This is a genomic window from Micromonospora sp. NPDC023633 (assembly GCF_040640035.1).
Classification (GTDB): domain Bacteria; phylum Actinomycetota; class Actinomycetes; order Mycobacteriales; family Micromonosporaceae; genus Micromonospora.
Map to the genome: position 1 here is coordinate 1 of NZ_JBFABB010000036.1, position 57,671 is coordinate 57,671.

General features: G+C 73.4%; 41 protein-coding genes and 2 pseudogenes (1 of these 43 running past the window's edge). 13 read left to right on the forward strand and 30 right to left on the reverse strand.

What is annotated here, in order from left to right; genetic code table 11:
* The 3 genes from AB0G13_RS13750 to AB0G13_RS13760 form a co-directional block, all read right to left on the reverse strand.
* A partial coding sequence (locus AB0G13_RS13750; protein ID WP_357873403.1) for a beta-ketoacyl synthase N-terminal-like domain-containing protein occupies positions 1–1,796 on the reverse strand: 1,796 nt, incomplete at its 3' end.
* The gene (locus tag AB0G13_RS13755; protein WP_357873405.1) at positions 1,793–8,332 is read right to left on the reverse strand and encodes an amino acid adenylation domain-containing protein; all 6,540 of its coding nucleotides are present in this window, start codon (positions 8,330–8,332) and stop codon (positions 1,793–1,795) included. The genes AB0G13_RS13755 and AB0G13_RS13750, both read right to left, overlap by 4 nt.
* 38 nt (positions 8,333–8,370) lie before the next feature.
* Complete coding sequence (locus AB0G13_RS13760) at positions 8,371–11,661, reverse strand: amino acid adenylation domain-containing protein (protein WP_357873408.1); 3,291 nt, start codon at positions 11,659–11,661, stop codon at positions 8,371–8,373.
* 280 nt (positions 11,662–11,941) lie between these two features.
* Here AB0G13_RS13760 and AB0G13_RS13765 point away from each other — a divergent pair, with 280 nt between their 5' ends.
* The 5 genes from AB0G13_RS13765 (at position 11,942) to AB0G13_RS13785 (ending at position 17,235) form a co-directional block, all read left to right on the forward strand.
* Positions 11,942–13,174: an MFS transporter gene (locus AB0G13_RS13765; protein WP_357873411.1), complete on the forward strand. Its 1,233-nt coding sequence runs from the start codon at positions 11,942–11,944 to the stop codon at positions 13,172–13,174.
* A 71-nt stretch (positions 13,175–13,245) separates the two neighbouring features.
* Positions 13,246–14,427 (forward strand): aminotransferase class I/II-fold pyridoxal phosphate-dependent enzyme, encoded by a 1,182-nt coding sequence (locus AB0G13_RS13770; protein WP_357873414.1) that lies wholly within the window; start codon positions 13,246–13,248, stop codon positions 14,425–14,427.
* Positions 14,414–15,937: an aldehyde dehydrogenase family protein gene (locus AB0G13_RS13775; protein WP_357873417.1), complete on the forward strand. Its 1,524-nt coding sequence runs from the start codon at positions 14,414–14,416 to the stop codon at positions 15,935–15,937. The genes AB0G13_RS13770 and AB0G13_RS13775 overlap by 14 nt, the downstream gene beginning before the upstream one ends.
* 14 nt (positions 15,938–15,951) lie before the next feature.
* Positions 15,952–16,854, forward strand: coding sequence for a phytanoyl-CoA dioxygenase family protein (locus tag AB0G13_RS13780; RefSeq protein ID WP_357873418.1), 903 nt, complete (start codon positions 15,952–15,954; stop codon positions 16,852–16,854).
* Between the two features lie 168 nt (positions 16,855–17,022).
* The gene (locus AB0G13_RS13785) at positions 17,023–17,235 is read left to right on the forward strand and encodes a hypothetical protein (protein WP_357873421.1); all 213 of its coding nucleotides are present in this window, start codon (positions 17,023–17,025) and stop codon (positions 17,233–17,235) included.
* 39 nt (positions 17,236–17,274) lie between these two features.
* Here AB0G13_RS13785 and AB0G13_RS13790 read toward each other — a convergent pair whose 3' ends face one another.
* Both AB0G13_RS13790 and AB0G13_RS13795 read right to left on the reverse strand, forming a co-directional pair.
* Complete coding sequence (locus AB0G13_RS13790) at positions 17,275–18,864, reverse strand: amino acid adenylation domain-containing protein (protein ID WP_357873424.1); 1,590 nt, start codon at positions 18,862–18,864, stop codon at positions 17,275–17,277.
* A gap of 232 nt (positions 18,865–19,096) precedes the next feature.
* Positions 19,097–20,461 carry a hypothetical protein gene (locus AB0G13_RS13795; RefSeq protein ID WP_357873427.1) on the reverse strand — a complete coding sequence of 455 codons (1,365 nt, stop codon included), beginning with the start codon at positions 20,459–20,461 and terminating at the stop codon, positions 19,097–19,099.
* 150 nt (positions 20,462–20,611) lie between these two features.
* Here AB0G13_RS13795 and AB0G13_RS13800 point away from each other — a divergent pair, with 150 nt between their 5' ends.
* Positions 20,612–21,106: a MaoC family dehydratase gene (locus AB0G13_RS13800; protein ID WP_357873429.1), complete on the forward strand. Its 495-nt coding sequence runs from the start codon at positions 20,612–20,614 to the stop codon at positions 21,104–21,106.
* Between the two features lies 1 nt (position 21,107).
* Here the strand turns inward: AB0G13_RS13800 and AB0G13_RS13805 are convergent, their stop codons facing one another.
* From AB0G13_RS13805 to AB0G13_RS13830, 6 genes are all read right to left on the reverse strand, one after another.
* Positions 21,108–22,070 (reverse strand): ornithine cyclodeaminase family protein, encoded by a 963-nt coding sequence (locus AB0G13_RS13805; protein ID WP_357873432.1) that lies wholly within the window; start codon positions 22,068–22,070, stop codon positions 21,108–21,110.
* The gene (locus AB0G13_RS13810; protein ID WP_357873435.1) at positions 22,067–22,936 is read right to left on the reverse strand and encodes an aldolase/citrate lyase family protein; all 870 of its coding nucleotides are present in this window, start codon (positions 22,934–22,936) and stop codon (positions 22,067–22,069) included. The genes AB0G13_RS13805 and AB0G13_RS13810 overlap by 4 nt, the downstream gene beginning before the upstream one ends.
* A complete protein-coding gene (locus AB0G13_RS13815) occupies positions 22,933–24,186 on the reverse strand; it encodes an aminotransferase class I/II-fold pyridoxal phosphate-dependent enzyme (protein WP_357873439.1) in 1,254 nt (417 codons plus the stop codon). Before AB0G13_RS13815 ends, AB0G13_RS13810 begins: the two co-directional genes overlap by 4 nt.
* A complete protein-coding gene (locus AB0G13_RS13820; protein WP_357873442.1) occupies positions 24,186–24,992 on the reverse strand; it encodes a cupin-like domain-containing protein in 807 nt (268 codons plus the stop codon). The genes AB0G13_RS13815 and AB0G13_RS13820 overlap by 1 nt, the downstream gene beginning before the upstream one ends.
* Before the next feature lie 101 nt (positions 24,993–25,093).
* Positions 25,094–26,104 carry a 4-hydroxy-2-oxovalerate aldolase gene (dmpG, locus tag AB0G13_RS13825; RefSeq protein WP_357873445.1) on the reverse strand — a complete coding sequence of 337 codons (1,011 nt, stop codon included), beginning with the start codon at positions 26,102–26,104 and terminating at the stop codon, positions 25,094–25,096.
* Positions 26,101–27,030 (reverse strand): acetaldehyde dehydrogenase (acetylating), encoded by a 930-nt coding sequence (locus AB0G13_RS13830; protein WP_357873448.1) that lies wholly within the window; start codon positions 27,028–27,030, stop codon positions 26,101–26,103. Before AB0G13_RS13830 ends, dmpG begins: the two co-directional genes overlap by 4 nt.
* A gap of 1,015 nt (positions 27,031–28,045) precedes the next feature.
* On the opposite strand from AB0G13_RS13830, the gene AB0G13_RS13835 reads away from it, so the two are divergent.
* Positions 28,046–29,428 carry a hypothetical protein gene (locus AB0G13_RS13835; protein ID WP_357873451.1) on the forward strand — a complete coding sequence of 461 codons (1,383 nt, stop codon included), beginning with the start codon at positions 28,046–28,048 and terminating at the stop codon, positions 29,426–29,428.
* A 189-nt stretch (positions 29,429–29,617) separates the two neighbouring features.
* Here AB0G13_RS13835 and AB0G13_RS13840 read toward each other — a convergent pair whose 3' ends face one another.
* A complete protein-coding gene (locus tag AB0G13_RS13840; RefSeq protein WP_357873454.1) occupies positions 29,618–31,123 on the reverse strand; it encodes an aminopeptidase P family protein in 1,506 nt (501 codons plus the stop codon).
* A gap of 239 nt (positions 31,124–31,362) precedes the next feature.
* Positions 31,363–31,980 carry a hypothetical protein gene (locus AB0G13_RS13845; RefSeq protein WP_357873457.1) on the reverse strand — a complete coding sequence of 206 codons (618 nt, stop codon included), beginning with the start codon at positions 31,978–31,980 and terminating at the stop codon, positions 31,363–31,365.
* A gap of 889 nt (positions 31,981–32,869) precedes the next feature.
* Between AB0G13_RS13845 and AB0G13_RS13850 the strand changes: the two genes are divergently transcribed.
* On the forward strand, positions 32,870–33,835 hold the full coding sequence (locus AB0G13_RS13850) for an alpha/beta hydrolase (protein ID WP_357873460.1): 966 nt from the start codon (positions 32,870–32,872) through the stop codon (positions 33,833–33,835).
* Positions 33,836–34,006: 171 nt separating this feature from the next.
* Positions 34,007–34,897, forward strand: a pseudogene (locus AB0G13_RS13855) (IS701 family transposase); the annotation flags it as partial.
* Between the two features lie 124 nt (positions 34,898–35,021).
* Here AB0G13_RS13855 and AB0G13_RS13860 read toward each other — a convergent pair.
* On the reverse strand, positions 35,022–35,339 hold the full coding sequence (locus AB0G13_RS13860) for a hypothetical protein (RefSeq protein ID WP_357873463.1): 318 nt from the start codon (positions 35,337–35,339) through the stop codon (positions 35,022–35,024).
* 567 nt (positions 35,340–35,906) lie between these two features.
* On the opposite strand from AB0G13_RS13860, the gene AB0G13_RS13865 reads away from it, so the two are divergent.
* The gene (locus AB0G13_RS13865; protein WP_357873466.1) at positions 35,907–36,257 is read left to right on the forward strand and encodes a methyltransferase domain-containing protein; all 351 of its coding nucleotides are present in this window, start codon (positions 35,907–35,909) and stop codon (positions 36,255–36,257) included.
* On the opposite strand, the pseudogene AB0G13_RS13870 reads toward AB0G13_RS13865, so the two are convergent.
* From AB0G13_RS13870 to AB0G13_RS13885, 4 genes and pseudogenes are all read right to left on the reverse strand, one after another.
* A pseudogene (locus tag AB0G13_RS13870) lies at positions 36,258–37,174 on the reverse strand (IS5 family transposase). It lies immediately after the preceding gene.
* Between the two features lie 121 nt (positions 37,175–37,295).
* Entirely contained in the window at positions 37,296–37,883 is a 588-nt protein-coding gene (locus AB0G13_RS13875; protein ID WP_357873467.1) for a hypothetical protein, read from the reverse strand.
* 102 nt (positions 37,884–37,985) lie between these two features.
* Positions 37,986–38,705: a hypothetical protein gene (locus AB0G13_RS13880; protein ID WP_357873470.1), complete on the reverse strand. Its 720-nt coding sequence runs from the start codon at positions 38,703–38,705 to the stop codon at positions 37,986–37,988.
* A complete protein-coding gene (locus AB0G13_RS13885) occupies positions 38,698–39,279 on the reverse strand; it encodes an RNA polymerase sigma factor (RefSeq protein ID WP_357873472.1) in 582 nt (193 codons plus the stop codon). The genes AB0G13_RS13880 and AB0G13_RS13885 overlap by 8 nt, the downstream gene beginning before the upstream one ends.
* A 174-nt stretch (positions 39,280–39,453) precedes the next feature.
* Here AB0G13_RS13885 and AB0G13_RS13890 point away from each other — a divergent pair, with 174 nt between their 5' ends.
* Complete coding sequence (locus AB0G13_RS13890) at positions 39,454–41,274, forward strand: glycoside hydrolase family 3 protein (protein WP_357873475.1); 1,821 nt, start codon at positions 39,454–39,456, stop codon at positions 41,272–41,274.
* Between the two features lie 13 nt (positions 41,275–41,287).
* On the forward strand, positions 41,288–43,102 hold the full coding sequence (locus AB0G13_RS13895; protein WP_357873477.1) for a serine hydrolase: 1,815 nt from the start codon (positions 41,288–41,290) through the stop codon (positions 43,100–43,102).
* Between the two features lie 147 nt (positions 43,103–43,249).
* Here the strand turns inward: AB0G13_RS13895 and AB0G13_RS13900 are convergent, their stop codons facing one another.
* From AB0G13_RS13900 to AB0G13_RS13930, 7 genes are all read right to left on the reverse strand, one after another.
* Positions 43,250–43,999 carry a DUF2071 domain-containing protein gene (locus tag AB0G13_RS13900; RefSeq protein ID WP_357873479.1) on the reverse strand — a complete coding sequence of 250 codons (750 nt, stop codon included), beginning with the start codon at positions 43,997–43,999 and terminating at the stop codon, positions 43,250–43,252.
* A 5-nt stretch (positions 44,000–44,004) separates the two neighbouring features.
* Positions 44,005–45,879: an ABC transporter ATP-binding protein gene (locus AB0G13_RS13905; protein WP_357873514.1), complete on the reverse strand. Its 1,875-nt coding sequence runs from the start codon at positions 45,877–45,879 to the stop codon at positions 44,005–44,007.
* A 14-nt stretch (positions 45,880–45,893) separates the two neighbouring features.
* Entirely contained in the window at positions 45,894–47,600 is a 1,707-nt protein-coding gene (locus tag AB0G13_RS13910; protein ID WP_357873481.1) for an ABC transporter ATP-binding protein, read from the reverse strand.
* Positions 47,601–47,778: 178 nt separating this feature from the next.
* A complete protein-coding gene (locus tag AB0G13_RS13915; protein ID WP_357873483.1) occupies positions 47,779–48,612 on the reverse strand; it encodes an ABC transporter ATP-binding protein in 834 nt (277 codons plus the stop codon).
* Positions 48,609–49,643, reverse strand: a complete 1,035-nt coding sequence (locus AB0G13_RS13920; protein ID WP_357873487.1) for an iron chelate uptake ABC transporter family permease subunit — start codon at positions 49,641–49,643, stop codon at positions 48,609–48,611. The genes AB0G13_RS13915 and AB0G13_RS13920 overlap by 4 nt, the downstream gene beginning before the upstream one ends.
* The gene (locus tag AB0G13_RS13925; protein WP_357873490.1) at positions 49,640–50,683 is read right to left on the reverse strand and encodes an iron ABC transporter permease; all 1,044 of its coding nucleotides are present in this window, start codon (positions 50,681–50,683) and stop codon (positions 49,640–49,642) included. The genes AB0G13_RS13920 and AB0G13_RS13925 overlap by 4 nt, the downstream gene beginning before the upstream one ends.
* Positions 50,680–51,708: an iron-siderophore ABC transporter substrate-binding protein gene (locus tag AB0G13_RS13930; protein WP_357873493.1), complete on the reverse strand. Its 1,029-nt coding sequence runs from the start codon at positions 51,706–51,708 to the stop codon at positions 50,680–50,682. Before AB0G13_RS13930 ends, AB0G13_RS13925 begins: the two co-directional genes overlap by 4 nt.
* A gap of 240 nt (positions 51,709–51,948) precedes the next feature.
* Between AB0G13_RS13930 and AB0G13_RS13935 the strand changes: the two genes are divergently transcribed.
* Positions 51,949–52,746 carry a siderophore-interacting protein gene (locus AB0G13_RS13935; protein ID WP_357873496.1) on the forward strand — a complete coding sequence of 266 codons (798 nt, stop codon included), beginning with the start codon at positions 51,949–51,951 and terminating at the stop codon, positions 52,744–52,746.
* A gap of 96 nt (positions 52,747–52,842) precedes the next feature.
* On the opposite strand, the gene AB0G13_RS13940 is transcribed toward AB0G13_RS13935, so the two are convergent.
* From AB0G13_RS13940 to AB0G13_RS13960, 5 genes are all read right to left on the reverse strand, one after another.
* Positions 52,843–53,649, reverse strand: a complete 807-nt coding sequence (locus tag AB0G13_RS13940; protein WP_357873499.1) for an ABC transporter permease — start codon at positions 53,647–53,649, stop codon at positions 52,843–52,845.
* Between the two features lie 427 nt (positions 53,650–54,076).
* Positions 54,077–54,613, reverse strand: a complete 537-nt coding sequence (locus AB0G13_RS13945) for a hypothetical protein (RefSeq protein ID WP_357873502.1) — start codon at positions 54,611–54,613, stop codon at positions 54,077–54,079.
* A complete protein-coding gene (locus tag AB0G13_RS13950) occupies positions 54,610–56,274 on the reverse strand; it encodes an alpha/beta hydrolase (protein WP_357873504.1) in 1,665 nt (554 codons plus the stop codon). The genes AB0G13_RS13945 and AB0G13_RS13950 overlap by 4 nt, the downstream gene beginning before the upstream one ends.
* A gap of 7 nt (positions 56,275–56,281) precedes the next feature.
* Entirely contained in the window at positions 56,282–56,584 is a 303-nt protein-coding gene (locus tag AB0G13_RS13955; RefSeq protein WP_357873508.1) for a hypothetical protein, read from the reverse strand.
* Between the two features lie 70 nt (positions 56,585–56,654).
* Positions 56,655–57,671: part of a TerD family protein coding region (locus AB0G13_RS13960; protein ID WP_357873511.1), annotated on the reverse strand (this coding region is incomplete at its 5' end). Its footprint extends 435 nt past the window's final position; the window shows 1,017 of its 1,452 annotated nt.

Sequence of the window (57,671 nt, forward strand, 5' to 3'; positions counted from 1 at the left end):
GCCGTCACGGCGCCAGGGCCCTCGCCGTGGGCGGCGACCGGGGACACGCCGCAGGCGGCCAGCAGCCGGGCGAGCGCGAGCTGCCCGGTGACGGTGGCCGCGTCGGACCCCGCCGCGCCGGCGCCCGGGTCGACACCCAGCTCACCGGCCACCCGGTCGGCCTCCGCCCGCAGTCGCGGCAGCGCGTCGCAGAGCGCGGCCAGGTCGGGGCAGGTGGCGGGGAACGCGTACGCCACCGTGGCGGCCTCCGGCGACGCCTCCCCCGCGCCGACGGCGGACAGCGCGCGGACCGCCTCGCCGGGGTCGGCGGCCACCACGAAGGCCCGGTGGCGGAACGCCCGGCGGCCGACCTGGCTGGTGTAGGCGACGTCGGCGAGGGTCTGCTCGGGGTGGCGCCCGATGTGCGCGGCGAGCCGGCCGGCGGCGGCGGTCAGCGCCTCGGCGCCGGCCGCGGAGACGGTGAGCAGCACGGCCGGCGGGTTCGGCCCCGGCGGCGCGGGCGGCGGCGCCTCTTCGAGGATGACGTGCGCGTTCGTGCCGCCGACCCCGAACGAGCTGACCGCCGCCCGGCGCGGCCCGGACACCTCGGGCCAGTCCCGCAGCATGTCGTTGACGCGGAACGGCCCCCGGTCGAGCGAGGTCTGCGGGTTGGGCTTGCGGTAGTGGATCGACGGCGGCAGCTCGCCGTGGTGGATGGCGAGGACCGCCTTGATCAGCGAGGTCACGCCGGAGGCGGTGTCGAGGTTGCCGACGTTCGGCTTGACCGAGCCGATCGCCCATCCGGCACCCGGGCCGCCGGCCGTGCCGTACGCCTCCTCGAGGGCGGACACCTCGATCGAGTCCCCCATCAGGGTGCCGCTGCCGTTGGCCTCGACGTACTGGATGGACCTCGCCTCGACGTCGGCGACCCGCAAGGCCCGGCGGATCACCCGCACCTGGCCCGACCGGCCGGGCGCCACGAAGCTGACCTTGCCGGCGCCGTCGTTGTTCACCGCCGAGCCCTTCACCAGGGCGTAGATCCGGTCGCCGGCGGCCTCGGCGTCCTCCCGGCGGCGCAGCACCACCACGCCGGCGCCGTCGCCCAGGTGGTAGCCGGCGGCCTCGGCGTCGAAGGCGCGGCAGCGGCCGTCGGGCGAGTTGATGCCGTCGGCCTCGTGCCGGTAGCCGCGGGGCACCGGGTTCTTGACGCTGACCGCGCCCACGATCGCCATGTCGCACTGGTAGTCGAGCAGGCTGCTGATCGCGTGGTGCAGCCCGACCAGGGCCGAGGAGCAGTTGGTCTGCACCGTCATGCTGGGCCCGGTCAGGTCGAGCTTGTACGAGATGCGGGTGGCCAGGTTGTCCTTGTCGCTGGCGACGGCCATGCCCAGCCGGCCGGCGGAGTCGACCAGCTCCTGCTGGGGCAGCAGGTGGTAGAGCAGGTACTGGTTCAGGCCGCACCCCGCGTACACCGCGATGTCGCCGGGGAAGCGGCGGCTGTCGTAGCCGGCGTCCTCCAGCGCCTCCCAGGCGCACTCCAGCAGGATCCGGTGCTGCGGGTCGATCAGCGTCGCGTCCGTCGGCGAGTAGCCGAAGAACTGCGCGTCGAACCGGTCGGCGCCCTCGATCCCGGACCACACCGGCACGTACGCCGGGTCGGTGCGTTCCGCGGCCGGGACGGCGTCCAGCTCGGCGGCGGTCAGCTGGCGGCCGGCGTCGACGCCGGCGCGGAGCAGCTCCCAGAACTCGGCGACGTTCGCCGCGCCCGGGAACCGTCCGCTCATCCCCACGACGGCGATGTCCATCTCGCTGCTCATCGGCTTCCCACTTCCTGGATACGCTGGCGCATCAGCCGGCGGCGGTTCGCCACCTGCTCGTTGCGGTCGGGCCCCGGGTCGACGGGCGGTTCCGCCGCCGGGCGCGCGGGCTCGCCGAGGTGCTCGGCGAGCTTGCGCACGGTGGTGTGCTCGTAGAGGTCGACCAGCGGGAACTGCCGGCCGAGGAGTTCCTGGAGTCGGATGTGCACCTGGACCAGGCTCAGCGAGTTGCCGCCCACGTCGAAGAAGTTGTCGTCGAGCCCGACGGCGCCGACGCCGAGGACGTCCAGCCAGATCTCGGTGACCTGGGCCTGGAGCCCGCCGGCCGCCGCCGCGAGCGGCCGGGCCGTCGCGCCCACGCCGAGCCGGGCCATCGCCTCGGTGGCGTCGGCCGCGACGGCGCGTCGGCTCACCTTGCCGGTCGCCGTGGTGGGCAGCTCGTCGACCAGGTGCAGCAGCGGCACCATGAACTCCGGCAGTCGCTGCCGCAGGTGGGTGCGCAGGTCGTGCAGCAGGTCCCGCCGCGCGGTGGCGCCCAGCGGGTCGTTGGCCAGCTCCGGCCAGTCGGCGCGCCGCACCCGGGGCGGGGTCCAGCCGACCGCGTCGTCCGGTCGGGCCGCCGGCCAGAACCGCAGGTCCATCGTGTACGGGTCGCGGGCGGTCGACGGCACCACGGTGGTCCGTCGGCCCAGCGCCTCGCCGATGCTCCAGCAGTCCTCCGGGTCGACCCCGGGCGGCAGCTCGCCCACCGGGCGCGTCACCGGGTCCCGGTCGGCGAGGCCGGCCAGCCGGCGTACGGGGCCGGCGACCGTGACCAGCCGCGCGTTCGGCACGTTGCGGACCTCCACCGGACAGTTGCGGTTGCCGCGCAGGACGCCCCGCAGCCGGGCGACGTCCAGTCCGTCGCGTGCCCAGTCCAGCCGCACCGGCTCGACCGGGTCGGCGGCGCAGCGGTCGGGGGCGGCGCCCACGTGCAGGACGACGTCGTAGCGGAACGCGCTCAGCTCGTTGGCCTGCCGGCCGCGCTTGAGGTGCAGCTCCGCCCCGGTCACCCCCGGCAGCCAGTCCGGCGCGGTGAGGAACAGGTCGGGGGCGAGCACCAGCTCGTCGTCGGCGAGCACCCGGGCGGCGACGCGGCGGCGCAGCTCGGCGACGGTCAGGCCGGGTTCCGGCTCGGCGCCCAGCTCCACCGAGGCGTGGAACACCTCCAGCAGGTCCAGGTCGCGCACGTCGCCGAGGTAGATCCGCCCGCCGGGCGCCGCCGCGGTGACCGCCGCGCGCAGCACCCCGCGCAGGTAGTCGTGGTGGGGAAAGTACTGGGTCACCGAGTGCAGCACCACGATGTCGAAGCTGCCGGCCTCGATGCCGGTGAGGTCGTCGGCCTCGCGCAGCAGCAGCGTGACCGCGTCCCGGTCGACCCCCTCGGCGTCGAGCCGCTGTTCGAGCACCTTCAGGCCGGCGGCGGAGAAGTCGGTGCCGACGTACGCCTCGCACTCCGGCGCCAGCGCCAGCGTCAGGTTCCCCGTGCCGCAGCCGAGCTCCAGCAGCCTGGTGGGGCGCAGGTCCCGGATCCGCCGGACCGCCTGGTCGATCCACTCGCCCATCTCGACGTCGGTGAACGGCGCACCCGTGTAGCTGCTGGTCCAGATCGCCTGCTGGGCCTCCTCGGCGGGGCCGGCGTCGGTGTACATCCGGTCGTAGAGCAGCCGCCAGTCGGAGACCCGGGTGGTGGCGGGCGCCCCGCTCGGGTCGGACCCGGCTGGCGTGGGCGCGGACGAGCCGCCCCGGCCGCGGGGCACGACCGCCGCGACGATCCGCTGTTCCCCGCCGCCGGGAGCCTCGGCGAGCGCGGCCACGGCGGCGGCGACACCGGGGTGGGCCCGCAGCGTCGCCTCGATCTCGCCCAGCTCGATCCGGAACCCGCGGACCTTCACCTGGTGGTCGGCCCGGCCCAGGAACTCCAGCCGGCCGTCTTGGCTCCACCGGCCCCGGTCGCCGGTGCGGAACAGCCGCCCACCGTCCCCGTACGGGTCGGGGAGGAACCGCGCCGCGGTCAACGCCGGCTGGTCGAGGTAGCCACGGGCCAGGCCGGCCCCGCCGACGTACACCTCGCCGGCGAACCGGGGCGGCACCGGCCGCATGGCCTCGTCGAGCACGTAGATCCGGGTGTTGCCGATGGGCCGCCCGATGCTGCCGACCCGCTCCGGTCCGGTGACCACGTCCAAGGTCACGTCGGCGGAGATCTCCGACGAGCCGTAGAGGTCGACCAGGACGCAGCCGGGCAGGGCCGCCAGCCACCGCGCGGCCAGGTCCGGGGTGAGCGCCTCCCCGCTGGAGTGGCAGTAGCGCAGCGCCGACAGCCGTTCCCCGGCGTCGTCGACGCCGTCGAGGATGGCCCGCAGCAGCGACGGTACGGCCACCAGGCGGGTGACCCGGTGCCGGGCGAGCAGGTCGACCAGGCGGACCGGGTCGCGTCCGACGTCCTCGGGCACCACGACGAGCGGAGCGCCGGCGAAGAGCGGCAGGAACATCTCGCCGCCGGAGTCGAAGAAGCTCAGCGAGGTCTTGTGGCTGCCCACCTCGTCCGGCCCCATCGGGAAGCGGTCCATGATCCACCGTTGCCGGTTGACGATGCCCCGGTGCAGGCCGAGGACGCCCTGCGGGGTGCCGGTGGACCCGGAGGTGTAGACGACGTAGGCCACGTCGTCGGGGTGGGCCGTCGGCCGCGGGTCGTGGTCGTCCTCGGCCGCGATCGTCGGGTCGGCCGGGTCGACCACCTCGACGTCCGGGAGGTCGACGGCCGCGCCGGGGGCGGCGACCAGCAGCCGGGCCCCGGAGTCGGCGAGCATGAACCGTAGCCGCTCCACCGGGTACGACGGGTCGAGCGGCACGTAGGCGGCGCCGGTCTTGAGGATCGCCAGCACGGCGGTGAGGCTGACGGTGGAGCGCGGCACCAGCAGGCCGACCCGGGTGCCCCGACCGGCGCCCCGCCCGATCAGCCGGTGGGCCAGCCGGTTCGCCGCCGCGTTGAGCTCGGCGTAGCTGAGCCGGGTGGTGTCGTCGATCGCGGCCGGCGCGTCCGGGGTGCGCCGGGCCTGCTCGGCCACGATCTCCGGCACGCACCGGTCGGTGTCGTAGTCGGCCGTGGTGTCGTTCCACTCCACGAGCACCTGCCGGTGCCGCTCGGCGCCGAGCAGGGGCAGGGCGCCGACCGGGGTCGCCGGCGCCGCGACGGCCGCGGACAGCAGCGCGGTCAGCGCCTCGGCCAACACGCCCATGGTGTCGGCGTCGAACAGGTCGGTGCTGTAGTCGAAGGTGCCCAGCAGCTCGCCGCCGTGCTCGCCCAGGTAGAGGGAAAGGTCGTAGTAGGTGGCCCGCTGCCGCACCGGCCGGCTGCGCACCCGCAGCCCCGCCCAGTCCCCCAGCGCCCCCTCGTGGTTGAGCACCATCGGGGTGAGCCCGAGCCGGTCGGTGCCGCGCCCGTGCTGGTAGGCGAACGCCGCGCTGATCAGCGCGCCGCGGCTGGCGTCGGCGGCCTGCCCGAGCCCCTCGACGATCCGCCCGAACGGCACCTCGGCGCGGTCGGAGGCGGCCAGCACCGCCTCGTGCGCCGCCCGGGCCAGGGCGCCGAACTCCGGGTCGGCGGACAGGTCCACCGGCACCGGCAGCGGGTTGACCAGGTAGCTGACCAGGTCGGCGAAGCGGCCGCGGACCCGGCCGGCGTGCACGAACCCGAGCGGGAACGTCGCCTGGCCGGCGTAGCGCGACAGCACCGCCGCGTAGCCGGCGAAGAGCACGGCGGTGCGGCTGACCCCGTGCGAGGCGGCCAGCGCGTCGATGCCGGCGCACAGCTCGGCGTCGAGCCGGAAGGCGTGGGCGGCGCCCCGGAACGTGCGCACCGACGGGCGGGGCCGGTCGGTCGGCAGGTCCAACGGCACGAGGTCGGCGACCTGGGCCTGGCACGTCGCGGTCAGCTCCCGGCCGGCGGGACCGTCCAGGAAGGACCGCTGCCAGGCGACGAACTCGGCCGGGTGGGCGGTGGGTGCGGGCGGCGCCGCGTCGTCCCCGGCGGCGTGCCGGCCGTAGCCGGTCGCCAGGTCCTCGACCAGCACCGCCAGCGACCACACGTCCATCACGCTGTGGTGGGTGCAGAGCAGCAGGGTGTGGCGCTCCGCCGCGTGCCGGAACAGCACGGCGCGCAGCAGGGGCGGGCCGGCGAAGCCGACCCCGAGCTCCGCCTCGATCTCCTCCTCGAGGCGGCCCGCCGGCCAGTCCGCCGCGTCGCGCACCTCCAGCGTGACCTCGGCGTCGTCGGCCACCCGCTGGGTCACCTCGGCGCCGGCGTCGTCGTACCGGGTGAGCAGGGCCGGGTGCCGGACGCCGAGGTCGCGCACGGCGCGGGCCAGCGCGGCGGTGTCCAGCTCGCCGTCGACGGTCACCGCCCGGCCCAGGTTGAGGTTGGCCGGGTCCTCGGCGAGGGCGCCCTGGAACCAGATCGCGCGCTGGCCGTACGACAGCGGGTAGGGCCGGTCGGCGACGGCCGGGGCGGCCGGCGGGTCGGCCGGGGCGGGCGCGGACGGCAGCGCGGCGGCCAGTTCAGCCACCGTGCTGTCGCCCAGCAGGTCGGTCAGGGACGGGCGGACGCCCCACTCCCCCTCGATGAGGTGTTGCAGCTCCACGGCCCGTAGCGAGTCGAACCCGAGCTCGGGCAGGGAGCGGTCCGGGTCGATCCGCTCGGGGTCAACGTCGAGCAGCCCGCCGGCCAGGGCGCGCAGCCGCTGCGCCTGCGCCGGCGCGGCGGCCGGGGCGGGGCGCGCCGCCGGGCGCAGGGGGTCGTCCGCGACGATCGTCGCGCTGCCGGCGGCGTACGCCCGCGCGCAGTCGCCGCGCCGGGTCTTGCCGCTGGTGGTGACGGGGATGGTGCCGGGCGGCACGGCGAGCACCCGGTGCAGGTCCAGGCCGTGGACGGTCACCACGGCCCGGCGGGCCGCCTCGGCGATCGCCGGCGCCTCGTCCGCGGCCTTCTCGGAGCGGGTCTCGTACCACAGGACCACGGCCTCGCCGACGCCGTGGCCGTCGTCGGCGACGTCCACGCCGAACGCGGCGATCCGCCCGCCCAGGCGGGGGCAGGCGGCGCGGACGGTCTGCTCGATGTCGTCCGGGTAGTGGTTCTGGCCGCGGACGACCACCGTCTCCTTGATCCGGCCACGCACGTACAGGTGACCCTCTTGGCGGAAGCCGAGGTCGCCGGTGCGTAGGTAGGGGCCGTCGGCGGGGTCGCCGCCGAGGGTGGCGCGCAGGGTCCGCGCGGACTCTTCCGGCCGGTTCCAGTACCCGTCGACGACGCTGCCGCCGCGGACCCAGATCTCGCCGGCGGTGCCGTCGGGGACGGGGTGGCCGGCCGGGTCGACGATCCGGACCTCCGCCTCGGGCAGGATCTCGCAGCCGACCACCTCCGTGCCGGGGCGCTCGGGTTCCGGGTCGGCCACCGTGGTCACGACGGGCCGCTGCGGGCGGGCCCGCCCGGCGACCAGCAGCGTCGCCTCGGCCAGGCCGTAGCAGGGCAGGAAGGCCCGCTCGTCGAACCCGTGCGGGGCGAACGCCGCGGCGAAGGCGCGCAGGGTCGCCGCGCGTACCGGCTCGGCGCCGTTGAAGGCCACCCGCCAGGAGCTGAGGTCCAGGGCGGCGCGGTCGGCCTCGGCGACCTTGCGCACGCACAGGTCGTAGGCGAAGTTGGGGCCGCCGCTGATGGTGGCCCGGTACCGGCTGATCGCCTGCAGCCACCGCACCGGCGTGCGGATGAACGTCGCCGGGTCCATCAGCACCGTCGGCACCCCGAGGTAGACGGGGGTGAGCAGGGTGCCGATCAGGCCCATGTCGTGGTGCGGCGGCAGCCAGGAGGCCATCACCGTCGCGTCGTCGAAGCCGAAGGAGCGGCGGATGGCCCGCAGGTTCTCCAGCAGGTTCGCGTGGCTGACCATCACGCCCTTGGGGGTGCTGGTGGTGCCCGAGGTGTACTGGAGGAACGCCAGCCCGCCCTCGGCCACCGCCGGCTGCCAGCCGGTGGGGGCGGCGTCGAGGGACTCGATCTCCAGGACCGGCAGCCGGCGACCGGGCATGAGCGTGCCCAGGTCGACCGCGCTGGTGACCGCGCGGGCCGCCAGCACGGCGGTGGCCTGCGCGTCGTCGAGGATCCGCCCGACGACCGGGGCGCTGGCCCGGTTGAGCCGGGCGGCCAGCGGAACCGGCACGGTGCCGGCGTAGAGGCAGCCGAAGAAGCCGGCGAGGAAGTCGACGCCCGCGCCGACGAGCATCAGCACCCGGTCCCCGGGACGGCAGTGCCCGGCCAGGGCGGCGCCGACCCGGCGGGCCCGGGCGTCGAGCGTCGCGTAGTCCACCGTGTCGGCCGAGCCGTCCTCTGCCACCAGGTGCAGGGCGGGGCTGTCGGGCTGGACCCGCGCCTGGTGGGCCAGGGCGGCGCCCAGGTTGACGACGTCCGCCGCCTCGTGGGTCAACGCGCCGGTGTGGTCGGTCATCAGGCTCTCCACTCGCTGCACAGGGGTCGGACCGGGTGTCACGGCTGCCCGGGCGCGAGCCGGGCGGCCAACTCGGCGACCGTCGGCGCGTCGAAGATGACCGCCACCTCGACGTCCGCCCCCAGCTTCGCGCCGGCCAGGGCCACGATCCGGGTGGCCGTGAGGGAGTCGCCGCCAAGGTCGAAGAAGTCGTCGTGGATGCCGATGCCCTCGCGGCCGAGCACGTCGCACCAGATGTCCAGGAGCACCCGCTCACGCTCGTCGCGCGGGCCGTCGGCGCCGGTGGCGCCGGGCTCGTCCTGGCCCGGTGGTGGCAGCGCCGCGACGTCGAGCTTTCCGTGGTTGGTCAGCGGCAGGCGGGGCAGCCTGACGAAGGCGGCCGGAACCAGGTAGTCCGGCAGCCGCCGGCGCAGGTGCGCGCGCAGGTCCGCGGTGCCCGGCAGGTCGTCGCCGACGACGTAGCCGACCAGCCGGGCGTCCCTGCCGGGCGGGTCCCGGCGTACGACGACGGCGGCCTCGCGGACGGCCGGGTGGCGGCGTAGCGCGGACTCCACCTCGCCCGGCTCGATGCGGTAGCCGCGCAGGTTCAGCTGCCCGTCGCCCCGCCCGAGGAACTCCAGCACGCCGTCCGGCCCGAACCGGGCCAGGTCGCCGGTGCGGTAGACGCGGGCGCCGGGCGTGCCGGCGAACGGGTCGGGCAGGAACCGTTCCGCGGTCAGGGCGGAGTTGTCGAGGTAGCCCCGGGCCAGCCCGGCGCCGCCGACGTAGACCTCCCCCGCCACGCCCGGCGGTACGGGCTCCATCGCCTCGTCGAGCACGTACACCCGGACGTTGGCCATCGGGCGGCCGATCGGGACGAAGGGACGCTCGTCGTCGGGGTCGCACGGCCAGGCGGTGCAGGACACCGACACCTCGGTCGGGCCGTACAGGTTGAACATGGTGACGTCGAGCCGGTCGAAGACCAGCCGTTGCGTCTCGGGGGTGAGTTCCTCCACGCCCGAGACGATCCGCCGCAGCGACTTCAGGTCCGCGGCGTCGGCGGTGAGCAGCACCTCGCGCAGGGCGGTCGGCGCGAAGTCGGCGTCGGTCACCCCGTGGCGGGCGATCACCCCCGCCAGCCGGCGCGGGTCGAAGGTCGCCGTCTCGGGCATCAGCACGCTGGCCGCGCCGTTGAACAGGGCCCGGAACAGCTCGTCCAGCGAGACGTCGAAGGTGCAGGCCGCCTTGCGCAGCACCCGGTCGTCCTGGCCGAGCGGGAAGTTGCGCTGCGCCCACAGCATCCGGTTGGTGAACCCGCGGTGGGTGACCTGGACGCCCTTGGGCTGTCCGGTGGAGCCGGAGGTGAACAGCGTGTAGGCGAGGTTGTCCGGGTGCAGCGGCACGGCGGGGTCGGTGGCGGGGCAGGTGGCGGTCAGCGACGCCTCCCCGTCCAGGTCGATGATCCGCCGGCCGGGGCTCCACACCTCGTCGCACAGGTCCCCGGCGGAGATCGCGACCGCCGGGCGGACCTGCCCGAGCAGCGCGTCGCGGCGGGCCTGCGGGTCGCGCGGGTTGACCGGCAGGTGGTAGCCGCCGGCCTTGAGCACCGCCAGGATGGCCACCACCTCGGCGGTGCAGCGGGGCAGGCACACCGCCACCGGGTCCTCCACGCCGACACCGAGGTCGCGCAGGTGGTGCGCCAGGCGGTTGGCCCGCTCGTCGAGTTCGCGGTACGTCGTGCGGACGTTGCCCTCGACGACCGCCACCGCGTCCGGGGTACGCCGTGCCTGCGCCTCGACCAGGCGGTGGACGAGCGCCTCGGGGCCGAGGTCGAGGGCGGTGTCGTTCCACTCGTGCAGGATCCGGTGGCGCTGCGCGTCGTCGAGCAGCGGCAGTCGCCACACGCTCGTGTCGGGCTGCCGCGCCGCCGCGACCAGCAGCAGCTCGAACTGCCGCGCCAGGGCGCGGATCGCCTCGCCGGTGAAGAGGCTTGTGTCGTACTCGAACTCACCGACCAGTCCGTCGACCGTCTCGGTGATCTTCACCGTCAGGTCCATCCGGGACCGGCCGGTCTCCATCTGGTGCACGTCGACCCGCAGCTCGGGCAGATCGAGCCCGCCGGCCGGCACGTTCTGCAGCACGAAGGCGACCTGCGCGAGCGGCTGGTGGCTGCGGCTGCGTTCCGGCTGCAGCGCGGCGACGAGACGTTCGAACGGCACGTCGCGGTGCCGGAACGCGTCCAGGGAGGCCGCCTTGACCCGGGCCACCAGCTCGGCGAACGTCGGGTCGCCGGAGAGATCGGCCCGCACCACGATCATGTTCAGGAAGCAGCCGATCAGGTGTTCCAGCTCGTGCTGGTCGCGCGTGGCGATGGGGCTGGCGACGACCATGTCCCGCTGTCCGCTGTGCCGGGCCAGCAGGGCGGTGAAGGCGGCGAGCAGGGTCATGTAGGTGGTGGCGCCTTGGCGCTGCCCGAGGGCGCGGATCCGGTCCGCGTCGGCCGAGCCGAGCCGGAACCACTCGGACGCGCCGACGAACTGCTGGACCGCCGGCCGTGGGCCCCGGGTGGGCAGGGTGAGCAGGGGCGGCACGCCGGCCAGTTCGGCGACCCGCTCGCGCAGGTGCGCCGCCATCCGTTCCTCGCCGACCGCGGTGCGCTGCCAGGCGGCGTAGTCGGCGTACTGGATCGGCAGCTCGGGCAGGTCCGGCGTCGCGGTGCCGGAGGCGAACGCGGCGTACGTGGCGGCCAGTTCGCGGCAGAAGATGGTGAACGACCACAGGTCGCAGACGAGGTGGTGCACGGTGACCCCGAGGACGTGCACGTCCGGGGCGATCCGGTAGAGCACCGCCCGGATGGTCTGGCCCGCGGCCAGGTCGAGCGGGACCCGCATCTCCCGCTCGACGGCGGCCCGCAGGACCGCGTCGTCGGGGCGCGCGGTGGCGCCGGGCAGGTCGACCACGTCGATGGTCAGCGGGGCGGGCGGCGTGACGGCCTGCACGACCCGCTCGCCGAGCTGGCGGAAGGCGGTACGGAGGATCTCGTGGCGGCGGACGACCTCCTCGATGCCGCGCTGCAGCGCGGCCCGGTCCAGCGAGCCGGTCAGGATCAGCAGCGTGGCGTCGTTGTGGTGGACGGCGTCGTCCTCCAGGCGCTCGATGAACCAGAGCCGCTCCTGGGCGAAGGACAGGGGGGCCTCGGCGGCGTCCAGGCGGGGGATGGCGGCGCTGACGGGTGCCGGATCGGCGCGGCCGGCGCGCAGCCGCTCGTCGAGCAGGGCCCGCGCCGAACTGGACAGCCGCGCCACGCGTTGCGTGACGTCACTCGCGACCGGATGCTCCTGCCGTCCCACTGGTCCTCCGTTGTCCGTCGGTGATCCGGTCCGCGCTCCGGGGCCTCCGCCGGATGCGAGCGCCGCACCGCTGCGGGTGCCGATCGTCGATCTGTACCAGGCTGGCTGAGCGCTTAGTCAGCGGAAGGGCGGTTATAGGGGTTTGGCCTCCCAATTCACGACATCAGTTACGAGTCCTAGGGGTTGGGCATAGCTTTGCCCTGCCACATGATGGGCACGGCTGTGACGCCACCGGTGCCAGCACGCAACCCGTTAGACCGGCCGACCGGAGGTGATGCCAGTGCGCGACGACCTCCGGATCCTGACGGACCGGTCGTACCGGATGCTCTTCCTGGCCCGCACGCTGTCGCTGCTGGGCAGCGCCGTGATCCCGGTGGCACTGGCCTTCGCCGTCCTCGACGCGCCGGGCGGCTCCGCCACCGACCTCGGCCTCGTGCTCGCCGCCCGGTCGCTGGCGCAGGTCGCGCTGTTGCTGTTCGGCGGTGTCCTCGCCGACCGGATGAACCGCTTCCGCCTGATGGTGGGCTCCGATCTGCTGGCCTTCGCCGCGCAGGCGGTGCTGACCGTGGTGTTCGTCAGCGGCCAACCCTCGCTACCGGTCGTGATCGCGCTGTCCGCCGTCAACGGCGCCGCCGCCGCGCTGTTCCTGCCGGCCTCCCGCGGCGTCGTGCCGCAGGTGGTGGCCCGGGAGCAGCTCCAGTCGGCCAACGCGCTGCTGCGGCTGTCCCGCAACAGCACCACCATCGGCGGCGCGGCCCTGGCCGGAGTGCTCGTGGCCGCCCTCGGCGCCGGCTGGGCGCTGGCGGTGCCTGCGGCCACCTTCCTCGGCTCGGCGCTGCTGCTCGCCGGTGTCCGGGTGTCCCACCCCGGCCGGGCCACCACCAGCACCATCCTCGCGGACCTGCGGGAGGGTTGGCGGGAGTTCAGCGCCCGGTCCTGGGTCTGGCTGGTGGTCGTGCAGTTCGCCTTCGTCAACGGCTGCTTCTCGGCGATTTACGTGCTCGGCCCGCTGACCGCCAAGGAACAGCTGGGCGGGGCCACGGCCTGGTCGGTGATCGTCACCGCGCAGGCGGTGGGCCTGGTCGGCGGCAGCCTCGTGGCGATGCGGATCCGCCCCCGCCGGCCGATGCGGGTGGCGGTGCTCGCGACCTTCGGCTTCCTTCCGCCGTTCGCGCTGATCGCGGCCGGCGCGCCGGTCTGGCTGATCGCGGTCTCGATGCTCGTCAACGGCGTCTGCGTCGACATCTTCGAGGTCCTGTGGGACACCGCCCTGCAGAACCACGTGCCGAACGAGGCGCTGTCGCGGATCAGCTCGTACGACGCCATGGGCTCGTTCGTGCTGGGCCCGCTCTGCCTGGCCGTCGTCGGCCCCGTGGCGGACCGGATCGGCGTCGCCCAGACGCTGGTCATCGCAGGCGGGGTGCTCGCTCTGGTGACCGTCGCGACCTTCTGCGCGCGGTCCGTACGACAGCTGCCCGCAAGAGTCCCCGACGCACAACCCGCCACGGTGTGAACCCGGCGACATCGCCGGCCACGGACCAGGGTGGAGATCGGAGCAGGATGGAGCACCGGATAAGTCGGCAGATGACCGACGCCACCGACGCGTACGGCCGGCGGCTGGGGGCCTACCTCGAGCAGTCGTCCTACTCGCGGCTGCGCGGCGGCCCGGGCGTGATCGACCTCGCCTTCGGCGACCCGCACGAGTTCCCCGCGCCGGCCCTGGTCGAGGTCCTGCAGCGACACCTGAGCCCACAGCACACCGACTGGTTCGCCTACACCCGCGACCACCCGCCGGCCCAGGAGTCGGTGGCGGCCAGCCTGAGCCGGGAACTCGGCCTGCCGTTCACCGCCGACGACGTCGCCCTGACCAACGGGGCGTTCGCCGGGCTGACCATCTGCCTGCGCAGCGTCTGCGACCCGGGCGACGAGGTGATCTACCTCGACCCCGCCTGGTTCTACTACGAGCCGATCATCGCCTCGGTCGGCGCGGTCCCCCGACCGGTGGCGCTGACCCCCGGCTCCTGGCGACTCGACCCGGAACTCGTCGCGGCGGCGATCACGCCGCGGACCAGCGCCGTCATCGTCAACAGCCCGAACAACCCGACCGGCGCCGTCTACACCGACGACGAGTTCGCCGCCCTCGCCGAGGTGCTGCGCGCGGCCTCCACCCGCAACGGCCGGCCCGTGTACCTGCTGTCCGACGAGGCGTACCGGCGCATCGTGTTCGGTGGGCGGCCGTGCCCGAGCCCGGCCACGCACTATCCGTTCACGTTCCTGGTGCACACCTACACCAAGACGCTGCTGCTGCCCGGGGAGCGCGTCGGCTACGTGGCGATCCCGCCGACCATGCCCGATCCGGCGGTGCTCCGCCGGGCCCTGACCGTGGCCCGCCTGACCACCGGCTGGGCGTTCCCCAACAACTCGCTGCTGTTCGCTCTGCCCGAGCTGGAACAGCACGCGCTCCAGGTCAAACCGATCGAGCAGCGGCGCGACCTGCTGGTCGACGCCCTGCGCGAGGCCGGGTACGAGGTCCAGCCGAGCGAGGGGACCTTCTACCTGCTGGCCCGGGTGCCGGACGCCGACGACTGGGCACACGCGGCCCTGCTCGAGGAGCTCGGCCTCCTGGTGCTGCCGGCCTCGGTGATGGGCGCGCCGGGCTACCTGCGGCTCTCCCTCACCGTCACCGACGACATGCTGGAGGAGACCATCGGTCGACTGCGCTCGGCGCACCCCGCGGACCGGAAGCACGCCAGTGTCCAGCGGTGACCGCCGCGAGGCCGACGTGGCGGCGACGCTCACGGTGGAGCCGGGCGGGTCGGCCGCCGGCCGCCAGGACGAGGCGCCAGCCGGCGCCGTGCCCACCGAGGGGACCCGACCCGACGTCGAGGCCACCATGGCCCGCGCCCGCCGGGCCCAGGCGGAGGTCGAGTTCTGGCCGCAGGAGCGCATCGACGACCTGGTCGCGGCCATCGGGTGGGCGGCCTACCAGGAGGACACCGCCCGGTCGCTGGCCGACCTCGCCTACCGGGAGACCGGCCTCGGCGACCCCGAGCACCTGTTCACGCTCTACCGGCGCCGGGTCCTCGGCACGCTGCGTGACCTGCACGGTGTCGTCACCACCGGCGTCATCGAGGAGCTGCCGGAGCGTGGCCTGCGCAAGCTGGCCAAGCCGATCGGGGTGATCGCGGTGGCCAGCCCCGCCACCGCGCCCTGCTCCGGGGTCGTCGGCAACGCCCTGCCGATGCTCAAGACCCGCAACGCCGTGGTCATCACCCCCAACCCCCGGGCGCGGCACTCCGCGGCCCGCACCGTCGACCTGCTGCGTCGCGGCCTGGACTCGGTCGGCGCCCCGCCGGACCTCATCCAGTGCCTGCCGGTCACCGACCGACAGACCACCGAGGCCCTGATGGCCGCCGCCGACCTGGTGATCGCCGCCGGCGGACCCGGCACGGTACGCCGGGCGTACCGCAGCGGCACACCGGCGATCAGCGCGGGCGTCGGCAACCCGGCGGTGATCGTGGACGCCTCCGCGGACGTGGCCGCCGCGGCGGAGCTGATCGTGCTGGGGGGCAGCTTCAACAACGGCACCTCCTGCTCGTCGGAGAGCAACGTGCTGGTGGACGCCGCGATCGCGCCCGCCTTCCGCGACCAGCTGGCCCGGCAGGGCGCCCACCTGTGCGACCCGGCCGAGACGGCGCGGCTGCGTACGCTGCTGTGGCCGGACGGGCGATCGCTCAACCGGGACGCGGTCGGGCGACCCGCCGCGGCGCTCGCCGCCGCCGCCGGGATCGACCTGGCCGAGCCGACCAAGACCACCGCCCTGGTGGCCCAGCTGCCGCCCCTGGCACCCGGCGGCGTCCCGGCGCTCGACGACCCGATGCTCGGCGAGAAGCTCACGCCGGTCTTCACCGTGTCCACGTTCGGCGACTTCGACGACGCGCTGGTCGCGGTGGAGACGCTGCTGAGCCGCATCGGGCAGGGCCACAGCTGCGGCATCCACACCGCGCGACCCGACCATGTGGCCAGGCTCGCCGAGCGGGCCCGCGCCGGACGGGTCATGGTCAACCAGTCGACCGCCGTGGGCAACAGCGGCAGCTTCGACAACGGGATGCCGTTCACCCAGGTCATCGCCAGTGGCAGCTGGGGCGGCTGCTCCCGGTCGGAGAACGTGACCTGGCGCGACTTCCTCAACTACACCTACGTCTCACACCCCCTGCCGCTCAGCGTGCCGGACGAGGAGACCCTCTTCGGCGCCCACTGGCGGCGCTTCCCCTGACGGAGACCCGACACATGGACATCAGCCCTCCCGAGGCGCCGCCGCGTGACCTGACGCCCGCCGAGATCGACGCCTTCCACACCGACGGCGTGGTCCGGCTGTCCGGCATGATCGACGACAGGTGGCTCGGCCGGATCGCCGAAGGCGTGGAGTACCTGCTCGCCAACCCGACCGTGCTGGCGCAGGCCACCGCGTTGCTGGGTGGCGGCGGTTTCGCCGGGGACGCCTTCATGTGGAAGACCCACGACGGCTTCCGCGACTTCATGTTCTTCTCCCCCGCGGCGCGCATCGCGCAGCAACTGTTCGGCTCCACCGCGATCACCGCCTTCTACGACCAGATCTTCGCCAAGCCGGCCGGGTCGGGTGCGCCGACGCCGTTCCACGAGGACGTCAGCTCCTGGCCGATCGCCGGCGACCAGGTGTGCGCGATGTGGATCCCCCTCGACCCGTGCACGCCCGACACCGCCGCGCTTCAGGTGGTGCGCGGTTCGCACCGCTGGGGCCGGCGCTACGTGCCGATCACCCCGGGCGCCTCCCACCTGGGCCAGCGGGAGGAACTCGAGGCGGTGCCGGACGTGTCCGACCACGAGATCCTCAGCTGGGACCTGACGCCCGGCGACATCGTGCTGTTCCACCCCGCCGCGCTGCACGGCGCCACCGGCACCGGGCCCGAGCGGCAGCGGCGGGCGTTCGTCTCCCGGTGGGTGGGCGACGGCGTCACCTTCCAGCCGCAGCACGCGGTGCTGCCGCTGCTGTGGGAGCACGGCCTGCGGCCCGGCGATCCCATCGGCGGCCCGCTGTTCCCGAGGGTGCTGCCGACGCCGGTGCCGACCGAGGCCGGCTCCCGGTTCGACGGCCCGCAGCAACCCCACGCGGAGCGGGCCGAGGAATTCCTCGCCATCCTGAGGATGCTGTAGCCGAGGCCGTCCGCAAGGGCGACGGGTACGTCATCACCGGGCGCAAGGCGTTCGTCACCAACTCGGCCGTCGCCGACTCGTTCAACATCTCCATGCGGGTCGCCGATCCCGACGGGGGGGTGGCGGCACGCCGAGGCCGTCGTCCTGACCGGCACGCCTGGACTGACCGTGCTGGGCGACTGGGACGCGCTGGGCATGCGCGGCTCCGGCAGCCACGGGATCCTGCTGGAGGAGTGCGTCGTCCCCGCCGACCGGGTCACCGTCGGCGAGCCGTCCGGCCCGCCGACGTCGGAGGACCTGACGCGCTCCTGCGCGGTCAACTTCCCCCTGCTGGGCGCCTCGCTCGGGATCGCCGAGGCGGCCTACCCGTTCGCCGACTGAGGACCGGCCCGCCGACCCGGGGCTGCCAGGTCGAGACCGTCACCGCGCGGCGGAGGCCGCGCCGGGCCGGCCGGGCGCCGGCAGCGCCCGCACGTCCAGCTTCCCGCTCGGCGTGCGGGGCAGCTCGTCCAGGCAAACCACGGCGCCGGGCAGCAGGTAGTCGGGCAGCGTCTCGCGGAGCTGGTCGCGCAGCTCGCGGGCGGTCGGACCGGGCGGCGCGCTCGGCACGACGTACGCCACCAGGCGCGGGGCGGAACCAGTCCCGCCGACCGGCACGACCGCCGCCCGGCGCACCCCGGCACACCGCCGTACCGCCTGTTCCACCTCGCCCAGCTCGACGCGGTGGCCGCGGATCTTGACCTGGCCGTCCCGGCGGCCGTGGAACTCCACCAGGCCGTCGGGATGCCGGGTCACCAGGTCGCCCGTGCGGTAGCAGCGGCCCTCGGGGTGCCCGGTGGGGAACATCTCGCCGGTCAGTCCGGCGTCGTCGCGGTAGCCCCGGGCGAGCCCCGTCCCGAAGATCAGCAACTCCCCCTCGACGCCCGGTGCGACCGGGCGGAGGTCGGCGTCGACGACGGCGGCCCGAGCGTTGTCGATCGGCCGGCCGATCGGCACCGTGGCGGTCCGCGGGCGCGCCGTCGGGTCGGCCGGCACCTCGAAGGTGAGCGCGCCGACGGTGGTCTCGGTCGGACCGTAGTGGTTGACCATGCGCACGTCCGACAGCTCGCGGACCTGGTCCACCAGCTCCCAGCGGCACACCTCGCCACCGACGATCAGCAGGCGGCGGGGCAGGACCCGCTCCTCGGCCTCGTCGAGCAGGGCCGCCAGGTGCGACGGGGTGATCTTCAGGACGTCGATGCCGTGCGCGTCCTGGTAGTCGGCGAAGTCGTCGGGATCCGTCGCGGTCGGCGTCGGCACCAGGTGGACCGTGTCTCCCTGGACCAGCGCCGGGAAGACCGCGGTGTGCCCGAGGTCGGTCGCGAGGCTGGTCACCGACGCGAAGCGCAGCTGTTCGCCGTCGGTGCGCTCCGGCCCGACCAGCCGGGCGACGAAGGCCGCGTAGTTGGCCAGGGCCGCGTGGGGGATCTCGACGACCTTGGGTACGCCGGTGGAGCCGGAGGTGAACACGGTGTAGGCGAGCTGGTCCCCGGTCACCGGCAGCGGGCCGGGCAGCGCCCCGGCGCGCTCGGCCGCCGCCCCCGCGCCGATCCAGCCGGCCAGGTCGACGGGAAGCACCACCCGCCCGGTCACCGGCGCGTCGTCGCGATCCGTCACCACGACGGCGGCCCCGCAGCCGTGCAGCTGGCTCTCGATCCGGGCCCGGGGCTGGTTGGCGTCCACGCAGGCGTAACCGGCCCCGGCGTGCAGCCCGGCCAGGCAGGCCACCAGCTGGGCGGCGCCCCGGTGGGCCAGGACGGCCACCGGGGCCGCTGCCGCGCCGTGGCGCCGCAGCAGGTCGGCGAGACCGGCGACGGCGCGCTGCAGCTCGGTGTAGCTCAGTGTCGCGTCCGCGCCGACGACGGCCGTCCGCTGGCCGGCACGCCGCGCGGCGGCCCAGATCAGCGCGGGCACCGCCCGGGCGGGATCCCACCCGGCCGGCCGTCCGGGCACCTCGGAGTCGGCAGGCATGGCGGGTCCTTCCGTTCGACGGCGGCGCGGCCGACAGCTCGCCGGCCGACGGTGGGGCCGCGCGGCAGGGGGCTTCCGGTGGCAGCGATCGTGACACGGGGCCCAGGGCTCGACAACACCTCATTCGTGGCGCGAAACCCCTATCCGTCGCGGCCCTCGTAGCGTCGCGGCCCGTCGCCGGACGACGCGCCCCGGTGGCCGCGCCTGACGCGCGACCCGGCCGGCCCGGCGGTCAGACCGCCACCATGCAGTTGTCGGAGCAGCCGTCGCGCCCCCGGGCGCTGACGATCCCGGCGGAGCCGTCGCCGTAGTAGCGGCAGAACAGGCCCGCCGGGCGGCCGCCGAACAGCAGCGGCCCGATCACCGGGGCGACCTCGACGTCGTGGGGTTCGTCGGCGCCGTCGGCGACAAGCGCGACCCGGCAGGTCCGCGGCGTCACGAAGTCCTGCACCACGCTGGTGCCGTCGGCCGCGGCCTCGGCGACGGCGGACTCCCACGTCGCCTGGTCGACCTCGCCGCCGATGACCACCTGCTTGCCGCTCTCGCCCAGGCCCGCCTTGAGCACCAGCAGGTCCCGGTTCGCCAGGACGAACGGGAGCAGCTCGACCTCGCGGCCCTCGCGGGTGGTCCTGCGGTCCGAGAGGATCCGCGTCCACGGCACGTACCTGTCGACGAGGCTCCGGTCGGCCGCGCTCATCCACGGCCGGCCCTCCGACAGCAGCCCCATGGTCAGCTTGCTGTGCATGAAGGTCGACGTCTGGGTGCCCACGAGCAGGCAGCCGTTGTCCAGCGCGTCCTGCACGTAGGTGGTGTCGAGGCCGGCGTCGAGCCAGTCCGGGATGGTGAAGTTGCGCAGCCCGATCGGGTAGCGCAGGTGGGGCGGGCAGTCCCACGCCTCCGGCAGCTCCTCCGGCTCGAAGAACCGCGCGGTGAGGCCGTGGTTGTTGAGGTAGTCGGCCTCCAGCTGGAAGTAGCGGCTCTGCACGCCGTAGACCCGGGCGCTGCCGACGATGGCCACCCGCGGCGCCAGCCCCAGCTCGGTGCAGAGCGACCGGTACATCTCGGCGCGCACGGCGAACGGGTCGGGTGAGCTGAACGGGGTCCTGCCCTCGGCGTCGGCGTGGAGCTTGCGCCACACCTCGAGGCGGCTGCGCGTCTCCACCACGCCGCCGAGCGCGCCGCTGACGTTGAACTCCAGGAACCGGGGCCCGTCCGGGCCGATGACGACGTCCGGCCGCACGACGCAGTCCGGGTAGCGCTCCTCGACGAACGGGTCCCGCACGAACAGCTGGTTCTCGCTCTGGGGCATCCGGTAGGCCGCCAGCCGGCCCTCGGTGGTGGGAGCCGTCTCGAGGGCGGTGCGGCGGAGCAGGTCGACCAGCGCGGCGGCCGCCCGGAAGATCTCGGCGTAGGACGCGCGCGGGATGGCTATCGGTGCCGCGGGCAGCAGCCGCTGGTAGGGCCAGCCCGTGTCGCGCAACTCGTGGCGGAGCATCCCGCGGATCGTCTCCGCCGGCGCGGCCGGCGTGAGGCGGTGGGTGCCGAACCACGGATGCCCGGCCGGCCCCGTACTGCTGACATCCTCGCGCACGGTCATCTGACGCTCCCCGGAGTTGCACGTCGGGCCGGGCGCCGGAGCGTGCTCGCCGCGGGCCGGATTCTCCGAAACGATGATCGACATAGACTAACATTCACCTCCGACGTGGACCGCGCCGATCCGTCCACACCCGACACGGAAGGGCTGCCGATGACACTGCGTCACGTCCAGGGCAACGAGTACCGCGAAGAGCACGGCGGGGACTACGAGGACTTCGAGCCCGGCATGGTGATCCGGCACTGGCCGGGCCGCACCATCTCCGAGACCGACAACACCTGGCTGACCCTGCTCACCATGAACCAGCACCCGCTGCACTTCGACGAGCACTACGGCGCGGGCAGCGAGTACGGGCGGGTGCTCGTCAACAGCGGGATCACCCTGTGCCTGATCGGCGGCATGACCGTGCAGGCCCTGTCGGCGCGGGCGGTGGCCAACCTCGGCTGGGACAAGGTCCGCCTGCGGGAGCCGGTGTTCGTCGGGGACACGCTGTACGCCACTAGCCGGATCCTCGACAAGCGCCTGAGCCGGTCCCGGCCCGGCCAGGGCATCATCACGGTGGAGACGACGGGCACGAAGTCCACCGGCGAGACCGTCATCGTCTTCGAGCGCTCGTTCATGGTCCGCTGCCGGGAAAGCTCCTCCTGACCTACGCCACGGCCGCCGCCCCCTCGTGCAGCGCGACCGCGGCGGCGGTGTCCTCGATGGCCATTCCGACGGTACGCAGGACGGAGGTCCGGCCGCCGACGCGGACCTCGCCGGTGACCAGCGCGCCCAGCTCGCACAGGTCGTCAACGCCGAGCAGACCGGCGGCGAGGGCGGCCCGCACCTCGCCGGCGCCCTCCAGTGCCGCGGTCCGCTCCTCGACGACGGCCACGGCGTCGGCCAGGAGGGCGGGGTCGAGCTCGATCGCGTCCGGGTGGGTGCCGCCGATCACGTTGACGTGCGCGCCGGGCGCCACCCAGTCCGCCTCGACCAGCGGCGCGTTGTCGCTGGTCGAGGTCGCCGTGCAGATGATCGCCGCGTCGGCGACGGCGGCCTTCGCGCTGTCGCAGACGCTCGCGTGCACCGGGTGGGGCACGGCGTCGCGCACCCAGTCGGCGAACTGCTCGGCCCTGCTCCGGGTGCGCGAGAACACCCGGACGGTGCGGATGCGGCGCACCGCCGCCACCGCGCGCACCAGGGCCCGCGCCTGCACCCCCGCGCCGATGACCGCGAGGTCCTCGGCGTCGTCGGCGGTGCACCAGCGGGTCGCCAGGGCGGCGACCGCGCCGGTGCGGACGGCGGTCAGCTCCGCGCCGTCCAGCAGGGCCGTGATCTGCCCGGTGGTCAGGTCCGTGAGCGCGACGATCCCGTGGATCAGCGGCAACCCGCGCCCGGGGTTGTCGGGCGTGAGCGTGGTGATCTTGACGCTGCCCACCCCACGCCGTTCCCAGACCGCGGGGCTGACCAGCAGGACCCGCTGGGGACCGTGCTCGATGACGGTGCGCGCCGGGGAGTCGGTCCGGCCGGCGGCCAGGTCCGCGAACATCTCGCCCAGCGCGTCGATCACCCGGATCAGCTGGGGCGTGCCCGCCATCTGCGCCGCGCCGACCGTCACCGGCCCGGTCATCCGGCAGCTCCGCTGGTGCTGAACCGGGCCGCCCAGGCGTCCTCGCGCGCCACGGTGGCGCGGGCCATCCGGGCGAACGGCGGGCCGACCATGTTCCCGTCCAGCACGGCGATCCCGCCGCTGGCCGCCCGTACGGCCTCGGCCACCCTGCGCGCGAGGCGCAGGTCGTCGGCCTGGGGACGCAGCACCCGGTTGATCTCGTCGAGTTCGCCCGGGTGCACCGTCGCCTTGCCGTGGAAGCCGAGCGCCCGCACCCGGGCGGTCTCCTGCGCCAGGACGGCCGGCTCGGCGAGGCGGAAGTTGGCGGTGTCGATGCAGGCGGTCCCGTGCCGCGCGCAGGCCAGCGCCATCGCCTGCCGGGCGGCGAGCATGGCCTCCCAGCTGATCTCGACCCCGAGCGTGGCGGCCAGATCCGCCGAGCCGAGGACCAGTCCGTCGCTCGCCCCGGCGATGGCGTCGATCTCCGCGACCGCCTCCACGGTCTCCACCGTCACGTAGATCTCCGGATGCGCGTCCGCGCTGGCCAGGATCTGACGCAGCAGGGCCACCTCGGCCGCCGAGGTCACCATCGTCATCATGACGATGCCGGGCCGCACCGAACACTCCGTGAGGGCCACCAGGTCCCGCACCGCCGCGATGCTGCCCAGTTGGTTGATGCGGACCGCGACGTTCTCCGGCCGTGGCGCCTTCTCCAGGGCGGCCTGGCACACGGTGCGCGCGGCCGGCTTCTCGGCCGCCGGTACGGAGTCCTCCAGGTCGATCAGGTGGACGTCCGCGTCGTAGGACCAGGCCTTCACGATCCGGTCCAGCGACAGCGCCGGGGTGTACAGGATGCTGCGCGGGATCGCCCGCGCGGCGCCGGTCACGGGGCCACCGGCTCGGGCAGCGCGGCGGCCGGGCGGGCGCCCGCCTCGACGAGCACGGAGCACAGCTTGGTGATCTGTTCCTCGGTCTGGCCCGCGCGCAGCATGACCCGCAGGCCGGCGGTGCCGCGGGCGACGATCGGGAAGAACACCGGCGAGGTGTAGAACCCGGCCGCGAAGACCCGCTGGGCCGCCTCGACGACGGTCTCGTCGCTCATCGGCACCACCCGGATTGGGTACGTGCTGCCGGACTGCTCGGTGGCGAGCAGCGAGTCGAACAGCGCGATGTTGGACCGCAGCCGGCCCTGCAGCCGGGTCAGTTCCTCGGTGCGGTGGATCTCGGCCGAGGCGAGCGCGGCGCCCACCGCGGCGGCGTTCATCTTCTGCGAGTAGCCCAGGGGGCCCGCGAAGCGCTCGATGATCCGCCGCGTCTCCTTGGGGAAGCCGTCGAGCAGGATGGCCGTGCCGCCCGCCCCGAAACCCTTGCTCAGGGTCGCGACGGTGATGGTCCGGTCGTCCCGCACGGGGCAGTGCGAGCGGACGTAGCCGATGCCGCGCTCGCCGTACGCCGACAGCGAGTGCGAGTCGTCGTAGAAGACCAGGAGGTTGTACTTGTCCTGCAACACGGCCAGTTCCTCGACGGGCGCGTAGCCGCCGAGGCTGTCCGAGCCGTCCACGACGTAGCAGACGCGTTCGTAGGTGCGGCACATGTCCTCGAGGTAGTCGAGGTCGTGGTGGCGGCAGGTGACGACCTCGGTCTCGTCGGCGCAGCTCGGCTTGGCGTTGGCCATCGACACGTGGGCGTTCTTGTCGAAGACCATCAGCGGGCGGGTGCCGTTGCCGAGGTGTCCCGACGCGATCAGCGGCAGCAGGCCGGTGCTGGCCGCCGCCGTGGAGATCGCGCTGATCACCATCGCGTCGAACAGCTCGCCCAGCGACTCTTCCAGCTCCAGCAGCACCGACGTCTGCACGCGGGTACGCGGGATGCAGTGGTCCAGCACGCCGAAGCGGCGCAGCGCCTCGACGGCCCCGTCGATCACCTTGGGATGGGTGTCCAGGTCCAGGTAGGAGCAGACCGTGAAGTTCACGAACTCGTGGCCGTCGGCCATCCGGAACACGCCGTCGGAGAGGTCGCCGACGATCCCGGCGACCCCGTGTTCCTCCGACATGTTCCAAAAGGTGTTCCCCACGCCGATGAGCTTGTCGTTGTTGCGGTAGCGGTGGGTGGGGGTGATGGTCTTGCGCTCGCTCATCAGGAGTTCACCTCGGTGGGCTTGTAGCTGTAGACACCCTTGACCCTCCGGTAGGCGTACGTGTACAGCGCGACGCCGAGCGCGTGCGGCCTGCGGAGGATCTTCTTCGACTTCAGCCAGAAATTGACGTTGATGTTCATCTCGTCCAGCGACTCGGCCTGGTGCCACCAGCCGAGCGGCAGGTAGAGCATGTGGCCCGGTTCGAGGACGAAGTCACGGCGCTGGGCGAGCTTGGGCGCCAGCCTCGGGTAGCGCGCCAGGTCGACGTTGTCCAGGTCGAACACCTGGGACTTGTCGCCGAACCCGCGCAGCACCGACCTCGGGTAGTACTCGCGGGAGCCGGGCGGGGCGATGATGAAGCGCTTGCGGCCCTCCAGCGCGATGTTGAAGTTCTCGAACTCGTCGAAGTGGTTCTTGGTGAACACTCCCTGGTGGCTGATCCACAGGTTCGCCGCGTACAGCGTGTCGCCGTAGCCGAAGAACTTGTCCGCGTCGAAGCCGATGACGGCGTTGACGTCGGCCGGGCTGTTGCGGATGTTCGACACCACCCGGTGCCAGGTGCCCGGGGTGGTCAGGTGGCGCTCGTCGGCGAAGAAGTCGCGGAGCTTGATGTCGCGCGTCTCCCAGCGCCCCGGGTGGTTCTTGTCGCCCGGTTCGGTGAACAGGGTGACGGTCATGTCGGCCAGCCGGCTCGCCACCCCCTCCCGGCCGAGCCCCTGCACGTCACCCGGCAGCGCGATCACCACGGGCACGTCGGCCTTGAACAGCCCGCCGGGGCCGACGGCCATGAACTCGTCGAACGTCATGCGAGCCACGGGGACACCCGCCGACCCGTTCGTGTTGGACACCGCGTCCGGAACTCCCATGTCGCCTTTCCTCACTGCTGAGGGCCGCGGTCCGCGGCCGGTCACGTGGTGGCCCTGCGGGCGCTCAGCTCCGCCACCACGTCCACGATCAGGTCCTCCTGGCCCGCGATGGCCTGCCGCCTGCCGAGTTCGAAGAACACGTCACGCGCGTCGACGCCGGCGCGGCTGGACAGCTCGACGACCCGGTGCTTGAACCCCGAGAACACCCCGGCCAGGCCGCTCACGATGGACATCGAGGCGGTCACCGGAGGCGCGGGCATGAGTTCGCGCTCCGCGAGGTCGGCGGCGTCGAGGAGCGCGTACAGGTCGATGCCGGTCGCGAACCCGCTGCGCTCCAGCACGGGGACGAGCACCTCGAGCTGGGTGTTGCCCGCCCCGGCGCCGAAGCCCCGCGCGCAACCGTCGATGATGCTGGCGCCGGCCTCCGCCGCGGCCACCGAGTTGGCGACGGCCATGCCGAGGTTGTCGTGGCCGTGGAAGATCACCGGCGTGTCGACGGCCTCCGCCATCGCGCCGATCCGCGCCGTGACGTCGGCGGGCAGGAAGTGGCCCGCCGAGTCCATGATCCCGACCGCCTGCGCGCCGTACCCGACGGCCTGCGCGGCGTGCTCGGCCAGCTCGCCGGGGGACGCCATGTGACTCATCATCAGCACGCAGTGCGCCTCGGCGCCGGCCTCCCGCAGGACGCCCAGGTGACGCTCGGCCAGCGACGTCTCGGTGGCGTGCACACCGATGCGCACCACGTCTGCACCGTGGCCGATCGCGCGCCGCAGGTCGTCGGAGGTGCCCCAGCCGGGCAGCATGAACACGCCCATCCGGCTGTGCCGCAGCGCCTCCCGGACCGTCGACAGCATCTCGTCGTCGCTCACCGCGGCCTGGCCGACCTGCAACGACGACGCGCCGAGGCCGTTGCCGTGGCCGACCTCCACGACCGGGATCCGCGCCGCGTCCGCCGCTTCCGCGTACCGGCGCAGGGCGGCCGCCCCGAGCTGGTGGCGGACGGCGTGCTGGCCGTCGCGCAGCGTCGGGTCGTGGATCACGACGTTCCTCATCGGGCCGCCTCCGTCCGGGCGGTCCGGCCCAGCCGGGCCGCGTGCTGCTCGGCGACCAGGATGGCGGCCGAGTTGATGATGTCGAGGTTGCCGGCGTACCGGGGCAGGACGTCGCTGTGCGCGGTGACCTGGAGGGCGACCGTCACCCGGTCGTCGACCACGGTGCAGGCGGTCACCGCGTAGCCGGGGGCGAACGAACGCACCTGCTCGGCCACCCCGTCGACCACCTCGCGCACCGCGGCGACGTCGGCGCCGGCAATCCGCGCGTGGACGGCCGTCCGGAAGGTCGCCGGCGGCACCGCCGGACTGATGTTGAGGATCGCCTTGACGTCGGGCACGCCGGAGAACGTCGTGATGGCGTGCCGGGTGGTCGCCACGTACTCGTCGAGGTTCAGCCGGGTGCCGCGGCCGGCGACGTCGCTGGCCACCGTCGAGACGACCTCGACGTAGCTCACCGGGAAGCGGGCCGCGAGCGCGTGCGCGACCGGGATGGACGCCTGACCGCCGCAGCTGATCAGGTTGATGTTGCGTCCGGTCGTCGCCTCCACCCCGGTCACGGTCGGCACCACCATCCGCCCCACCCTGCTGGGCGTCAGGTCGACCACCAGCGTGCCCAGTGGCTCCAGCAGCGACCAGTGCCGCAGGTGGGACGCCGCGTTGGTGGCGTCGAACACGACGTCGAACGCGTCCCCCGCCGCCAGCACGGCGTCGATCCCGTCGGCGGTGACGGGGTAGCCGAACCGCTCGGCGTGCCGCAGGCCCGCCGAGGCCGGGTTGCGCCCGGCCACCAGCCGGCAGTCCAACAGCGGAGAACGGTGGATCTTGCTGATCAGGTCCTGGCCGATCGCCCCGGTGCCGATGACGGCGACGGTGGCGGGCTCGACGACGCGGACATCGGCGTCGGTCACGTCCGCTGTGAGAGTCAAGGCGTGCCTCCAGGGCGCCGGAGCCGGCCGATCCGCGACCGCCGGGCGAGGGGTCGGCGGGTGCGGGTCGCGTGACTCGCGGTATCCGGGTCGTAGGTTCTCATGTACGTCGTCCTCACCATTCGATGTGCGCACCGCCCCGGTGGCGGCCCGACCGAACCCGGCGCCGGCACCGCAGGGGCCGGGTGCCCGGGGTCGGCGTCCGGACGTCGCCATCCAGCCGTGCCGGCCCCGGCCGCGGGTGTCCGTACGACACGCGCGACGCCCACGGCGAGGCGGCCGCCCTCGGGGCGTCGCGGTCGGTGGGTCGCCGCGCGGCGGGGGCACCGGGCGGATGTCGGGACACGTCGTGACCGGGAGTCGTTCGGCGGATTCCGGTCGGCCGGAATTGCCGCGCCGTCGAGCAACATTCGGACATATAGCTGGATCTCAGAAGTCTCGACGTAATAACCGAAGAAGCCCCCGTATAAATGCACGACAGTCAATTCGGCAGTTGCGCTCCCGTCAGCCGCAGCGCTCCGCCGGCATCGAAGCTATCAGATGGCCACGCCGAGTGGACCCGGCTGTTGCGTCACTCTCACGACAATCCACGCTGGAGTGTGAACGGTCACAGGAACCCCGACGGCCCACCGTGGCTCGGCCCCGGCCGGCCGGATCACGTCGCTTTGGCACACCTTCGGGCACGTTGCCCGTCAGGTCGATCCGGCGTCCTTCTCCCCCGACCCGCCCGCCCTCCGGCGGGTCGGGGGATCCGCCGCGCCGCGCCGCCGGCACTGCGCCGTCGACGCCGCCACGACCATTTGCGACTATCTTCCTCGGCTCCACCGTGCTGACATTTTCGGACGGTCCGGTCGAATTGTCGGCGACGGTGGACCGGCAGATCGAAAGGGGACGGAATGAATCGTCGGCCGCGCCACCGGCGAAGCTCGCTCGGCGACGGATGACGATCGCCGCCCCCCTGCCGACCCCGCCCGACCCGGAACCGGACGCGCCACCCGCCCCGAGAGGACACACCATGACGACCACCCGGCCCCCCGCACTGAACAGGTCGCCACTGGGCCGCGCGTACGCCGAGCACCTCGCCCGGAGCGCCTCGACGGACGACCCGACCGCCGCCGCCCGGGAGTCGGCCACCCTCGAGCCGTACCGGGACCGGCTCATGAGCGGCCCCGCCTTCCTCGGTGCGGCCGAGAGCCGGGCCGTCGCCCGGGACCTGCGCACCGTCTACGACCTGCTGCGCGCCCTGCCGGAGCGGGTGTTCGACGGCGACCTCACCGCGCTGGCGCAGGCCGTCGGCATGGATCCCCTCCAGACGGCGTTGATCACGCGCGGCGCCCGCGCCGGGTCGCTCGTCCCACTGGGCCGCGCCGACCTCTACCACGACGGCGCGGGCTTCCGCCTGCTCGAGTTCAACATCACCAGCGCGCTCGGCGGCTTCGAGAGCGCCGACATCAACCGGGCCATGCTGGCGTACCCGCCGCTGCGGGAGTTCGCGGACGAGCACCGGCTCCGGTACCGGGACACGCTGGGCTGCATCGTGCGGACCATGTACGCGGAGTGCGCCGCGATGATCCCCGCGGACCGGCCGCCCGTCGTCGCCGTGGTCGACACGATCGAGAACTTCCCGATCGTGGGTTCCCGGCTCGAGGTGCTCGCCGAGATGCTGGCCGGCTACGGGATCGAGGGCATCGGCTGCCACCTCGGCCAGTTCACGTACCCGCAGGGCCGGCCGACCGTGGCAGGCCGCGCCGTCGACGTCGTCCTGCGGTACTTCCTGCCCGAGGACCTGGCCGACCCGGCGGCGGCAGCCCAGGTGGAGCCGCTGCTGGTCGCCGCGGAGCAGGAGAAGGTCGGCCTGTTCAGCCGCCTGGACGCCGAGCTCTACGGCAACAAGGGCACCCTGGCCATGCTCTCCGACGACCGGCACCGGGGCCTGTTCGACGCCGACGAGCTGGCCTGCCTCGACCGGATCCTGCCGTGGACCCGGCACGTACGCCCGCGCGGCACCGACGCCGAGGGGGCCGAGGTCGACCTGCTCGCGTACGCCCGGGCCCGGCAGGACGAGCTGATCCTGAAGCCGACTCTGCTGCACGGCGGCAACGGAGTCCTCGCCGGCTGGACGGTGGGCGGGGACGAGTGGCAGGCCCGGCTCGACGCCGCGGTGGGCGGCCCGTTCGTGCTGCAACGCCGGGTTCAGCCCGCCGCCGAGCCGTTCCCCGACGGGGCCGGCGGCGTGCGGGACCTCTACCTCAACTGGGGGGTCTACCTGGCCGACCGCGACGTCGTCGACGAGGACGGGTACGCCGGCTGCCTTGTGCGCGGCAGCACCGACCCGGGCGTCGGGGTGGTCAGCATGGCCGACGGCGCGAAGGTCGGCTGCACCTTCCACGGCGGCTGAGCGCCCGTCGCCGACCGCGTGGGCGGGTGTCGGGGCCGGCGGTCAACCGGCGCGCCGCGCCCGTACCGCCTCCTGCCGGGCACCGGGTTCCGGTGCCCGGCAGGCGTCAGTGGGACACGCCGGCCGGAGCGGCCGGCACGGCCGGGCGCTCAACGCCCGCACGTGCCGGCCGGCGGGTCGAGGGCGCGCTCACGCACCCGCGCCGGACCGCACCCGGTCGATCCAGGCCTCGACATCGTCGGCGGTACGCGGCATGGCCGACGACAGGTTCTCGTGACCGTCCTCGGTGACCAGCACGTTGTCCTCGATACGGACGCCGATGCCGCGGAACTCCTCCGGCGCCAGCAGGTCGTCCGCCTTGAAGTACAGGCCGGGCTCGACGGTGAGGATCATGCCCGGCTTCAGCTCGCCGTCCATGTAGTCCTGACGCAGCAGCATCTGGCAGTCGTGCACGTCCATGCCGAGGTGGTGGGACGTGCCGTGGACCATCCAACGGCGGTGCCAGCCACCGCGCTCGCGGTCCAGGGTCTGCTCCAGGGTCACCCCCTCCGGCAGCAGCCCCCACTCGTACAGCCGCCGGGCGATGACCACGTTCGCGGCGGCGTGGATGTCGCTGAACTTGTTGCCCGGCTTCACCGCCGCCAGGCCGGCCTCCTGCGCCTCCAGGACCGCCTCGTAGATCTTGCGCTGCACGTCGGTGAAGCGACCGGTCACCGGGAGGGTGCGCGTGATGTCGGCGGTGTAGAGGGAGTCGACCTCGACACCGGCGTCCACCAGGATCAGGTCACCCTCGCGGACCGGCCCGGTGTTCTTCGTCCAGTGGATGGTGTTGGCGTGGTCGCCGGACGCACAGATGGTCTCGTAGCCGATCCCGTTGCCGTCGTGGCGGGCGTACAGGCCGAAGAGGCCCTCGACCCACCGCTCGCCGCGCTCCTTGCCGACGGCCTCGCGCAGCCCGGCGATGATCGCCTCGAAGCCCCGGTGGGTGGCGGCGATCGCCTTGCGCATCTCGCCCACCTCCCACTCGTCCTTGCACAGTCGCATCCCCGAGAGGTGGCGGGCCAGTTCCTCGTCCGCCTCGTGCTGCTGCGTCACCGACGCGGACGTCGCCGCCTGGGCCCGGGTCTCGTCGACGAGCCGGGCGAGCTCGCCGTCGGCCCCCCGCACGACGCGCACCACGGTCGCACCGGCGTCCTTGGCCAGGACGTCCGGAAGCGAGTCGATGTGCCGGGTGGCGAGACCCAGCCGCTGCTCGAGCTCGCCCATCGTCGGGCGGGGGCCGACCCAGAACTCACCGAACCGGGAGTCCGCAAAGAACTCCTCGCTGTCGCGCGGGGCGAGCGGCCGGAAGAACAGGATCGCCTCGTGGCCCTCGGGCTTCGGGTCCATCACCAGGACGCTGTCGGGCTCGGTGTCGAACCCGAGACCGGTCAGCCAGGCGAAGGCCGTGTGCGGGCGGAACGTGTAGTCCGTGTCGTTGCTGCGCACCTTGAGGCCACCGGCGGGGATGATCAGACGCTCGCCCGGGAACCGCCGCGACAAGGCCGCCCGGCGGCGGGCAGCGTGGTCGGCGACCTCCGCCCGCGGGACAGGTACTGAATCCGGAGTGGCCCAACCGGAGGCGATGAAAGCGCGGAATGCGTCGCTCGTGGGGGTGTTGCGGTGGCTGGCTTTCACCTGCTCGTCGCTTGTCATGGTCGATATCCTGCCATGTGCTCCGGAGTACCGGCAAAGCCGCGAGGACCTCCGTTGTCCGCGCATTTTCCGCCTGGAGACCGCTGGCGGGACGACTTACGCCACCGGTCGTCCAGACCGGACGCCTCGGGCGACGTGGCGAGGTTGGCGACGCGCGACCGTGACGCCCGTCCGTGCGGCTGCGGAATGCATCTCGTCCAGTCAGGTGCCACCAGCCGGCAGCCCATTTCATCCAGCGCTCAGGAGAAGCAGTATTCCGCGTATCCGATCCAGGGCCGGAGACCGACACGGTATTCGGTGACCCGGCCGTCGGTACCGGTACGGAAATGCAGTCCGAGCGTGTTGTCGGCCCGGGATCCGCCGGGCGCCACCTCCACGGACGGCCCGCTGCCGGGGGCCACGGGATCACCGAGGACGACCACCGCCTCACCGAACTCGCGACGGATCTCGTCGATGCTGCTGCCCACCCCGACGTCACCGTACGTGCGGTGTTCGGCGGTTCTCACCATGAAGGCCAACACCAGGGTCTCGTCGTCGATGGTGACGCCCAGGCCGGCCCGGTTGTCCCAGGCCACGCTGCAGATGTCGGTCATCGGCCGGGGCGAGAGGTCGAGACCCGTGTCCCGTTCCACGGCGCCCGAAGAGACCCCACCGGCCTGGTGCGGGCCGAATCCGCGCTCGGTCACCAGCGGGCGCGACCGGTCGGAATCCCGATCCGGCTCCTGCTGCCGAGGGCGGGCCGAGGGGGTGGTGTCGCCCCCGAGTCCGCCCTTCTCCCCTTCCGGGTCATTCGGCGCCGCACAGGCGAGTACGCCGGCCAGCGCAACGACGAGGAAAACCGGCAGGCGCAATTGCATCGTTCTTCTCGATCCATCCTCGGAGGGCCGCCGGATGGGCGGCGCGGCCGGAACGTTAAGGGCCCGCCAGCACGCTGTCAATTGCCCCCCGGGTAACGCCACGGTCACGCAAAGGCATATTTGCAGGTAGTTTCAAAGTGGCATTTCCGGGCCCGGAAACCAGGGACACCAACTCCGGAGAACCGGACAGGATCGGCTGGCCGAAAGCGCGGAGACGGACATGATTCAGAACCTCACACCGGCTCGGACCGTCCGGCCGCCGGGTCGCGATCGGGGCAGCCACGGCCATGCCCGGTGCTGCCCTGCCGGGGCGTGCGCTCGGCCGAGCGCCGCCGAGGGACGCGGCCCCGGGCGTACGTGGTGATGGCCGCCGCTCCCGACCGGATCTTCGGCGCCCGCTGCCCACCGTGGCGGGCGCTTTCGGATTGCTCGCCGGGGCGGGACCAAACATCCCCGTGTTCGTCTCGGCCCACGACCACTCCCCCACTCCAACGGGCCGGCGAACTCGAGCGCCCCGGCCAAGCTGCCGGCGCCCTCGACCGGGCCCCGACGCGCCCCGGCGGCCCGGGTGGTTCGCGGTCGTCACCGCAGCGCGTGCGCCGCGGAAGCGGGCATCGACGTCCGTGGCGGCGACACGTATCGGAGGGTTTCACCGAAAAGCCACAATCGATCGACGTCTTGACATCCGTCGTAACATTTTCGAAGCCGCTCGATCGGCCTCCGAGGCGCGCTTGCGAACGCCGCCGTTTCCGCTTTGTTTGATCCGACCGTCCGAAGCGGTCGCCAACTCACGGAAAGCGAAGTGTCCATGCAATTGTCTGCGTTGAGTTCTGCGGTGAAGACAGCTGTCGGCCGTGATTCGCGTCGTCGGGGCAGGCGGATCGCCGTCGTGGCCGCGCTCGGTGTGGCACTCGTGGGCGGGGCGGGCGCCGGCGCCGCAGCCGTCGCACCGGCGCCGGAGCCGGCCGGGGCGACCGTCGGCGTCCAGACCGTACGGCAGGGCAGCGTCACGGTCGACGGCGCGACCCTGCGCTACACCACCACCGGGAGCGGCACGCCGCTGGTGCTGCTGCACGGGTGGCCGCAGACGTCGTGGGCGTGGCACCAGGTGCTGCCCGCCCTCGCCCAGCAGCACACCGTGATCACGTTCGACCTGCCGGGCCTGGGCGCCTCCGCCGCCGCGACCGGCGGCTACGACAAGGCCACCACGGCGCGACGGATCCGGCAGGCGGTCAACCAGCTCGGCTTCACCCAGGTGGCCCTGATCGGTCACGACCTCGGCGCCATGGTCGCCTACAACTACGCCCGCGACTTCCCCACCGAGGTCACCCGGATCGGCGTCGTCGAAAGCCCGCTGCCGGGATTCGGGTTGGAGGACTTCTACGGGGTCAGCTGGCACTTCCTCTTCAACGCCTCGTCCGCGCCGATCCCGGAACGCATCATGGACAACGAGGACGTCCCCACCTATCTGGGAATGCTCTTCGACCGCGCGCAGCATCCGGAGGCGATCGACCGTAGCGTCTACTACCGCGCGTATTCCGACCCCGCCAGGCGGACGGCGGGATACGAGTACTACCGGGCGCTCAAGGCCGACGCCGCCGACAACCAGGCCCAGGCGCAGGCGAAGCGCCTGACCATTCCGGTGATGGCCATGGGCGCCCAGTCCGTCTTCGGGCCGGCCGTCGCCGCCTCCTACCAACAGGTGGCCAGCGACGTCCGCACCGTTGTGGCCCCCGACACCGGCCACTGGATCCCCGAGGAGAACCCGACCTTCTTCAGCGCCTGCGCGCTGCTCTTCTTCGGACCCTCCACCGGCACTCCCTCCAGCCCCGAACTCACCGGCTGCGCCCCCTGACCGGAGCCCGTTGCGCACGCGCCGTGCCACGGCGAGGACGACCGCCGTCGACCCGGGCCGGCAGTGGCGACGCTGCGGTCGACCCGGCCGTCCTCGCCGTGGCGTCGGTGTGCGAGGGGCCTGGTACGGCAGCCGCCGTTCGGGATCATGGCTGAGGTTCGAGGTTCAGAGCTGATCGTCGATGAGACCGGCTTCCTGAAGAAGGGGATCAAGTCCGCCGGCGTGCAGCGCCAGTACTCCGGCACTGCCGGGCGGACGGAGAACTGCCAGCTCGGGGTGTTCCTGGCCTACGCGAGCCCGGCGGGGCGCACGCTGATCGACCGGGAGTTGTATCTCCCCCGCGGCTGGTGCGACGACGCTGCTCGCCGTGAGGAAGCCGGCATCGCTCGCAGCGTCGGGTTCGCCACGAAACCCGTGCTGGGCCTGCGGATGCTTCAACGTGCCATCGAGGCGGGACTGCCCGCGAGGTGGGTCACCGCGGACGAGGCATACGGGCAGGACTCAGAGTTCCGGGCGTGGCTGCAGCAACAGTGCATCGGCTACGTCCTCGCAGTGCCCCGCAACCAGCGGATCCCGACCGTGACGGGCAGTTCCCGCCCGGACGTTCTCGCCGCCGCCGCGCCGGCCCTGGCATGGAAGCGCCGCAGCTGCGGCGACGGCGCCAAGGGACCACGGCTCTACGACTGGGCCGTGGCCTCCCTGCCCGGCACCATCGAAGGACACGGCCACTGGCTGCTGATCCGCCGCAGCACCACCAACCCGGCAGACCTGGCCTACTACCTGTGCTTCGGCCCCGCCGACACCGACGACGAGACCCTGATCCGGGTCGCCGGGACCCGTTGGGCGATCGAGGAGTGCTTCCAGACCGCGAAGACCGAGGTCGGTCTCGACCACTACCAGGTCCGCCGATACGACGCCTGGTACCGGCACATAACTCTCGTTCTGTGCGCCCACGCCTACCTCGCCGTCACCGCCGCGCAGGCCAAAAAAGGGGCGCTGAATCCGATGACGGCCTCATTCCTTTCACCCTCGGCGAGGTCCGACGTCTGCTGGCACACCTGATCACCGCCGCCCGACCGTTCGATCACATCCATCGATGGTCACGATGGCGACGCCGACACCAGTACCGCGCCAGAACAGCCCACTACCAGCGAAGACACCGACTCCACCAGGTGCGGCTGGAGTACTAGCTGTCGGCGTAGACGAGGTCCATCGAGTCGGTGCGCCCCGACCAGCGCAGTTCGAGGCGCCAGCAGCCGGCCTGCGGAATGTCCACGATCGACGGGCCCGGCCCGCCGGCGACCTCCCGGGTCACCCGGGTTCCGGTGCCGTCCAGGGTCGCGGTGATCCTCAGGGCCTGCGGGGCGGTGGCGCCGGAGGGCGTCGCGCCGGGGCGGGCGACCCAGAGGATCTTGTTGGTCGGCCTGCCCTTCCTGGCCTGCGCCAGCGGGTGCCCGAACAGCACCGCGACGATCTCGCCGCGCGCGCCCAGGACGTGCGGCATCCGGGTGCTCCCGCTGAACCCGCCGTCCGCCCAGTCGGGCAGCGGCCCCGTCTCGACCCGGGAGCCGCAGCTGGCGGTGGGACCCGACGCCGCGCTCGCCGCCGCCGTGGCGGCAGGAGAGGCGGCCTGCGGGGCCGGCCGCCCCGCTGTCGTGCAGCCGGCCAAAAGGACCACCGCCCCCAGCAACACCCTGCGCCCTGGACCCATCTCACGCCTCCCGATCACCTGCTCGTGCATTTCCACTGTCAGGACACCGGCCGGCTCCCCCGGGTTCCCGACCCGGGTCCTCCGGGCGGTCGGCCCCCCGGGCGCACCGGCACGCGCCGCATCTGGTGGTGTCGCGGATCTGGTGATCCGGTGGAGGGCGGCTTGTCCGCCAGCCACAGCCGCCACCGCACCCACGCCACGAGCAGATCGCTATCTGAGCGACGTACCACTAGGGTCTGTGTCGAAGTCGCCGGGCGGTGCTTAGCTGGTGTGCGTTCGGCGTGTCTAGCTCCTGGCCTTCGCGGTTCGAGGAACCAGGAGCCGAGTATCGAAGTGCTTGACGGTGGATATGGTCCGTCGGTGCCCGATGCGATCTTTGCCCACCCTCTCCTCGCACGCGTCTACGACGCTTTCGACGGAGAACGCGATGACCTGGCCGTCTACGTTGCGATCGCTGACGAGTTGACCGCGCGCCGTGTGGTTGACATCGGTTGCGGGACGAAATGCCTGGCGCTTCAGCTTGCTGGTCGCGGCCACACAGTCGTGGGCGTCGATCCGGCCGATGCGTCTCTCGATGTCGCTAAGCTTAAAGACGGGGCGGAGAGGGTCCGGTGGATCCACGGCGACGCCTCGGCGCTGCCCGCGCTCGACGCCGACCTAGCGACGATGACCGGGAACGTGGCCCAAGTCTTCCTCACCGACAAGCCATGATCAAGCCTCGGCGGACGGCATTCGCCACAGCCACTCGTTGATAGCGGCGAGGTGGATGGTGGCCTCGTAGCGGACGGCCAGCTTGTCGAAGCGCATGGCTACGGCTCGGTTGCGTTTGAGGCGGTTAATACCGCACTCCACCGCGTGACGTTGCTGGTAGATGCCCCTGTCGAAGGCCGGTGGCCGGCCACCCTTGGATCCCTTGGCCCTCCGGTGGGCGTCCTGGTCGGCCTTGCTCGGGATCATCGCGGCGATGCCACGTCGCCGCAGGTACTGCCGGTTGGCCTTGGACGTGTACGCCTTGTCGGCCAGGACCCGGTCCGGGCGGGTCCTGGGGCGGCCGGTGACCAGGCGAGGAACGCGGATAGCGTCCAGAACCGGGATGAACTGCGGGCTGTCGCCGCGATGTCCGGCGGTCAGTACGATCGCGAGGGGTTTCTGGCCTTGTTCGCAGCCCAGATGCAGGTTCGTGGTCAACCCGCCCCGCGACCGCCCGAGCGCGTGATCAGCAGGCTCGACACTGACCCCACCAGGCGGCTCGGCCTGCAGATCCCCCTTTTCCGCGCCCCGGCCGCATGCTGATGAGCCCGAGCGCTGGTGGAGTCGACACTGACGTCCCAGGTTATCCGCCCGGCCGCGTCGGCCAGGGCCTGCAACGCGGTCAGCACCTGCTTCCAGGTCCCGTCGCGCTGCCAGCGCCGGAACAGGGCATACACCGCCGACCAGGAGCCATACTGCGGCGGCACATCACGCCACGGAGCGCCCACCCGGATCCGCCACCGCATTCCATCGATCAACTACCGCCTACTCCATGACGACGGTCGACCCGGCCGCTTTGGCGCCGGCAGCAACGGCTCCAGCACCGTCCGCTGCCCGTCAGTCAGGTCGAACCGCTTCGTCACCGCTAGGGTGTCCACAAGGTCTGGTTCCAGGTTCTGCTTGGCAGCTGAACCATCTACCGGAGACCTCGCGTTTTCGATCTCCGACACGCCGAACGGTCACCAGCTCAAGCACCGCCCGGCGACTTCGACACAGACCCTAGTCCTCCCCGCGCCAGGAACGGGCTGTCCGAAAATGGGTTCGGGCTTGGCTCAGTAGAGCCGGGGCGGTACACGCCGCCGCGAAGCCGATGAAGAAGCTGGCTGCGAACCACGGGTCGGTGGGCGCGTCCTCCTCGACGGTCTGGCCGGCTCTACCGAAGAAGTACGACGCCGCGACCACGAAGGCAACGACGCAGGCAAGCCCCACCAGCGTGAAGAGGGCCCCTCGCACCGACTCCCGCCGAGCCCGCGCCGCCGGGGTGAGTGCCGGTGCACCGCTGCGCCGCTCCCGCTCCATCTCCAGGACCAGCCGAGCTTCTTCGGGCGAGAGCCCGAGCCGCGCGAGCAGCCGACGCTGCGGTAGCACCAGGATGGTTCCGATCAGCACGCCGGTCGCCGGGCCGATCCCGGTCAGGGCTACGGAGTCGGTCAGCACGGCGAACACGACCAGACCGGCGATCGCCGTGACGGTGATCAGAAGGGACAGTCGAAGGCGTCGGTGGGAACGGATCAGTTGGTCGAGCTCGACGGGGCGGAGTGTACGCACGAACCTGCCCTTCGATCGACGGCGCGAGAGTTCCCGCAAGCGTAGCCGTGGGCACCTAGTGACAAGTTGGCAGTCCGCTACGAAGCCACCATCCACCTCGCCGCCATCAACGAATGGCTGTGACCGACTTCGACACAGGCCCTAGCCCAGCGACCTGGCGATCTCGATCGCCTCGGGCCTGGTGAGGTCACCCTCGAGCCGGTAGCTCACGCCGGCCTCCTGCCAGATCAGGGTCGAGGCGGCCAGTCGCGCGGTCTCCCTCCGGACGGTGCCTTCGCGATCCACGTAGGACACGGCGTGGGGGGCGCCGATCCAGACGGCGAAGTCACCGTTGACCCGGACCCACGTGGCTCCCGGCGCGCTGGCCTCCTTGTGGAAGGCCAGGTCGAGGCGGCCGTCGAAGGCGTCGACGCGCAGCGTGCCGCCGCGGTAGAGCAGCGTCGCCACCCGGCAGAAGCCCGCGCCGTCCGGGTCGGCGACCAGCACCTGCTCGGGCGGGCCCAGCCTGGTCGGCGTGCGGATGGGGAAGCGCACCCTCCGCTGCGCCTCGACCACGGTGGCGGGTCGCTGCGACGGCAGTGCCGACGCGGCGCCGGTGGGAAGCGCCGGATCGGGCGTCGTGGCGATCGTGATCCCGGCGAAGCGCAGCAGCCCGGCGGCGGCGTCGGCGAGGGCGGCGCGTCCCGGCGGCAGCACCGCCACGGCCGCGGCGGTCAGCGCTGCGGCGAGGAGGTAGCGCCACCGGCGTGGCCTCGGCGCGGGTGCGGCGAGCCGTGCGCGTACCCGGGCGGCCACGTCGGGCGGGTCGGGCGTCTCCAGCCAGGCGGAGAGATCACGCAGCTCGCGTTCGAGGTCATCCACGGCGCACCTCCGCGACGTCGAGCAGGCCGCGGAGCTTCGCCAGTGCGCGGGAGGTCCGTGACTTCACCGTGCCGCGCGGCCAGCCCAGCATGGTCACCGTCTCGTCCTCGGTGAGGTCGAGGAAGAACCGGCACACGATCACCTCGCGGTCCTTCACCGGCAGCAGGCGCAGGGCCCGCACCAGCGCGGCCCGGCGTTCCCCGGCGAGGACGGTCTCGACGGCGGCGTCCGCGCCGATCTCCGAAGGCGGGTTCGCCACGGCCGCGCGCAGGACGAGTCCGTCGCGCCGGCTGCGCGACCGGTGCAGGTTGCGGGTCTCGTTGGCCACGATCGCCAACAGCCACGACCGGAACGACGACTCCCCCCGGTAGCGGGAGATCTGGCGGTGGCCCTTCACGAACGCCTCCTGGATGACGTCCTCCGCGTCCGGACCCGCGCCGAGCAGCACCGCCGTCCGGTGTGCGGAGGCGGTGTGCCGGGCGACCAGGAGCTCGTACGCCTCCAGGTCGCCCGCCCGGGCGCGGGTGATGAGATCTTCGTCGTTCAGGGATACCTCCGGTGGGGACACCTTCATGACACCGCCCGCGCCCTGCGGGTTCCACGGCGCGCGGGGCCGTCGCGCCCGGTGGACATCCTCCCGCCGGCCGGCGCCCGGGGCGGACCTCCGCCTGCCATGTAGCAAACCTTCTTGACGATTCATCGATGCGTAGCTAAGTTTCAGCGCATCCGGACTGAGAGGTCGTCGTCAATGAAGGCCCGACTCGTTACCGCTTCCGTCCTGGTTGCCATCCTGTCGACCACGCTCGCGCCGCTGCCCGTCCGGGCCTCCGCCGCGCCCGCGCGCCCGCCCGCCGGTGAACACGGCTGGGTCACCTCCACGTTGCGGCACATGAGCCTGGCGCAGAAGGTCGGCCAACTCTTCGCCACCTACGTCTACGGCGCTGACGCCACCGGGCCCACCGCCGCCGACCGCGCCGCCAACCGCGCGGCGTTCGGCGTCGAGACGCCGGCCGAGGTCGTCGACCAGTTCCACCTCGGCGGCGTCTGCTACTTCTCGTGGTCGCACAACCTGGACAGCCCCCGCCAGATCGCCACCCTCTCCAACGGGTTGCAGCGGGCCGCCGTCGGCGACGGCACGAAGGGGCGGGTGCCCCTGCTCATCTCCACCGACCAGGAGCAGGGCGTGGTGCTGCGCATGCCCGCCCCCGCCGCGCAGTTCCCCGGGTCGATGGCCCTGGGTGCGGGGCGGTCGGCCCGGGCCGCGCACGAGGCCGCGGAGATCACCGGGCGCGAGCTGCGCGCGGTCGGCATCCATCAGCCGTACGCGCCGATCGCCGACGTCAACGTCGACCCCGGCAACCCCGTGATCGGCGTACGGTCCTTCGGCGCCGACCCCACCCTGGTGGCCGGGCTGACCGCCGCCCAGGTCGCCGGGTTCCAGGACGGCGCGGGCGTCACCGCGGTGGCGAAGCACTTCCCCGGCCACGGCGACACGGCCACCGACAGCCACACCGATCTTCCGGTCATCGACCACAGCCGGCAGGAGTGGGACCGGATCGACGCGCCACCGTTCCGCCGGGCGATCAGCGCGGGCGTCGAATCGATCATGACGGCGCACATCGTGGTGCCCGCGCTCGACCCCTCCGGCGACCCGGCGACGTTGTCCCCGACGATCCTCACCGGCGTGCTGCGCGGCGAGCTCGGTTTCCGGGGAGTCATCGTCACCGACGCGCTGAACATGGCCGGCGTGCGGCGCAAGTACGGCGACGAGCGGGTGCCCGTGCTCGCGCTCAAGGCCGGCGCCGACCAGCTCCTGATGCCGCCGGACCTGCGGCTGGCCCGGGACGCGGTGCTGCGGGCCGTCGCCACCGGCGAGCTGACCGAGCGGCGCATCGACGAGTCGGTCCGGCGCATCCTCGCCATGAAGTACCGGCAGGGCCTGGCCCGGTCGCCGCTGGTCGACGTCGAGCAGGCCGTACGCACGGTCGGGGCGCCCGCGCACCTCGCCGCTGTGGCGCGGGTCACCGACCCGACCCTCACCGCGGTCCGCAACGACGCGGGGCTGCTGCCGCTGGGCCCCGGCAAACGGTCGGTGCTGGTCACCGGCTGGAACAGCGCCGCCTTCGCACCGGTCGAGACGGTCGCCGACGGGTTCACCGCCCGCGGCGCCCGGGCCACCGCCCGGCCCGCCACCCTGCCGTCCGATCAGGCGATCGCCACGACGGCCGCCCTGGCGGCAGAGCACGATCTCACCGTCGTACTGACCAACAAGGCGTGGGACACCACCGTCACCGATCCCCGCGGCACCCAGCGGCGGCTCGTCGCCGCGCTGCTCGCCACCGGGAAGCCCGTGGTGGTGGTGGCGGTCCGGGATCCCTACGACGTCGCGTACCTGCCGGGCGTGACCACCTACCTGGCGACCTACTCGTACACCCGGGCGGCGATGGACGCCCTCGTCCGCGCGCTGCACGGCGAGTTGTCCCCCCGGGGCCGGCTTCCCGTCACGATCCCCACGGCCGAGGGCGCGGGCACCGTGCTCTACCCCTACGGCCACGGCATGAGCTGGTAGGAGGCAACCCACCATGTCGTCGCTGCGTCGGCACCGCCCGTCCGCGCTCCGTCCCCTCGCGCTCGGCCTGGCCGTGGCCGTCCTGGGCGCGGCCCTTCCGGCCACCGGCGCCGGGGCCGCGCCGCCGCCGGCCGACTCGGCGCCGCCGGTCGTCACCCCCGCCGACATCCACTTCCGACACGACACGCTGCGGCCCGGCCACGCCCACGAGGCCGGGCTGCTCCCCGAACACGTGGACCGCCTGCCCGCCGACCTGGCGGCGTACCTCGATCCGACACCGGATCACCCCGGCCATCCCACGTACGCGGGCGCCGTGGTCCTGGCGGCCAAGGACGGCGTGGTCGTGCAGCACGCCGCGGTGGGTTCCGCGGTGAAGTACGCCGCCGTCGGCCCGCCGCCCGGGCTGGTCGGGGTGGAACTCCCCGCCGACCAGCAGATCCCGATGCGGCCCGACACCATCTTCGACCTGGCCTCGGTGTCGAAGCTGTTCACCGCCATCGTGACCATGCAGCAGGTCGAGCGGGGATTGGTGGACCTCGACGCGCCGGTCGCCCGGTACCTCCCGGAGTTCGCGGCCGGCGGCAAGGAGGCGGTCACCGTACGGATGCTGCTCACCCACACCTCGGGTCTGCCCGCCTTCACGCCCCTGTGGAGCAGGTACCCGACGCCGGCGGAGCGGTTCGCCGCCGCGCTCGCCACGCCGCTCGCGCCCGGGGCGCGGCCCGGTACCCGCTACGTGTACTCCGACCTCGGGCTGATCGCGCTCGGCGTGCTGGTGGAACGGGTGACCGGCCGGCCGTTGGCCGCGCTGGTCTCGGACGGCGTCACCGTGCCGCTGGGCATGACCGACACCGGCTACAACCCGGGGCCGGAGCGGCGCTCGCGGATCGCCGCGACCGAGTACCAGCCGTACGCCGGACGGGGCATGGTCTGGGGTGAGGTGCACGACGAGAACGCGTGGTCGCTCGGCGGCGTGGCCGGGCACGCGGGGGTGTTCTCCACCGCGGCGGACCTGGCGGTGCTCTGCCAGTCACTGCTCAACGGCGGCGAGTACGGCGGGCGGCGGATCCTGCGCCCCGACACGGTGCGCGCGATGCTGGTCAACCAGAACGCCCCGCTGGAGCAGGCCTACCCGGAGAGCGATCGCGGGCTGGGCTTCGAGCTCGACAAGCACTGGTACATGATGGGGCTCTCCTCCCCCGTGGCGTTCGGGCACACCGGTTTCACCGGGACGTCGATCGTCGTCGACCCGCTCTCCCACTCGTTCGTCGTCCTGCTCAGCAACCGGGTGCACCCCGACCGCGGCTGGGGCGGCAACAACGTCGCCCGGCGCGCCGTCGCGCGCGATCTCGCCGAGGCGATGCCGGTGCGACCCCGGTCCCGCGAGGCCTGGCGGGCCGACCCGCGCGATGCCGCGACGGTCACCCTCACCGCCCCGCTGCGGCGGGCCGCGCGGGGCGGCGCAGCGAGCTTCCTGCTCTGGTACGACACCGAGCCCCGCTACGACAGCGCCCGGTTCGAGGTCTCCACCGACGGGGGTTCGACCTGGGCGCCAGGACGGATGCTGCTGCGCCACGCCGACAGGCGGTGGACCAGTGACGGCACGGTCACCGGCTACGGCGGCCGGGTCTGGTGGCAGGTCTCGGTCGAGTTGCCCGACGGGGCCACCCACCTGCGCTTCAGCAGCGCCACCGACGCTTCCAGCCAGGGGCGGGGCGTCTACGTCGACCGGATCGTGGCGGCGGACGGGGACGGTCTCCTCTTCCAGGGCGAGAGCGGCGACGCCGCCCGGCTCGTTCCCGCCGGCTGGTCGCCTGCCCGCACCTGACCGGTCCACAGGGTCTGCCCGGGGCTGCCGCCGTCGGGCGGCAGGGCACGGGGGCGTCGCCGGGTGCCCGGATCGCCGTCGGCGCGTGCGGAGGTGTGACGATTCACCGGCCGTGACGCGGGCCCCGGTCGCGCGTGCCCGCCTGACTCAGGCCGAACGCGCCCGGCGCAGCGTGACCGGTGGACCGAACCGGACCGGGACGCCCGGGGAGTACAGCACGCTGGCCGGCGCTCCGACCGGCGACGGCAGCCCGGCGGCTCCGACCAGCTCGTCGTCCAGGTGCAACAGCTCCGCGCGGTGCAGCGGCCAGCGGGGATGCCAGTTCGGCAGGTGCAGCGTCCGCCCGTACGCCCGGGTGTGCAGCCCCCACCGCGCGGTGACGAAGTGCTCCAGCGGGGTCGGCTCGGCGATGGGCTCCCCCACCCGCACCACCATCCGGCTCGTCGCACCGGCCGGGCCGGGCCAGCGGCGCCGGCACCGGTAGGTGTAGCGGTCGCCGTCGCGCTCCAGCCGCATCGCCGACCACAGGTACGGCAGTCGCAGGGTCGCCCGGGCGACCAGCACCGGGACCAGCCGCGACGCGTCGAGGGAACGGAACACCACGGCACGCCGGCCGGTGTCGTCGACCGAGTAGAGCCGGACGTTGGTCTCCCAGAAGCTGCCGAAGTACGGCACCCCCGGCCCCCGGCCGAGGCCCAGCCCCACCATCCGGAAGCCGATCAGCCCGACGTAGCTGACCCCGTCGAGCGTGTCGGGACGCGTTCCCGCGGGCAACAGCGGCGCGACGCGCTCCGGCGCGACCGCCCAGTGCAGGAACGTGAGATCGTCCCAGCGTTGCCGCAGGAACGCCCGTGGGAACGCCTGCTCGGGTGCGGCGTCGACCGGCTCGATGTCCACGTGCCCTAGCCCGACGACACGCCCGACGGCCGAGGGTGCGCGGCGGCGAGCTCGTCGCTCGTGCGCTCCTTCGGGACCACGACGTCGGCCGTGCTCCAGGAGCGCCACAGCCGGCTGTACCCGCCCCCGGCCGCCAGCAACTGGCCGTGCGTGCCGTGTTCGACGACGCGCCCGTGCTCCAGGACGACGATGCGGTCCGCCGTGGCCGCCTGGCTGAGGCGGTGGGCGACGATCAGCGTGGTGCGGCCCTCGGTGGCCGCCGCGGCGGCGCGGTCGAGGTCACGCGCGCCGGCGCTGCCGGCCTCCGCGGTGGCCTCGTCGAGCACCGCGACGGCGGGGTCGGCGAGGACGAGGCGGGCCAGGGCGAGCTGCTGGGCCTGGGCGGCGGTGAGGTGCCGCCCGCCCTCCCCCACGCTCGTGTCCAGGCCGTCGGGCAGGGCGCGGAGCCAGGCCGTGACGCCGACGAGGTCGAGGGCGGCGGTCAGCTCGGCGTCGGTGGCGTCCGGGTTGGCCAGGCGCAGGTCGTCGCCGAGGGTCCCGGCGAAGACGTGCACCTCCTGGCTGATCAGGGCGATGTCACGCCGGACGCGGTGCTCGCCCAGTTCCGCCAGCGGCACCCCGCGCAGGCGGACCGAGCCGCGGGTGGGCGCGATGATTCCGGCGGCGATGCCGGCGAGCGTGCTCTTGCCCGCTCCGCTCGCGCCGACGAGGGCGACGCGTTCCCCCGGCGCGAGCCCCAGGGCGATGTCCTGCAGCACGACGGGTCCGTCGTCGTAGCAGTGCCGGGCGACGACCACCTCCAGCGCGGCGGGCCCGGTGCGGCCCGGACCGGCCGTCCCCGGCCGGCCGTGACCGGCGGGTCCGGAGCCGTCGGGCGGAGCGGAGTCCGGCAGTGCGGTGACGCCGACGAGCCGGGCGAGGCTCGCCCCGGCCTGCAACACCGAGTCCGACTGGAGCAGCAGCAGGCCGATCGGGTTGAAGAGGCGGTGAAAGTAGAGCGCGGCGGTGGTCGCCGCTCCCACGGTCGCCAGGTCGTCGCGCACCAGCAGGAAGCCGGCGAGCAGTACGGCGGCGAGCCCGACGAACTCCGACCGGTTGATCCGCAGCCCGAACCGGGTGTGCAGGTTGAAGATCTCCAACGACAGGTCGCGGGCCAGGGCGGAGCGGTCGGCGATCCGACCGACGTGTGCGTCCTCCATCCGGTAGGCGCGCACGGTGGCCGCGCCGCGCAGTGCCCCGGCCATGGCCTGGGCCCGCTCGCCGGTCGCCACCCGCTCGCGCGCGTAGTACGGCACCGATCGCCTCAGGTACCAGTACAGCGCCAACGCGTAGGCGGGGGCGGCGGCCAGCCCGGCGAGGCCGAGCCGCCAGTCGAGGGCGAAGAGCCCTGCCGCGGTCAGCACGATGGACAGCAGCGCGCCGAGGAAGGCGGGCCCGCTGGTGGCGATCACGTTCGTCACCACGGCGACGTCGTCGCCGGCGCGTGCCACCAGGTCCCCGGTCCCGGCTCGCTCCAGCGTGGCCGACGGGAGGTGCAGGGCACGGTCGAGGACCCGCTCCCGCAGCCGCGCCAGCACGGTCTCGCCGAGGCGTGCGGCGATCGCGGCCCCGACTGCGGTGAGCAGGCCGGCGAACACCGCGGCGCCCGCGATCACACCCGCCCACGCCACGATCCGTGGCGTGTCGGACCCGGCGATGACGTCGTCGACGAGGCGGCCGAGCACCCACGGGGCGACGAGCCCGGTGGCCGCGGCGGCGACCAGCAGCGTGCCGGCGGCGGCGCTGAGCCCGGGCAGCCGGGCGAACTCGGCCCGCAGGGCGGCCCAGGTCTGCCGGGTGGTGGCTGTCGGCAGCAGTTGCCTGGCTCCGACGCCGGCCATGGTCGATTCGTCGGTCACCGCAGGACCTCCTCCCGGTAGCGGGCGTCGCTGGCGAGCAGCTGCTCGTGCGGGCCCTCCGCGACGACCCGCCCACGGTCGAGCACGGCCACCCGGTGCGTGATCCGCAGCAGGACCGGGCTGTTGGTGATGAGCACGGTGCCGCGGTCCGCCGCGGTGCGGGCGGCGGCCAACCCCTCGGCGAGCTGCGCCTCGGTCACCGCGTCGACCGCCGTGGTGGGGTTGTGCAGCACCAGCACCGGCGGGTCGGCGACGAGGGCCCGGGCCAGCCCGATCCGCTGGCGCTGCCCGCCGGACAGGTTCGCCCCCCGCTCGGTGAGCAGGCGGTCGACCCCGTGCGGGTGCGCGGCGAGCACGTCCTCGGCCGCCGCGGCACGCACCGCGGCACGCAGGACCGCCTCGTCGACGTCGGCGCCGGCGGCGAGGTTGGCGCGCAGCGTCCCTTCGAACAACGCCACGTCGTGCTGCTCGACCAGGAGGGTGCTGCGCGCGGCGTCGACGTGCAACTCCTCGGCGGGCACCCCGTCGACGTACACCGTGCCCCGGTAGTCCTCCCGGGGCACGCGGCCGGACAGCAGCGCGACCAGCGCCTCGGCCTCGCTCGGGTCGTAGGCGAGCACGCCGAGGATCTCGCCGGCGTCGACCCGCAGGGACACTCCGTCGAGCCCGGTGTACCCGATCGTGTCGAGGGCGAGCCGCGACGGGCCCGGGGCGGGCGGCCCCGCGTCACCCGGGCGGGTGAGCGGCGCGGCGCCGAGCACCCGGGCGACCCGCCCGGCGGAGGCGCGAGCCATGGCGAACAGCTGTACGCAGTATCCGAGGGTCTGCACGGGCTCGGCGATGAACTGGGCCAGCCCGACGACGGCGACGAGTTCGCCGATGGTGAGCCGGCCCTGCAGCGCGAGCCAGCCGGCGACGCCGGCGACCGCCGCGAGGAAGAGGCCGTTCACCGTGGTGGTGAGCCCGTGGTGCAGGCCCTTGGTGGTGGCGGCGCGCAGGGTGACCTCGAGGGCGTGACGGCTGGCGACCGCGTACCGGCGTGCGGCGTGGTCCTGGGCGCCGAGGCCGCGCAGCACGCGCAGGCCCGTGACGAGGTCCACGGCGAGCGCGGTCGTGGCGGCGAGGGCCTCCTGCTGCGACGCGCTGCGCCGGCTGAGCAGCGGCGCCATCCGCTGCAGCGCGACGACCACCAGCGGCACCCCGAGGAGCACCCCGAGCCCGAGCGGGACGTCGACGACGAGCAACGCGACGGCCGCGACCACGATGGCGGTGACCGCGGCGGCGCAGAGCCCGGCGACCCGCACGACGAGCGCGGACAACTCGGCGTCGGAGGCGGTGACGGACAGCAGCTCGCCGTCGCGCATGCCCGAGCGGTTCCCGCGCGGGTCGAGGGCGCTCCGGGCGATCTCGACCCGCACGAGGTGGGCCTCCTGCTCCACGGCGGCGTACGCCTGGCGGGCGCCGGTTCGGTAGGCGAAGGCGAGGACGGTGAAGAGGGCGGCGAGACCCGCGAGGGAGAGCAGCAGCGCCCGCAGGTCCCCCGTGGCGACCGCGCGGTCGATGATCACGCCGATGGCGACCGGGACGAGGGCCTCGGCGGCCTGGTGGGTGCAGAGCAGCGCGATGCCGGCCACCACGCGACCGCGCTGGCGGCGCAGGGCGTGGCGCAGCACCGTCGCGCCGCTGATCTCGTCGACTGCCATGAGTGTCAGGACCCGGCGCGCTGGCCGAGGGCGTCGGCCCAGGTGGGGGTCACGGCCCGCCCGGTGTCGGAGACGGCCTGGACGAACGTGGATGTGTACACGAGATGCGCCCTCCCAGCGATCAGGGGCCAGGTTAGCCTCACCTAATACCGGCGACGAACGGGGGCTCGACGGCGCGTCAGTCGCCGACGGCGACGCCGAGTTCCGGGCGGGTCGTGACGTGATGGCGGCCGATCGGCAGCATCAGCGGCTTCTCCGACGTCGGATCGATGATGACCTGGCTTTCGAGGCCGAACACGGCGCGGACGCACTCCTGCGTCAAAACCTGCGCCGGCTCGCCAGCGGCATACAGCTTCCCGGCGGCCAGCGCGATGAGGTGGTCCGCGTACCGGGCGGCGAGGTTCAGGTCGTGCAGCACCATGACGATCGTCGTTCCGCGCGTCAGGTTGAGGTCGGTGAGCAGGTCCAGGACCTCGACCTGGTGGCTGACGTCGAGGAACGTCGTCGGTTCGTCGAGCAGCAACAGGTCCGTCTGCTGGGCCAGGGCCATCGCGATCCACACCCGCTGCCGCTGGCCGCCGGAGAGCTCGTCGACCGAGCGGTCGGCGAGGTCCGCCGTCTGGGTCGCGTCCAGGGCCGCCGCCACGGCGGCGTCGTCCTCCCTGCTCCAGCGGGAGAGCACGCGCTGATGCGGGTTGCGGCCACGACCGACGAGGTCGGCCACGGTGATCCCCTCGGGCGCCGTCGGTGACTGCGGAAGCAGGCCGAGGGTACGGGCCAGTTGCTTGGCCGGCAGCCGGTGCACCTGCTTGCCGTCGAGCAGGACGTGGCCGGCGCGGGGAGCCAACAGGCGCGACATCGACCGCAGCAGGGTCGACTTGCCGCACGCGTTGGCGCCGACGATCGCCGTGATCTTCCCGGGCGGCACGACGAGGTCGAGCGAGGAGATGACGACGCGGTCGGCGTAGCCGAGCGTCAGCCTCTCGACCGTGAGCGTGTGGGTGGTGGTCACAGCGAGCCTCCAGCGCGGTTCGTACGGATGAGCAGGTAGATGAGGTAGGGGGCGCCGAGCACGCCGGTGACGACACCGACGGGGAAGCGCGTGTCGAAGGCGAACTGGCCGGCGAAGTCCGCGACGAGCACCAGCAGGGCGCCGACGAGGGCGGACGGCAGCAGCAGCGAGCCGGCCGGACCGATGATCCGGGCGGCGATCGGCCCGGAGAGGAAAGCGACGAAGGCGATCGGCCCGGTCGCCGCGGTGGCGAAGGCGATGAGACCGACGGCCGCGACGATGACCAGGATCCGGGTGCGCTCGAGGCGGACCCCGAGCGCCGCCGCGGTGTCGTCGCCCAGCTGCATCATGGATAGGTTGCGGGCCTGGCCCAGCAGCACCGGCGCCAGGACGGCCACGGCGGCGGCCACCGGTACGGTCTCCGCCCAGGTGGCGCCGTTGAGGCTGCCGGTCAGCCAGCGCATCGCCTCCTGCAGGTCCCACTCGGCGGCCTGGGTCAGGACGTACGCGGTGATGCTGTCGAGCATCGCGGCGATGCCGATGCCGATCAGGACGAGGCGGGTGCCGGCGACACCGTCCTTGAACGACAGTGTGTAGACGACCAGCGCCACCGCGAGCCCGACGACGATCGCGAAGGCCGACACCCCCGCCTCCCCGAGGTGCAGCGTCACGATCGCGAAGGCCGCCGCGGCGCTCGCTCCGGAGCTGATGCCGATGATGTCGGGGCTGGCGAGCGGGTTGCGCAGCATCGTCTGGAAGGTGACGCCGCCGAGCCCGAAGCAGGCCCCCGCCAGGATCGCGAGGACCGCCCGGGGCAGGCGGAGCGTGCCCACCGTGAAGGAGGCCCCGGGGACGTCCTCGCCGGCGATCACCGCCAGGACGTCCGCGGGCGGGTAGAAGGTGCGCCCGGCCATCAGCGAGACGGCGAACGCCGCGACGACGAGGACGGCGAGGACGATGAGCACCCCGCGCCGACGGTGCGTACGGCGGATCCGGCCGCGGGTGACGGCCTCGAGAGTCGTGGTGCTCACAGCTCGCGTACCTTCTGCCGGCGGACGATGTAGATGAAGAACGGGGCGCCGATCAGGGCCGTCACGATGCCCACGTCGATCTCCGCCGGGCGGGCCACCATCCGGCCGACGACGTCCGCGGCGGTCAGCAACGACGCGCCGAGCAGCGCGGAGAACGGCAGCAACCACCGGTGGTCCAGCCCGACCAGCAGGCGGCACACGTGCGGGACGACCAGGCCGACGAACCCGATGGGCCCGGCGACCGCCGTGGCGGCGCCGCACAGCAGGACGGCACCCAGCGCCGCGACGGCACGCACCACCGCGACGCGCTCGCCGAGCCCCGCCGCGAGCTCGTCACCGAGCGCGAGCGAGTTCAGGGCCCGGGCCGACAGGATGCAGATCACGAAACCCACGGCGAGGAACGGCAGGGCCTGCCGGATGCTGTCGTAGGTCGCGCCGCCGACCCCGCCGATCTGCCACGAACGGAAGCCGCCGGCCACGTCGTTGCGCGGCAGCACGAAGGCGCTGATCAGCGACGCGAGCGCGGCGGACGTGGCGGCGCCGGCGAGCGCGAGCTTGAGTGGGGTCGCGCCGCCGCGTCCCAGCGAGCCGACGGCGTACACGAAGACAGCCGCGAGGCCGGCGCCGAGGATCGCCGCCCACAGGTAGCCGGTCGGCGAGGAGAGGCCGAACGTGACCATCGCGGTGACCACGGCGAGCGACGCCCCCATGTTCACGCCCAGGATGCCGGGGTCGGCCAGCGGGTTGCGGGTCACGCCCTGCATGACTCCCCCGGCCAGGCCGAGCGCCGCGCCGACGGTCACGGCGAGCAGGGTCCGCGGGATCCGTTTGGTGACGGCGGCCTGTTCCATGGTCCCGTCGAGGCCCTGGAACGCGGCGAGGATGTCGGACCAGCCGACGTTGCGGGAGCCCAGCGCGACCGACGCGAGCATGAGCGCCAGCAGCGCCACGGTCGTGACGAGGAACCACAGCAGGCGTACCCGTGCCGGACGCCGCAGCACGGCGGCGTCCGGCAGGGCGCGCGAGTCGAGCGCGGTCATGACACCCGGTCGGCAGCCTTGGCGAGCATCGCGACGTAGTCGTCCAGCACGAACGGGATGGCAAGCGGGGTGGGGTTCGCCGCGGTGCCCAGCGGCGTGGCGCCGGAGAGCATGACCACCGAGCCGCGCCTGATCGCGGGGATCTTCGACAGCAGCGGGTCGGCCTGCGCGGCGGCGAGCAGCTTCTCGTCGCCGTAGGCGACGATGACGTCCACGTCGTCGAAGACCTGGATCTGCTCGGCGCTCTGGTTCAGGGTGAACTTGTCGGTGCCGGCGGAGAGCTTGGCGATGCCGCCCGGGACCTTCATCCCGAGGTCACCGAAGAACTGGGCCCGGGTGTCGTGCGACGTGTAGAAGCCGATCTTGCTGAGGTCGGTCGGGTCGACGTGCGTCATGAACATGGCCGACTTGCCCGCCAGCTGCGGGTACTTCGCGGCGGCCTCGGCCATCCGCTTCTCGAAGTCGGCGATCAGCGCGTCGCCCTCCTTCGCCAGGCCGAGGGCCTGGCTCTCCAGCTTGATGGTGTCGCGCCAGGCGGTGGCCCAGGGCGCCTTGGGGTAGGCGACAACCGGGGCGATCTTGCTCAGGGTGTCGTAGTCCTGCTGGGTCAGGCCCGAGTACGCGGCGAGGATGACGTCGGGTTTGGTGTCCGCGACCGCCTCGAAGTTGATGCCGTCGTTCTCGTCGAACAGCACCGGTGTTGTCCCGCCGAGCGACTTGAGCTTCTCGGCGACCCACGGCAGGACGCCGTCGTTGTCGTCGTCGCCGAAGTTGGCCTTGGCCATCCCGACGGGAACGACGCCGAGAGCCAGCGGAACCTCGTGGTTCGCCCAGGCCACCGTCGCGACCCGCTTCGGCTTCTCCTTGATCGTCGTCGTACCGAGCGCGTGCGTGATCGTGACCGGGAACGCCGCGGAGCTGCCGTCGGTGGAGGCGTCCTCGGCCTTCGACGACCCGCCGCAGGCGGCGAGCGTCAAAGTGGCGGCCAGGGCGACGACCCCGGTGAGGAAGCGGTTTGCGCGCATAGAACTACACCTCGATGCTGGTAAGGAAAGGCTAACCTAACACAGGCTCCGGGGCGGTCTTGATCTACTGCGGTGTCGCCGTGAGCGGCCCCCGCATGCCGTTCCACCTGCGGTTACGGAGGCGGCACGGTCCGTGCCGCGCCCCGCGACCGGCAGGGGTGGCAGTTCGGCCTGACCCAGGTCAGGCTAACCTAACTTCGGAGTCAGGAAATGGCACGCGATCCACGAAGGAGCGACGTCATGACCGTCGGCACCATTGCGGTCGAAGCCGAGGTGATCAGGCGCCCGATGCTCGCCGAGGTCGTCGCCAACCGGCCGCTCACACCTCACCTGCGCCGCATCACCCTGACCGGCGCCGAGCTCGACCGCTTCGGCTACGAGGGGCCGGACCAGCTGGCACGGATCTTCCTCGCCCCCGCGCCCGGTGCCGAACTGCACCTGCCGGACTCGGCGCAGTGGTGGCCCGCCCTGCAGGCCATGCCGGCGGAGCGGCGACCGGTGGTCCGCAACTACACGGTCCGGCGCCTGGACGCCGGGCGGCGCGAGCTGGACGTCGACTTCGTGCTGCACGGCGACGGCGGGCCGGCCTCCGCCTGGGCGCGCAGAGCCGCGCCCGGCGACCGGATCGGCGTGCTCAGCGACGGGGCCGCGTACGCCCCGCCCGCCGACACCGACTGGCAGCTGCTCGTCGGCGACGAGACGGCCATGCCGGCGATCACCGCGGCTGTCGAGGCGCTGCCGCCGGACGCGCGGGCGATCGCGCTGATCGAGGTGGGGTCCGCGGAACACGAGATCGAGGTGCGCACGCCGGCCGGGGTCACGCTGACCTGGCTGCACCGGGGCGGCGCACCGGCGGGCGGCAGTGCCGTGGTGATCCGCACGCTGCGGGACATGGCGTTGCCGGCCGGCACGCCGTACGCCTTCGTCGCGGGCGAGTCCGCCATGGTCACGACCGTCCGTCGGCACCTGTGCACCGAACGCGGCATCGCCAAGGAGCGCGTCTACTTCGGCGGCTACTGGAAGCTCGCCCCGCACTGAGCGCCCGGCGACCGGTGTGCCCGCGGGGCACCCGGAGCCGCCGCGCGCAGGGCAGCCGCCGGCGTACGCGCCCCGGGGCCCGCGACCAGCCCACGGTCAGGGCGCGCCGGGATCCACTGCGCGCGACCGGGCCGACGCGTCGGTGCGGTGGTGCTGGCGCCGCGCGGGTCGCAGCAGGCCGCGGGCGACCAGTTCGACGGTGAGGACGACGGCGACGGCCTCGACCGCGAGGAGCCCGACGAGCACCACCAGCTGCGTCACCCCGGCGGCCAGGGGGCTCGCTCCACCGAGCAGCACCCCGACGAACGCGCCCGGCAGGGTCACCAGGCCCACCGTCCGGGTCTGGTCCAGTGCGGGGACCAGTGCCTGCCCGGCCGCCGGACGGCACACCAGCAACACCGCCTCGCGTGGCAGCAGGCCCAGGGCCAGGCCGGCCTCCACCTCACCGCGCCGGCTGGTCAGCTCGTCCAGTGCCCGGCGGCCGGCCAGCGAGGTGGCGGTCATCGCCCCGCCGATCAGGATCCCCGCCACCGGAACGATCGCGATGCCCCGCAGCGGCACCAGGCCCGACAGCAGCAACCCCAGCACCACCAGCATGCTGCCCGCGACGATCGGCGCGCCAGCCCACCACCCCCGCCTGCCGCCCGTGACGCGCCGGCCGGAGGTGGCCGCCGCCACGGCGCACATCAGGGCCACGAACGCGGCAGTGGCCCAGAGCGACGCCACGATGGCCGCGATCAGCAGCGACACCGCACCCAGCTGGACCGCGGCACGGACGGCGGCGACCATCACCTGCCGACCGTGGCCCAACTTCCCCATGGTCACGACGGCCGCCGCCACGAGGGTCAACACCACCAGCGCGACGCCGAGCTTCGGGCCGACCACCAACATCGTCGAGGACATGCGGTCAGTCTCCCGCCACCCCGACGGCCAGCGCGCACGACGCCGGGCCGCGTGCGCCGACCGCCCCTGCGGATCAGTTCCAGGCCATGTCGATGGCGCGCTCGAAGTTGACGTAGCCGGCCCTGGCGAAGGCGTTCGCCAGGGCACGTTGCCCAGGGGCGCACCGCCCGTGCCGGGTGGGCGCGCGGCGATCGGACCCGCGGTTCCGATGATCACCATCATGCGCAGGAGCGGCCCGGGGTACAACGCCCGGCCCGGCACCGTGCCATGACCTGCCGCCATCACGAACGGGGGCGGCGGTGGAACCGTGCGCGGGGCCGCACCGGAGTCCCGGTCGCCGCACCCGCTCGCCGCTGGATCGTCCGGGGAAGGTCGGCCCGCCCGTGCGCCCCCTGACACCCGGTGTGACGGCCGACGAACCGGGGACCTAGGCGTTGGCGGGATCCTCCCCGGCCGCGGGCCGGTAGCAGCCGCTGGCCAGGATCACGGCGACGCGGTCCCGGCTCGCGGTGGTGGTGAGGCTGATCGTGATCCCCGTGCCGGGGTCACGCATGGACACGGCGCCCCGGGTACCGTCGGCGAAGGTGCGGTCCTCGGTGATCTCGTAGCCCTGCTGCCGCCACATGTCCCGGATCCGCCGCAGCGTGGCGATCTGGTCGGCGGGCGGGACCGGAAGGCCGGCGAAGCCACTCAACGTCCACCGTCCGTCGTCGGCGATCTCGCCCCGCTGGCCCTGGCAGGGCGAGGTGTTGGTCCGCCAGCCGTCCAGCGCGGCCCCGGCGGTGGCGGCGACGGCCTGGGCACGCGCCTCGGCCAGGGTGCTCACCTCGGCGACTGCCTTGGTCTGCAACGGGTCGTCCTTTCCTGAGGAGCCGGGGTCACCGCCGGTGCAGGCGGTGGCAGGCACCAGTACGGCCGCCAGGGCCACCGCCTGCCACCAGGGCGTGCGGTGCGGCGGGGTCATGGTGCTTTGCCGTGGTCGAGTGCGGCGGCCTCGTAGTCGCCGACGATGACCGCCGCCTGGGAGCGCAGCATCTGGCTGTTCTGCGCCCAGTATCCGCTGTGGCCCGAGGTGTCGACGTGCAGGACGTTGCCGCCGAACTCCGGGTCGTGCGGGGCGGGACCGTGGATGCCGACGAGGCCGTCGACCAACCACTCCCCGACGACGGGTACGCCGTCGAGCCAGCCGATCGTCTCCTCCGGTCGTGCGACGACGGTGTCGTCGGCCGCGGCGCCGGCCCACACGTGTCTCGGGTCGATGTTGAACTCGCTGGCGTTCTCGACGCGCATGCCGGGACTGCCGACGGCGATCATGTCGTCCGCGGCGAGGCCGTCGCCGTTGCTGGCGGCCTCGCCGAGAACGGTCGAGCCGTAGCTGTGGCCGATGGCGGTGAGGTGGGAGGGACTGTCGTCGTGGGAGGCGCGGAGCCCGTCGACGAAGCCGTCGAGCGCGCGGGCGCCGGCCTCGGACTTGGCTCCGAACACGGCGCTGACGATGTCGAGGTTGGCCGACGGGGTGTCGTAGCCGAGCCAGGCCACGACGGCGACGTCGGTGCCGGCGGGAGCGAGCTCGATCGAGGCTTCCTGCAGGTCGTTGGCCCGCCCGATCAGGCCACGGATGTCGTCGAGCTCGGTGCCGACCCCGGGCACGAGGACCGCGGTGTGGGCGGCGGTGTCGGGGTTACCGATCGCGACCGCCGCCTTCCCCTCGCCCGTCGGATCGACCGAGAGCAGGTAGAGCCGTTTGTGCGGCACCGCGTTCTCCGCGCCTTCCAGCTTGTCCAGCAGCATCAGCGCGGTGGCGTGCTGCGGGTTGTCCCGGTCCCGGTGGTGCGCGACGTTGTCACCGACGAACGTGCGCAGCGCCAGCTGGTTCGCCGCGTCCCGGTCGGTGGCGGGCAGTCCGTCGAGAGCGCCGATCCGCTCCGGGTAGGCGGTGAGGTAGACCTGCCGCTCGTCGTCGGACAGGCCGCTCCACCAGGCGTGCACGTCGGCGGGGCTGCTGCCCGGCGCGGGGATGTCGTCCTCGCCCAGTTCGAGCGCCGCGGCGGCGGCGAGAGCGCCGCTGTTGGCCCTGTTGTACTCCCAGGCGAACTGCCCCGGCGCGCTGGCCTTCAACTGGGTCAGGGCGCGGGCGATCCGGCTGTCGGCCTCGGTGGCCTCGGTGACGATGCGCGCGATGAGGTCGGTGTAGGTCGCGGCGTTCTGGACATGCCGGCGGTGAACGAGTTCCGCGTCCGGGTCGTGCCTCTCCCCTGTCGACATCGTCGGCGTGGACACCCGGCCCGCGTCGTCCACGGCCAGTCCGAGGGATCGGGCGGCGCCGACGGCCGACTCCAACCGCTGCTGCAGGTCACCGAACTCCTGCGCCGCTTCCCGTAACACGCTCGCGGCGGTCCGCGTGTGCAGGCTCGCGACCTCGAACTCGTCATCGAGCTCGTCCAGCCGGCCCAACGCCGCACTGGCGGCCGGCCCCTGCCAGCCCGAGCCGCGCAACGGCCGGGTCAGCTCGGCGCCACACCGCTCCTCCAGCTTCGCGCAGGCCCGCGACAGCTCCGTCCAGGCCTGCGCGGCGTCCCGGAGCGGGGCGACGCGCGCCTCGCGCAGGTCCGCGTACGTCACCACCGAGCGGTCACCGCCCCCCGATGTCGAAGTGGGCGGCGCTGGCCTCGTCGCTGTATCGATAGTCCATCGCGCAGCCCTGCAGAGCGTCGCCCATCTGCGCCAGGTAGCCGTCCAGCTTGGTCAGGTCGTCCGACCACGACCAGCGCAGCTGCTCCAACGCCGCCCGGGTCTGCCAGCCAGGCAGGCCGGCGACCGCGGCCCGCGTCTCGTCTCCGAGGTCGGAGACACCGCGCCGCAGATCGTCGCGCAGGTCGTCGCACACACGCGACGCCTTCTCCAGCAACTCCGGCTCGACGTGAAGTTCGATCACTGGGTGGCCTCCCGCGAAGATCGGTGCGAGCCTACATAACCACACGCACGCACCCCGCGGATCGGTCGCCTCAGCCGGTGCCCAGCCCGGCCAGCAGGTCGCCGGCGCGCCGCACCGTCCACGGGTGACCGGGCCTGCCGGTCACCGTCACCACCGTCGAGCCCGGCGCGACCGGACCGGAAACGGGGACCAGCCGGTCGAGGGCGTCGGGGTCGACGGCGCCGGCCAGAACGGTGCGGCCGGCCATGTCGGGCAGCACGCGGAGCTCGCCAGTGGCCGCCGACGCCGCCGCGCGAACGGCGGCCAGGTCGGGCGGCACCTCGGTGTAGGTGTGGTCCGCGTGGCCCACCAGGATCCGGTCGGCGCGCCCGGCGGCGTGCCAGGCCAGCAGGTCGAACACCGTGGCGCGGTGGCCGCCGAGGAAGTGCTCCCACTGGTCGGCGGCCGCCCGGGCGAGCTGGTCGCCGTGCCGGTCGACGCTGTGGCCGTAGCCGCGGCCGGTCAGGGTCAGGTCGGTCCAGAGCAACCGCCGGGTGTGCAGGTCCACGACCATCGGCAGCAGCATCCGGGCGTTGCCGCGCAGGTCGAACCGCTGCGCGACCCGCGCCCCGTCGAACTGCTCGCCCCGGGTGAGGGGCAGCATGACGCCGGCGATGGCCGCCGTGAGGGCCTCGAACGGCACGGCGTTGTAGCTGAGGACGGTCGGCACGGCGTAGTGCACGCCGTGCTCGGCGAGACGGGCCAGGTGCAGGTCGAGGAACTCGGTGGCCCCGAGCGGAGCCGGGGCGGAGGTGAGGTCGCCGGAGTGGATCGCGCCGCCGTCGGCGAAGCGCAACCGGGTGAAGTCGCAGTGGCCCACCCGCCGCCAGCCCTGGTCGAAGAACACGCAGGACAGGTCGAGGTCGACCCGGGTGGCGCCCGGGTCCTCCCAGTGCAGGAAGAACCGCAACACCTCGGCGTCGGGCAGCGCCCGCACACTGCCCCGTGGCCACCCCGCCAGCTGCGCCGAGGCGGCCCGCTCCCGCATCGGCGCGGGCACCTCGGCCAGGGCGGCGTCGACGACCGCCACGTCGAACCGGCCGAGCCG

What these genes read in the sequence shown, in the direction of transcription:
- AB0G13_RS13755 (WP_357873405.1), bottom strand. Translation starts at nt 8,332, where the DNA reads ATGACCGACCACACCGGCGCGTTGACCCACGAGGCGGCGGACGTCGTC.
- AB0G13_RS13770 (WP_357873414.1), top strand. Translation starts at nt 13,246, where the DNA reads ATGACCGACGCCACCGACGCGTACGGCCGGCGGCTGGGGGCCTACCTC.
- AB0G13_RS13780 (WP_357873418.1), top strand. Translation starts at nt 15,952, where the DNA reads ATGGACATCAGCCCTCCCGAGGCGCCGCCGCGTGACCTGACGCCCGCC.
- AB0G13_RS13790 (WP_357873424.1), bottom strand. Translation starts at nt 18,864, where the DNA reads ATGCCTGCCGACTCCGAGGTGCCCGGACGGCCGGCCGGGTGGGATCCC.
- AB0G13_RS13795 (WP_357873427.1), bottom strand. Translation starts at nt 20,461, where the DNA reads ATGACCGTGCGCGAGGATGTCAGCAGTACGGGGCCGGCCGGGCATCCG.
- AB0G13_RS13800 (WP_357873429.1), top strand. Translation starts at nt 20,612, where the DNA reads ATGACACTGCGTCACGTCCAGGGCAACGAGTACCGCGAAGAGCACGGC.
- AB0G13_RS13805 (WP_357873432.1), bottom strand. Translation starts at nt 22,070, where the DNA reads ATGACCGGGCCGGTGACGGTCGGCGCGGCGCAGATGGCGGGCACGCCC.
- AB0G13_RS13815 (WP_357873439.1), bottom strand. Translation starts at nt 24,186, where the DNA reads ATGAGCGAGCGCAAGACCATCACCCCCACCCACCGCTACCGCAACAAC.
- AB0G13_RS13820 (WP_357873442.1), bottom strand. Translation starts at nt 24,992, where the DNA reads ATGACGTTCGACGAGTTCATGGCCGTCGGCCCCGGCGGGCTGTTCAAG.
- dmpG (WP_357873445.1), bottom strand. Translation starts at nt 26,104, where the DNA reads ATGAGGAACGTCGTGATCCACGACCCGACGCTGCGCGACGGCCAGCAC.
- AB0G13_RS13835 (WP_357873451.1), top strand. Translation starts at nt 28,046, where the DNA reads ATGACGACCACCCGGCCCCCCGCACTGAACAGGTCGCCACTGGGCCGC.
- AB0G13_RS13840 (WP_357873454.1), bottom strand. Translation starts at nt 31,123, where the DNA reads ATGACAAGCGACGAGCAGGTGAAAGCCAGCCACCGCAACACCCCCACG.
- AB0G13_RS13845 (WP_357873457.1), bottom strand. Translation starts at nt 31,980, where the DNA reads ATGCAATTGCGCCTGCCGGTTTTCCTCGTCGTTGCGCTGGCCGGCGTA.
- AB0G13_RS13860 (WP_357873463.1), bottom strand. Translation starts at nt 35,339, where the DNA reads ATGCCGCACGTCCTGGGCGCGCGCGGCGAGATCGTCGCGGTGCTGTTC.
- AB0G13_RS13885 (WP_357873472.1), bottom strand. Translation starts at nt 39,279, where the DNA reads ATGAAGGTGTCCCCACCGGAGGTATCCCTGAACGACGAAGATCTCATC.
- AB0G13_RS13890 (WP_357873475.1), top strand. Translation starts at nt 39,454, where the DNA reads ATGAAGGCCCGACTCGTTACCGCTTCCGTCCTGGTTGCCATCCTGTCG.
- AB0G13_RS13895 (WP_357873477.1), top strand. Translation starts at nt 41,288, where the DNA reads ATGTCGTCGCTGCGTCGGCACCGCCCGTCCGCGCTCCGTCCCCTCGCG.
- AB0G13_RS13905 (WP_357873514.1), bottom strand. Translation starts at nt 45,879, where the DNA reads ATGGCCGGCGTCGGAGCCAGGCAACTGCTGCCGACAGCCACCACCCGG.
- AB0G13_RS13910 (WP_357873481.1), bottom strand. Translation starts at nt 47,600, where the DNA reads ATGGCAGTCGACGAGATCAGCGGCGCGACGGTGCTGCGCCACGCCCTG.
- AB0G13_RS13925 (WP_357873490.1), bottom strand. Translation starts at nt 50,683, where the DNA reads ATGACCGCGCTCGACTCGCGCGCCCTGCCGGACGCCGCCGTGCTGCGG.
- AB0G13_RS13930 (WP_357873493.1), bottom strand. Translation starts at nt 51,708, where the DNA reads ATGCGCGCAAACCGCTTCCTCACCGGGGTCGTCGCCCTGGCCGCCACT.
- AB0G13_RS13935 (WP_357873496.1), top strand. Translation starts at nt 51,949, where the DNA reads ATGACCGTCGGCACCATTGCGGTCGAAGCCGAGGTGATCAGGCGCCCG.
- AB0G13_RS13940 (WP_357873499.1), bottom strand. Translation starts at nt 53,649, where the DNA reads ATGTCCTCGACGATGTTGGTGGTCGGCCCGAAGCTCGGCGTCGCGCTG.
- AB0G13_RS13945 (WP_357873502.1), bottom strand. Translation starts at nt 54,613, where the DNA reads ATGACCCCGCCGCACCGCACGCCCTGGTGGCAGGCGGTGGCCCTGGCG.